Raw genomic sequence first — 57,266 nt, 5'->3', positions numbered from 1 at the left:
ATCTCAGCATAGAGAAAGCGGGCAGAGAAGGTATTAAAATAACGCTTTCTAATGAGCCTGCCGACCTGACAAACAGACCGTCGGTCAGCTTCATGATGGAATCGGTGGCAAAGGAATATCCAGGGAAGGCTCTTGGAATTATATTGACCGGAATGGGCTCGGACGGACTTTTGGGCATGAAAAAGATTAAAGAAGGGGGAGGAAAAACGATAGCTCAAGATGAAGCTACCTGTGTTGTTTACGGTATGCCCAAGGTGGTTACGGATGCAGGTTTAGCGGATGTCGTTCTTCCCGTGTACAGAATAGGCAATGAAATAATAAAGGAAATTATGGGTTAGTTTTTATATATAATATGTACGGTCTTATTTATCTCATTCTTGGAGGAAATTTATGGATATCGCTATTAAAAAAACCGGGGATCAAAAAAACAGTGTGGTAAGTTCCGAAATCGACGAAATAGTTCAACTTGTCACCTTTAAATTAGGCAACGAAGAGTTCGCTTTAGATATTTTGAAGGTTCAGGAAATAAATAGAATCGTCGAAATAACCAAGGTTCCTAAGGCGCCGGATTTTGTAGAAGGTGTTATTAATCTGAGAGGCAGGGTTATTCCTATAGTGGATATAAGAAAGAAATTTCACCTTAGTATCAAAGAGGCAACAAAGGATGCCAGGGTTATAGTGGTAAATATAATGAATAAAACCATAGGTCTTATTGTCGACAGTGTCTCTGAGGTCTTAAGAATTAATTCATCAACTATTCAGCCTCCGCCGCCTTTAATTGCCGGTTTAGATTCTGATTATATTAAAGGCGTAGGCAAATTGGACGAAAGACTTATAATACTTTTAGATATCGACAAGATATTTACGACAGGAGAACACAGGCTTATAGAAAGTATAATGAAGTGATTTATGAAAGCCCCGTATATTTTTGCGACCGCAAACCAAAAAGGAGGCGTAGGCAAAACAACTACAGTAATTACCCTCGGCAGTTCCCTTTCTGTTTTTGGGTTTAGGGTTCTCTTAGTAGACTTAGATCCTCAGGCAAGTCTTACTAACCATCTCGCCGTAGAGCCCGAAAAATTGGAATGTTACGTAGGCGATCTAATGATATCCGATTCTTTTAATCCTGCCGATGCCATTATAAATAAATATAGGCTTAAAAACGGGGGGTGTATAGACCTACTCCCTTCAAATATTAACTTAGCCAGAATAGAAGCGGAACTATCGATTTCTAAGGGTGGGGGGTTAAAACTAAGAGAAAAATTAAAGTTTTTTAAAAATAGTTACGATTATATAATAATAGATTCGTCTCCTGCATTGAGCGTACTTCTTATTAGTGCCGTTGCAGCGAGCGATGAAATTATTATTCCGGTTATGGCGGATTTTTTATCGGCAAGGGGTGTTGATTTATTGCTCTCTACTATAACTAAAATAGAAAAAGCGTTAGATACTAAATGTACATATAGGCTTTTAATCACCATGTTCGATAGAAGGACTAATTCGTCGCTTAAGTCGGCGGATTACTTTAAAAATAAGTATAGAAATAATCATTTTAGCGGTTTAATTAATATAGACACGAAGTTTAGGGATGCGAGTTTGATAAAAAAACCGCTTACTTATATAGATATTCATTCTAGAGGGGCTTTGGACTATATCGGCGTAGCCCGTGAAATAATTAACGGTTTGGATGGCGGAGATAATGAGGGGGATAAAAAATGAACGAAACCTTTAAATTATATGATTTAAATAATTTAAAAACGGTAGGTTCCGATATAGTAACTCCATGGATAGACGGTCTTTTATCTGAAAATATCGAAGAATTTCCGGAAGCGGAAAAGCCGACACGTGTGCTCGTTTATCCCGTAGAAAATTTATTAACTCCGGCAACCTCGGTGGTCTGTGCCGTTTCCAAACCCGGTTTTTCTATAGAGCCTCGGCAGGATACAGTTCGGATAATTAGCTCTATTTCTGCGGTTACGACTAAAATAGACGGTGAGAAAGAGATCGGCTACTTTACTTTTGCCTCCGGAGATTCTCTTTACGCTTTACCGGCGTTAAGCATCAACGAGATAATAAAATATAAAAAACCGGTTAGTATTTTTTCTAAAAAACAGGGGCATCTCGGAGTAATTTTATATCGCAATAGAATGGTGCCTATTTACGATTTCTCTATGATAGTCTCTATGCATATCAATGATAGAGTTGCGCTTAGTTATACTATAATATGTATTTATAAGAATAAATTTTTCGGTTTATCCGTAGACCGCATAAAAGACATAATGAAAATTAAGAATAAGCATCTTATTTCTTCGTCAACTTTTAAATTCAAAACATCTAATAGCATGCTTTTAGATGTTTTTCAAGATGAAGAGAAAAAAATTTATTCAATAATAGATTTAGAAAGTGTTTTTAACCATTTAACGTCATGATGGATTTAGTTGAAATTCAACAAATTATTTCAAATTTATCGTCTATTGAAAAGATAGCATCGTCTTCTCATGCTTTAGCGGTAAATTCCGGCAATATAGCTCGTGAAAAAATGGAAAATACCAATGAAATGCAGAAAAACATTGTAGTAGAATTAAGCGAAGTATTAGAGCCGGTTAATGACGAAAAAGAAAAACCGAAAAAGGAAAAAGAAGAAAAACCGAAAAAGGAAAAAAATCCCTCTCATGTGGATTTAATCTTATGAACCGCGGCATTAATCCGTTACTTCCCTTTCCCTCCGACAATATAGCGGCAATATTCAAAGATAAAATGACCGCTTCTCTTTTAGATATCGTAAATTCGGGCGATATGATAGAAGCAAACCTGATAGGGACGGAAAACTCTTTAAGCGGAACGTTCAGTCTAAACGGCAAATTATTTAAGGCGGATATCCCGGATGACCTTCGTAACGAATTTGCACTGAGAAAAACTTTCGACGACGGTTTCAGCATGCCGGTTAGGCTTCGTCTTATAAGTGTTGAAGATAACGGCAAAATAATTTTCAAGATATTAAATGATTTAAACAACAAGGACATGCAAAAAGCACTTGATTTATATAATGAAATTTATTCAAATTATGTAGAAACGAATTTTAAATCCCTTTTTACCTCAGATTTAAACATAAGTGATCAAAATTTAACCGTTTCCGTAAATGGCAATTTTTTATTTATTCACGTTAATTTCAATTACGGCGCCGGTGTAGGTTCGGTTATTTTAACGTCGGCTGATTCTAATTCTTCTCATATTTTTAAAGACGGACAGGGTAAAAAACCGTTTTTAAATGCGGGGAAAAGAGCATATATGTTCATGCTTGAAGTAGATTTATGTCCATTAGGCAACGTCAAATTATTTTCATATTTTTTTAACAAATCTTTGAGCATAAATTTTCAAAATTGCTCTAATGCCGCTAAAAAATTAATAGGCAGGAATTTAAATTTATTTAAGGAAATTATGTCGTTAGAAGGGATAAGCCTTAAAGACGTATCCTTCAAAAATAATGGCGATAATTTCAACGGCGATACCCGCTATAATGTGTTTTCTGACGGTAAGATAATAAATGAAAGAGTTTAAAACAGACAAAAATATTAAGGCGTCCGCTCTGAAATATGACGGAGAAAAGAATAGCGCTCCCGTATTAATCGCAAAAGGCAGGGGTAGGGTTGCCGAAAAAATAATAGAAATAGCAAAAAAAGAAAATATACCGGTAATGGAGAATAAGATGTTGGCAGACGTGCTTGATAGATTAGATATTTACGACGAAATTCCGCCGGAACTTTACAAGGCCGTCTCTAAAATTTTTGCATTTCTTTGGAAAGTAAACGAGAAAGCCGCCGGAGATTCACGAAATTTTTGACTTAAACGGAACCCTTCATGAAAGCAACTATCTCCCTCTGTCTTTTAAATATATATCTAAACATGATGTCTTGAGCCTTCGGTTTTAAATTAATAGCTTGAGCGCCGATTTTATATTTCAGGTTATTTAATTTTATTGTCGATCTTATTTCCGCCCGTATCATAATGTCCGGTAGCTCGTCGGGAAACTTAATTTTCACCTCTTCTAAAATAGTGTGCTTTTCTAATGGGAATTTAAGCAGAAAAGAAAATCCTTCACCGGAAAGATCAAACATCTTCGTGTCATAATATCTATCGTCTGATAAAAAAGACAATCTAACCGGTCTGTTTACGGATGGTTCTATTCTGAAAAATTTTCTTTTTTCTAACGATAATATTTCAATTGGCTTATAAATATAGAAAACGAAGTATTCTTTATATTTTTTATAGTCGTACAATTTTGAGATAAAATAATGTTCATTATTGTTAAATTTAAAAACGGCCTTAAGGTAAGATGATTCCGCGAGTTTTATATTGCCGACCTTAGGAATTATAGAATCAATAATTATATAATCGTTGTTTACTTCAATGATATTAGTGAAATATTCTTCGCTAAAAGGAATCGGGATTATGACGATAGGTTTTTTTTGATTGGCGAAATTTTTCAGTATAGCATGAATTTCATGCTTTCTCGAATATATTTTAATATCGGGATTTTCTTTTAATTTTTTTATTTCGAACATAATTTCCTTAAGGTCTTTTCATATCGCATGTCCGAAAACAAATCCGACGCCAAAACGATAAACGTATACGCGGGAATGTCCAAAGAATTGTATAATCCAAATTAAAATAAGACTATCCGGTCGTGTTTTTTTAGTTTGTTGATCATTTTTGCATTCTCGAATTGCGAGGCATAATTAAATTCTTCCGCCCGAGACGTTACCCCGTTTACGTTACAGGAATATTCGCAAACCGAGACGTTACCGATATTGTTTTTTTTAATGATTGAGATAAACTTATCGTTTTTCGTGAGGAATACTCCTCTATCCATTATAAAAATCTTAATATCGCAATTTTTTTTTGCCGCCGCATTAATCAAACCGACAATGTAGTTTATATGTTTATCTTTTGTAATAATGAACGCCAGCGTTTTATCCACGGCACCCTCGTATATTTATGTACCTTCTTATAATAAGATAATGCTTTATATTATAAGAGAAAAGACGGTCGAGTGTCAAATATCAAGATAGCTTTTTACTTAGACATATTTTCCTTACAATTAAAACAATATGGGAAAATTTTTCCCATAGCGCACATCATAGGGGGAGAGGCACATAATTTCTTTCCTTTAGATGCGGTAATTTTATAGGTAAACGCAATTTAAAAAATTAACCATGTGCTTTTGGTACGTTAATTGCATTAATTATCATATTACTTACTATATATAATAAAGGGTGATCAAATGGACGGTGGTTCTTATATAGCTTTAAGCGGAATCTTATCGGAAGAAAAAAAAATGTCTATGGCTACAAATAACCTGTCCAATGTAAATACTATCGGCTATAAGAGCAGTAATGTGCTTTTCGGAGAGTTTTTATCCCAAAAAGCCGTTTCTATTTTAAATTCTGGAAGTAAAAAACCGTTTGTAGATAAAGCATATCCCATAACCCTCGGCAGTTATGTAAATACTTCCCAGGGTGCGGTAAAAAAAACCGGCAATAGGCTTGATTTGGCGATCAGCGGAAGCGGATATTTTGCAATTCAGACCCCGGATGGAATTAAATATACGAGAAATGGCGTCTTCTCGCTGAATGAAGCCGGTGAACTCGTCAACCAGAACGGTTTCCCCGTTCTCGATACCGATGAAAAACCGATATTTTTAAATAAGGAAGGGGCAGACGTTACGGTTACGCGTGCAGGTATAATAAATCTAAAGAATTCTACGATGAGTGGAGGGATATACCAAGGGAAGATATTGATGGTTAACTTTAAAGATTCGGAATATTTGTCTAAATATGGAGATACGATGTTTTCGGCAACTAAGGATTCCGGTGTCCCGGTCAAAAATCAAGATCCGGATATACTCCAGGGTTACGTTGAAGAGTCAAATGTTAACGAGATTAAGAGCATGGTGGGAATGATAAACATTTCTAGGGTTTACAACGACATGATAGAGATTATAAAATCGTATGGCAGTGTTAACAATGCGGCCATAAACATTGTAGGTGCTGCGGTTTAGAGAAGCTTAACGGGGGCGGTATTACGTTTAATACCGGACAACTAATTTAACGATAACGGCGTTTCTCATGGGGGGACATTATAAATGAGGGCATTATGGACTGCTTCCACCGGCATGGAGGCCCAGCAAATAGAAATAGATAATATTGCCAATAATCTTGCGAATACTAATACCACGGGATATAAGGAGTCTAGAGTTAATTTCGAAAGCCTTTTTTATCAGACGGTTAAATCTCCCGGGGCTTATTCGTCCGAATATACGCAGGTTCCTACCGGCATTCAAATCGGTCTCGGAACTAAGGTATCTTCTATAGAAAAGGAATTTACGCAGGGAGACCTCCAAAAAACATCTAATCCGTTAGATATAGCAATATCGGGTCAGGGATTCTTTCAGGTACATATGTCTAACGGCGAGACCGCTTATACCAGAGACGGTACTTTTCAGACAAACTCGCAGGGTCAGTTAGTAGATGCGAACGGTTACCCGCTTGTTCCGCCTATTACCGTTCCTCCTAACGCATCCTCTATAACAATCTCTCAAAACGGTACGGTATCGGCGGCCGTTTCGGGTCAGACCGATCCTGTTCAAATAGGAACCGTAACACTCGCTAATTTCATCAATCCCGCCGGGCTTAACAGTATAGGCAGTAATCTCTATCTGCAAACATCCGCTTCCGGAATTCCACAAATAGGGACGCCTAATGCAAACGGGATAGGGGCTATTCAACAGGGTTTTTTAGAAATGTCGAACGTAAATTTAGTAGGTCAGATGGTATCCATGATAACGGCTCAAAATGCATACACGATAGATTCCAAGGCCATTACCGTTGCCAATCAGATGCTGCAGGTCATGGACGGTTTAATACCGTAAGGTTATATTAAATAATAATATGATTATATAAATTCCGATTATTTATGCCGAGAAAAATAATTTTAGCCTTTTTACTTTTATATGCCGGTTTATTGTTACTTCATGGAGTAACCACATCTTTTGCAGGGGACATTAGCGGCACTAATCATACGCAACTAAAAAAATTTGTGATTAATTCATATTTAAAAGAGATAGAGCCAAAATTTAGAAGGTATTTTAGTTTTAACGGCTTCGCTTTTACCATACCCGTTAAGAATATAGGGGCGTATTTCATGAAATCGAAGATAGATAACCCAGAATTTTCCGGTTATCATACGGTGATAGTGAAATTATTAGATAGAGAAAGCGATTCAGTCAAGGGAATAGCTTATGTTTCTTTTAAAACGAAAATTTACGCCCCCGTTGCGGTCGCTTCTCAAACAATAGGAAAATTTCAAATCATAAAACGGGACGACGTCAAAATTTCTTATGTAAGCATTCCGAGCTTATCGGGAGGTTATTACCTGAGCAAAAAATATGTGATAGGTAGAGAGGCAAGATTCGTTATTCCGCAAAATTCTACGCTGTCCAAAGAAGACACGGAAGAAAAAACGGTAATAGTTTTTGGAGACGAGGTAGATATAGTATATAAAAGCTATGGGTTGGTTTTAGAGACAAAGGGAGTGGCTCTTCAGTCGGGTGCTTTGAATTCTATAATACGAGTAAAAAATATATATTCCGGAGCAGTTTTAAGTTGTGTAGTAAAATCTGATAAAATTGTTACGGTAAGGTAAAAATTTATGAAAATAAGAAAATCGGTAAAAAAATATCTGTTTGTTTTTTCGTTTTTGTCGGCACTGATACCTGTTATATTGAGCGGTTGCGGCGGTGTCACTCCGCCAAAATCTATGATTCCTCCTACATACGTAAAACCGACGGCAAAAAACGGTGGAATTGCAAGCAAGCCCGTTTTAGGCTCCTTGTGGAGCAGCTCAAACGGGGCAGACCTCTATGCCGATAACGTAGCGTTAAGGATCAACGATACCGTTACCGTAATAATAAACAATAGGACCAGGGTAAGCGACTCATCCGGAATTGTGCTTTCACATACTTCATCTGGTAAGGGCAGTATTGCTTTTGGTAGTCTTTCGACATCAAAACCTACCGGCTATGACGGTTCTAATGCGGAAAAATTTAATGGCGGCGGCGGGGTTTCCGAATCAGGTAATATTTCGACGATGATGCAGGCTCAGGTTGTCAGGGTATTTCCCAATGGTAACATAGAATTAAAGGGTGAAAGAGAGGTCTCGGTAAACGGAGAAACGAGGTATTTATTGATTAAAGGGGTTGTCAGACCCACTAATATATCTCAGGCAAATACCGTTTTATCTAGTCAAATTTCCGATTTAAGGGTTTGGATAAACGGCAAGGGTTATATAAATACCCAGCAGAGCCCAAACTGGCTTTATAAAGCGATGGAATTTATATGGCCATTTTAACGTGTATAATTACTTACTAAAAATAGCAATGAAGAAAAAAATATTTTTTATACCCTTATTATTTTTAATTAGCCTATTCATCTTGAATATGAACCCTAATTTTTCTTTTGCGGCTAAAATAGGCAATATTACTTCCATTTACGGGGCAATGAGTAATCCTATGGTTGGTTACGGTCTTGTAGTAGGACTTGACGGTACCGGAGACCGGTGGGGAGTTAACGTTACTCGGCAAAGTATAGTTACGATGTTGTCTAAGTTGGGAGTAAATACCGATCAGGCTTCTCTCTATGAAATAAGGGATACCGCTGCCGTTATGGTGACTGCAGAACTTCCTCCTTTCGCCGTACCTGGCGAACGAATAAGCGTTACAGTCAGTTCTATCGGAAATGCCGAAAGTTTGCAGGGTGGTGTTTTGCTTATGACTCCGTTAAAGGGATCAAACGGCAAGGTTTACACATTGGCTCAGGGAAGCGTATCTACCGGAGGAAACGTTACTGCTCAAAACGTTATGCCGCTTCCGGGCTATATTCCAGTATCTCAGAATTTCCAGACTTCAGGCATCGTAGATAATGGCGGAATAGTCGAAAAGGGAATTTCTATAAAACTGAACTCGTTTAATACTGTTCGTTTAATATTAAAAAATCCAAATTTTACAAATGCTTCTATGGTGGCATCGGCTATAAACGTAAAATTCGGCAAGGGAACAGCAAAGCCTTTAAACTCTACGGAAGTATCGATTGATGTTCCGGCTTCATATAAGGGAAACGTAGCGGAGTTCATTTCTGCAGTAAACGTCATAAACGTAAAAACGCATTTAAGGGCAATTATAGTTATCAATGAGCGTTCCGGAACCGTAGTAATGGGTGGCAATATTGAAATAGACCCGGTGGCGATATCCAACAGAAACATCACTCTTAAAATCGGCAAGAAAAGGGTCCCCAACGCGTTTTTTCTAAAGAGAGGGTTAACCGTGCAGCAGCTTATAAAGGCATTGAATGCCGTTGGTGCTTCGACTTCCAGCATCATTTCGATACTTGAATCCATTAAAGCGGCGGGAGCTCTTTCGGCGCAAATCAAAATAATTTGATAATATTGAGGGGAAATTAAAGATATCGTTGAAAAATGACGATTGTTATATGTGGAGAAAGTTGAAACCGGTAAAAACAATTAAGTAATAAAAGAAGGTCTTAGCATATGACAATTAGTATTTATAATATTCCTCCGATTATCGACGAAATTTCGAAAAACGTCGGCAACAAAAAAAAGGAGATGAGCTTAAAAATAAGTCAAACCGGAAGTGATGAGGTTAATATATCCGGCGGGGCCGATTTTATAAGCAATTTAAAAAACTCTATAGATAGGGCACAGTCGGTTCCTACGGAAAAACTCAATGCCGTAAGGCAGTCGGTAATGTTTGGAAGTTATGCCGATGGTTCTAAAATAGCCGGGGGATTGCTTAAAAATTTAAATATAACAAACGAGTAATACATTTATTATGGAAAATTTATCCGAATATAGAAATAATCTTAACGAGATACTCGAAATTATTTTAAACCTAAAAAAGGAGATTGAAGAGTTTTATCTATTTTTGAGTTCAAATTTTAATCTCTTTGAAAACATAGATATATTTAACAAAAAGAAAGAACGGTTAAACGAATCAATAGGAAGGCTGAAGGGCAGGCTTCAAACCGTTTCATTTTTACAGCCGTGCGAAAAAATAAATGAAAGCAAAAAAAACGAGGAGTTTGAACACTTGAAGAATCGGATAAAAGATGCGGTTATCGAAATCGGTAAAATCAACGAGGCATTTTCCGGCTTAATTAAAAAAAACATACACTATAATCAACTAACGATTTCATTCATTACCGACGCATTCAGCAAAAGTTCGATTTATAATAGGTCCGGTTCAAATGAATCCGGTTTTTTTCCGTTAAAAAATATTTTAATAGGACCCGGGGTTAAGGTTTAAATGCTTACCATAAACAATATATTCGATATTGCCGAATCGGCAATGACGACAAATCAGACGGCTATGAATACCGTTTCTCAAAACGTCGCTAATGCCAACACCCCTTTTTACAACAGTGAAACTCCGGTTATAGTCGAAGCTCCGGCGGTTATAGGAGAGCCTTACACCTACGGAACAGGCGTAAATGTATCGCATATTCAAAGAAGTACGAACGACTTTGTCCAGTCGGAGGTTAACGGAGAAACTACTTGGAATAGCTATTACACCACTTTATATCAGGGGTTGGACCAGATCCAAAACCTATTTAACGACCAGTCTGGCTCCGGTTTTAGTTCGGCAATATCCAAATTTTTCAACGATTTTCAAAATGTCGCAAACGACTCATCGAATACGGCACAGAGAACCGCATTGCTTTCGGATGCAAATTCCCTCTCCGGAAATATTAATAACGCCTACACTGCCGTAATGAATATGGTTTCTTCGACAAATACCTCCATAAAAGGCGCTATACCGGAAATCAACAACCTTGCCGATAGGATTGCTTCGCTCAATAAGCAGGTTACATATGCTAAAAATGCGGGAGGCAACGCCAACGAACTGCGGGACGAGAGGATGAATTCCGTGAATGAGCTTTCCAAATTAGTCAATATTTCATATTATAAAAATAATAGCGATAAAATCAATATATCTATAGGTAATGTGCCTATCGTAATAAGTGATTCATCCTTTAGCCTTTCGACGCACATTGATTCATCCAATTCGTCTGCATTAGATATTATGTGGAACGGACCGGACGGCTCTACACAGAGTATTACTAAAAATATTACAGGGGGTAGTCTCGGTGCTTATGTAAACCTTGAGCATGTCGCGGCTCCGTCTTATATAAAACAATTAAACTCCTTGTCAGCGTCCATAGTCGACAATGTCAATTCTCTGCAACATAGCGGTTACGGGCTTGGCGGTTTGACGGGGAACTATTTTTTTAATCCCGATTTGACTACCGCAGTAGGAACTAATACTGTAACAAATAAAACGGTAACCGATGCTGTTATCTCTACGGGGTATATTACCGATCCGTCTAAGCTCACGGGGAACAACTATACGGTTTCGACGACCGGCGGAGGTACTTTTATCGTTAAAAACGCCACTACGGGTCAAGCTTTAAGCGGTTCCGAGGTTAGTGTTTCTTCTGTAACCAATAAATATGGACAAAGCGTGTATAAGATTGATTTCGGCGGGGTTTCAGTCAATATTACCGGAACATCTACTGACGGAGCTGCTCCGAAAAACGGCGATACTTTTATCGTCAATCAGTTAACGACCGATCCCGCTTTTATTATGGCGGTTAATCCTAATCTGTCTACTTCTCAGGTTGCTGCCGCTTCTGCCGTTGCAACGGCTGTCAGTCCAAGTAATACCGGCAACGCTATTGTAAGTGCCGGCTCGGTGATTAACCCCACCGATGTAACCGATGGAACCGCTATTTCAAGTAGTAATGGCGGCGGACAGTATGATATAACTTATGTTTCGTCTGATCTCTCGTCTGCTGCCGCTTCAGGTGCTACTACGATTACGATAAACGGAAACTTTCAGAATAATTTAAATACGCGTGATAATTTTTTGGCAGGTCAGCAAATTTTAATAGGGAGCACGAGTTATACCGTTTCTAACGCTTCGGGGAGTGTCGTTTATAACAGTACTAATGATACTACGAATATCACATTGAGTTCCGGTCTTACAAAAGCATATAGTTCCGGTACCGTCGTTTCGGCATTTTCCGTTAGCAACAAAACTACCGGAGAGACGCAATATTTATCAATCCCTCCAACTGTATCAAGTTTAGGACAGAATGATTATTCCATATTTTTCGGTAATCAAAATAATATAGGTTCAACCGTATCTGCCCGAAATTTCCATGTGAAAATAGCAGGAACGCCGTCAAACGGAGATTCATTTACTGCAAATATTATATCTCCAAAGCCTGATTCGACTCCTTCGATATATGCTACAAATATGACCTTATCTCAAATGAAATCTGTAGGCCTTGACGGAAATAACGAAAATGCCTTGAATATCGGATCGCTTCAAAATAATAATGTGCCGATTAACGGAGTCGATACGCCTATTTCGACTTACTATTCCGGTATTGTGTCTAATATCGGAACTCAGGCTCAAAGCACGCATGCTAATTACACTAACTCAACCTCGGTTATTTCAAATTTGCAGAATCAATTGCAGTCCTTCGTAGGTGTAAATATGAACCGGCAGATGACCGATTTAGTTAATTATCAGAATTCTTATCAGGCAGCAGCAGCAATAACGCATTCGGTAGAGGCTATCATGACAGCCCTTTTAAATATCGTTCCTTAATAATATATGACGTAGGCGGTAAAACTATAAATTTTTGTGCGAGCGGGGTGATTTAAATGATTCAGATAACCGACAGTATGATATATAATAGAATAAATAACGAGCTTTTAAGCGAATCTAACAAGGCTTATAATCTTCAGGACGAGATTTCAAGCGGTTTAAAAATTGACTATCCGCAAGATAACCCTGAAGGTATGGTAAATATTCTATCTTACAAGAACAGCACTGCGCTTATAACGCAATATAATTCTAATGTCGGTCTTGCCGACGGGGTCGCTTCTTTAGCCTCTTCAACCCTAAATAACGTCATCGGCGTAGTAAATCAGGCAAAGACACTTGCAATTGAAATGGCGAACGGTACTAATACGTCTGTGAATGATACGGATGCCGCTAAAGAAGCGGGTCAGATCATAAACGAGCTCTTGCAGTCTGCCGATACCTCTTATAACGGACAGAATATTTTTACCGGAGATAATCTTAATCAAGTTTCCGCATATACTACCGCATCGGCTTATTACTCCGCTATAAATTCAAACGGAACGTCTACTAAAGTTCATTATAACGTTTATACCTATACGGGAACGGATGTAAAACAGGCTTACCGGATTGCGAAAAACGAAACTATTATGCCGTCTCTTACCGCCGATGCAATATTCGGCAATGATACGGCAACGAGTGCTTCTCACACTCCCTCAGGGTTGATATCGGTTCTTTCTCTTTTTAAATCAGAGCTTTCAAAAGGGGTTTATCGGCGCAACTCCTCGGCTATAATCGGCGGAATTACAAACGGACTAAATCGGATATTGTCGGCTCAATCTACTCTCGGTACTATCGTGCAGAGGTTAAACGGACAGCGGGAGAGTTATCGGATTGTATTATCTAATATTTCACAACTTTTAGGACAGACTCAGGACGTCAATGTCGCCAAGGCTATGACGAGCCTCACGCAGGCGCAGGACTCCTATAAGGCTACGCTTGAAGCGGCTTCAGATATTACGTCTTTGACTCCCATTCTCCTTAATTATCTTAAATAACTTAAAAATTATTATATGCTTATTCTTGCTAGAAAAACGGGTGAAAGTATAAAAATAGGTGATAATATAACTATTGAGATTATATCGGTTACGGGAAATACGGTGAGGATCGGGATAGACGCCCCTAAAGAAGTTGGTATTTTAAGGAAAGAGCTCTACGATATAATAGAGAATGAAAACGTAAACGCTTCTAATTTAAATCTCGACTTTGGAGATCTATCGGAATTAATAAAGAAACCGCTAAAAAAATAAATAAATATGGAGGTCTTATAAGTGAACGGCGAAAATGAAATTGTAGTAAGAAGTATTTATTATCCGGACGGGGTAGCGGTAGAAAGATCGAAAATAATCGAATTCGTTAAACCCATATTAGGCTTCAATTCTTATAAAAAATTTTGTATTTTAAACATAAATAAGGAAGAAAATATACCGTTTTTTATTCTGCAAAGTATAGAAGACGAAAAATTATGTTTCATTATTGCCGACCCAAATTTTTTTTTCAAGGATTATAGTATTCCTATTTTAGAGGAAGAAAAAGAAATATTACATCTTTCCGCCAAAGAGAAAGCAATAATATTTGTTATAATGACGGCTTGCCCGGATCTATATTTATCTACCGTAAATTTAAAGGGTCCCATTATTATAAACACGAAAAATAATAAGGCTATTCAGACAGTCTTAAATAACGATATGTATTCTGCAAAACAAAAATTGCCAATAGTAAAAAATAGTAGCGATAACCAGTCTGATTTACAAAGGGTATCTAAACTTACAGACTCAATCGACGGCGAAAATAAAAATAAATTGGATATACTTTAATCTTGCCTTTTATCCAAGACTACATTAGACCCCGTTTTTTCTTTAGCTAAAGCCTTTAGTCCAGAGGCTATTTCGCTAATCTGTCCATAGTGGGTAATTCTTTTGTTTACATTGGGGATTACGGCGACGGAAAGGCTCATCACCGGAAAACGGTTTAGTTTTTTTCGCCTATCGTATGTTTCGATATAGCCCCTTTTTTTATCGATATCGTTGTAAAACGAAAGTATTATTTTATCAAAATCATTTACTATGATATCGGTGATATCCTTCATATCTTCGGGATGAGATATCAAGATAAAGTCATCCCCTCCGATATGTCCTATGAATACGTATTTTTCAATATTCCTATGCCTTGTTTTTGAGATATTATAAACCGTATTAACTATAAGCCTCGATGCCATCATAATAACCTCGTCACCCCTTAAAAACCCGTATTTATCGTTATACGACTTAAAATTATCTATATCTACATAAGCGAAGGAAAAAATCGTTTTATTATCCAATTTATTTTTAACGGATTCCATTATAGACGAATTACCCGGTAACTTAGTCAGGGGATTTGCGTCTAAAGCGGATTTTGATGCGCATACGATGCTGTCCGTTTTATGTCTAAGCTCAAACGGGCTAAGAGGTTCTTTGATGTAATTTTTCAAAAAGTATTTTTCATTTTTTATATCTTCGAAATCAAAGTTAACGGGAAGTATAAAAAGAATAGGAATATTGCTGAGTATATTGTCTAACTGCATATCATTAATCATTTCAAACTGCCTTTTACGCGCTTCCCCGCTTTTAAAAGCTATTTTTACGGCTATTATTATTAATTGGGGCAGTGAGATATATAGTGAGTAATATGCTTGGTTAAACGAGTCAAATAGCTTAGTATTATATCCCTCTAATTCTTTATTAACTAAGGATCTATAGTCAGAGCTTCCGTCCAAAACGACAAATATATCCAGATCATTTTTTTTATCTTTACACATATCGCACGATTAGATCTTATATCCGGTTCGTTATATTTAATTAGTCGAATATAGATAATTCGTTTTTAAAGGGATAAACTTCTTCTACTATATTTTTTATGAAATTTAAATCTATATTTAAAATATTTACGGTATCCGTATTTATTTTTTCGATATATGCGTTTCCGGAATAACCCATACCCATAGCTCGCGTTAAAAAATCGGAAAGATTTAATATTGCCGTTTCCGTTTTAAATTCACTTGCAAGGTTTACGTTATGGTGATATTTTATAGGTAGATAAATTGACGAAGGCAGGTTCCATTCCTTTGTAAGCATGTATCCCAACTGATCATGGGAGATATTTAATATATCATGTTCTATATCGGTTAACGGTCTCTTGTCTTTTTCGGCGATTATCATGATTTTTTTGAAATCATCCCTAAAAGCGATTGCCGTAATAACTTTTCCAATGTCGTGCAAAAGCCCGGCCGAAAACATCATATCTGCATCCGCGATGCCGTTCTTTTTTGACATTTTGTTCCCCTTTTCTCCACTGTTGTTAAGGTGTATATCGGCAATATATTTTGCTGTGAAGGCACAAAAAAGACTGTGTTCCCATAGCCCTTCCATGGCTTCTTTCATTACGGTAAAAACCGAAGTAGAAATAACGATGCTTTTTAAGACGTTTGCTCCAAGAAGAACAATAGCATGGTTTATGCTGTATATTCGCTGGGGGAACCCGTAAAAAGGGGAGTTTACCATTCTTAAAATCCTTGACGAAAGACTTATGTCAAGGCTCATTAATTCACCAATGTCCTTTATTGAGTAATCGTCGTTACCCATTTCTTCCGAAATCTTCGATAATATCTTCGGTAGTGTGGGTATATTTTTTATTCTTTTTATTGAGGAAACCAACTCGTCTAAGATGTCGCCTCTTTTTTTCGGCTTATTTTGAATATTCATACATTTCAGTTTCTGCCGTAGTTTTTTAATATTGCCGATTTTATGATTTCTTTAATACCGCGCATAAATCCATCCCCATCGATATTCTCAAATCTTTTTGCCAGCAGGGATAGCTCTTTCTCCATATCTTCCTCATTGCCGGTATAATTTTCTTCGATAAATATATAATTCCCCTCAAATCCGCTATCAATAAGCGTTAGCCGTTTTATCCTTTCTATAATATTTTCGTCAAGCGTCACCCCTTTTTTAAGAGCGGTAAGACCGTTGCCGGAGATAATATCCATAGCCAGCACATCGCCTTTTTTAACGCTTTCTATTAAAATTTTTTTCATATATAATCGAAACATCCCTATTATCATATATAGCTTGTATCATACCATATTATATTATAAAATTATAGAGATAAGATAAAAATACCGTGTTATAATTTAATGAAAAGATGACTAAAAACTCCTTGGGTTTAAAAATTAAAATTGCAGATGAAATTATTGTCATAAACAAATATATACTGCTTATTCTTCACGAGAGGAGAGAAAAAATTACCGATATTTATCACGTATTTGATAGAAAGGTTTTTTTGACCGCACTTTTTTCCAAAATAACGATAGGGTCGACGGAAGAATGCGGCGACCCGGCGCTCATTCCTTTGCTCAAACAAAGATTATCTGATATAATGAAGATAGACGGGGTCATTACTAATATTTTAATAGAAAGAAAATCGGAGATGGGTAAAAAAATTTCAATGTTAGAAAAAATTTCTAATGCGATTAAAGCATATGGAGTTAGCAATCCCGCATAGTCATAGAGAGATATGGATAATTTAGGCAATCGTTTTTATAAAAATCAGGATATAATTTTTAAAACGCCTCAAAAAAAATTTCGAGGATTTATTGATAGAATAGAAGACGGTTTTCTATTCATTCTTCTTTATGCATCCTCGCCTGTCGAAAAACAGCATTTTTCAAACTACGCAGACAAAGACGAAGATATGCTTAACGATACGCAGGCGTCAGAATTAGGCAAAGACGGCTATGCTATAGACGAAGACTTGTCTTTAATAAAAAACTCCACCGATTTCAGTATGATATGCCCCGGTTTATACCAGACCTTTACGTATAAACCCTTATTGAAAAATATTTCTAAAAATGCAAAAAATATTTCATTAAAAATTAAAATTACCGGGATGTCGGCTGAGAGAGAAGGTAGAGAGTTTCTGCGCATAAAGGCGACGATTCAGTTTATTTATGAAGAGATTTCCTTAAAAGAGTTTCTTAACACGAAAGATACTTATATTTCCAAACCTTCTTTTACGACATCCGTTTACGGAATTTACAATATGATCTCGCCCAAAATTTACCAGTCGCAGGCGGAAGGAGATGCGGAAGCCTCGGTAAATCCGCACATAGACAGGCTCCTCATTGCAATAAACAGTAAATTAGATGTTATTCTTTCACTGCTCAATCCGGAGGCGTCTATTTTTGCGGACGTTAAAGAAAAACTTGTATCTATAAGCGGTTCAGGGATTATGTGGACCGACAAAAAAAACGATGAAAACAGAAATTTAAAACAGGGTAATATTATAAAAATTACAATGCTATTTCCTGCCGTTCCTCAGTTTATTATAAAAGCGCAAGCTCAAGTAGTAAAAGTTTATATCGAAGACAAAGGCGATTTCGGCGACATAGCTATAGCGTGCAAATTTATCGCCTTAAATGAGTCTGACAGGGATGAAATAATTAAATTTACTCTCGAAAAACAAAGGCAACAGATTAAGAAATCCTCTTAAGATCTGGGAAGTTCATTATTTAAAAAAGTCGAAAGAACTACGATATTTACTCTTCGGTTCAGTGCCCGTCCGGCTGCCGTTTTATTGCTTGCGACGGGTTTATATTTTCCATATCCGGAGGCGGAAAGTCTTTCCGGAGGAAAGTTAACGCTTTTTATGAAAAAGCCCAAGACACTAACCGCCCTGGCAGTAGAAAGCATCCAATTATTAGGATATCTTATCGTGTGGATAGGCGTAGAATCGGTGTAACCTTCAATGGTAACGTTGTTTTTTACGTTAAGTAATTCTAATGCTATATACTTTAAAAGTGGATAGTATTTTTTTAATATCCTTGCACTTCCGGATCGGAAAAAACTCGAGCCTTTTAGGGATATAATAAGTCCCCGCGTAGATTTGTATATTATAAACGACGATTTATAGGCGCTGTTTCCGAATGCGAATGATTTTATTTGCTTTTCAATGTTGCTAAAAACTATCGCCTCATATTTTTCTTCTTTGATTAATGTTTTGTTAGATTTGGAGACCTTAAATTGCGATGGGGCGACATGCGCAACTACTAAGCTCGGTGTTGAGGCAATATTTGGTCTTGATGTAGAAACAGTGATAAATTTATTCGCCCCGAACGCCTGTTGAATAGATACTGCCAGCTCCTTAAGCCTCACATTGTTAACTTTAGATATGGCGAACATTACTATAAAAAACGACAGTAGAGTAGTTAGGAAATCGCCGTAGCTTATCATCCATCTTTCCTTATTAGATCCCTCTGGGGGTTTCTTTTTTCTTCTCATTTTTATTTCTCCGGATGTTTTGCTTCATATATTTTTCTCTGCGTATCATTTAAAAATGATTTTAACTTTTCCTCTATGAGTCTGGGGTTTTCACCATTTTGTATAGATTTTATTCCCATAAGCATAATTTCATACTTTAAAACCTTTGCTTTCAAGTTTATCTTAAGCTTGCTAGATATGGGAAATAAAACGACGTTTGCAAACGCGAGACCGTAAAACGTTGCAGTAAACGCTACGGCTATGCCCATGCCTAATTTATTAGGGTTGTTTAAGTGCTGCATAACGTGAATTAATCCTAAAACAGCGCCTATTATGCCGAGGGTCGGGGAGTACCCCCCCGCTTGTTCGAAAACTCCGGCGCTTTCTTCCCCGAATTCTTCTATGTTGGATAATTCGGTTTCCATAATTTCCATAACCACCTGAGGGTCTATTCCATCCACTACCAACGACAATGCCTTTTTTATAAAAAAGTCGGGGTTGGTATCTATGTCCGATTCCAAGGCGAGCACTCCGTTTTTCCTTGCTTTTGTAGCGTAATTAAGGATTTCGGATATCGTATTTTCATATTCCACTTTTGGAGGCAGAAATATTTCTTTAATGCTAAAGGTGGCTTTTATTAAACTTTTAGTAGGATTTCCCGCAATAGTAGCTCCGGCGGTTCCTACGAGGACTATAACCAATCCTATCGGGTCTACCAGTTGCATCATGGTAGAACCCTGCATCAAATTGCCGACTAATATGCCGCCTATGCCCAGAATAAACCCTACGATAGAAGCTATATCCATACTTTTATTATCATAAAATTTAGATTGAAATTTTTAGTTTTGATCTAATATATAATAATATATATCCGTTATTTTTTAAATCATTTTTTGATTATTACCCTTCTTTTATTAAGAATTTTATTATGATATAATTTTATAAACGGTATTTTTAACTGAATTTAACCGAAAGATATTGAATATATGAATATCACAGATGTCTTAAATATCCCGCCCGCAGTAGGGGTGGCGGATAAGAGCGAAAAAGCCGGAAAGACGAAAGGGAGTGAGATCTCTCCCGAAGAACTTAACAAAATAAAGTTTGTCGCTTCAAAATTCGAAGGTCTCTTTTTAAATATGATTTTCGATTCCATGGCTAAAGGGGTTGAAAAGGGTTCGTTTATAGACCGCGGAACGGGTTACGAAATATTTAGTTCGCTTTTTTACAAAGCCGTATCCAATAACGAAAATTATGGTAGGGGTATGGGTATAGGCAGAATGATAGTGGATTACTTTAAAGACCATCCATCTATGGTTACCGCCGGAGGGCTTAAAGAGTTGGATGCCGCAGTGTCTGAGCTTTCTGCCGCCGGTAATTTGTTTAAGGCATATAATTTATCTTCTAAATATAATGTCAGTAATATTAAGGATCTAAGTTACGTTACGGTAGACGGGCTTGCAAAAAAGGCATCCGAAACATACGGTGTTTCGTACGGTTTGATAAAGGCGGTTATAAAAACCGAATCCGGATTCGATCCTTACGCCGTTTCCGATAAAGGTGCCGTCGGGCTTATGCAAATTATGCCTGGAACGGCAAGGGAACTTGGCGTAGATCCATATAACCCCGAAGAAAATGTTTTGGGTGGCACTGCATATCTTAAAAAACTTTTAAATCTTTACGATGGAAACGTGGAACTTGCACTTGCCGCTTACAATGCGGGGATAGAAAACGTCAACAAATATAAAGGTGTACCGCCGTTTGAGGAAACGGAAGATTACGTTAAAAAGGTTCTATCCCTTTACAACGAATATAATTCTTTAGACTCTAAATCTTAAATAATAAGTATGGTATAAGGCGATATGGGAAGACTTATCAATTTAAGGGAATACAGCGATTTACTTGAAAATGCAACCCTGTTCTTAATTAAAGGAAGACTGACGAAGGCCGTTGGACTTATTCTTGAAACCAAACATCCGGCGCTTTCCATAGGAAAAATTTGTCGCATTAAAAGCGGGGGTCGTAATAGCGAACTCGGTGACGTAATTGCCGAGGTTATAGGCTTCAATCAGGATAAAACTATACTTATGCCGTTTGGTGATACCTCCGGTATAAGTTTGGAAAGCGAAGTTACACTGCTTGACGAAGAAGAGAAATTTCCCGTCGGAGAGGCACTTAAGGGCAGGGTCATAGACCCATTAGGCAACCCTATAGACGGTAAAGGCGAGATTCACTGTAAAGATTACGCAAAGATAATTAATGACCCCCCCTCCCCTCTTTCCAGAAAAAGAATCAGAGAGGTCATGGATGTCGGAGTCAGGGCCATAAATTCCTTTCTTACCGTAGGCAAAGGACAGAGGATCGGAATTTTTGCCGGTTCCGGAGTAGGTAAAAGCGTCCTTCTCGGGATGATTACTAAATATTCTCAATCCGATATAAATGTTATTGCCCTGATCGGTGAAAGGGGACGTGAAGTCAGAGAATTTGTCGAGAAAAATCTTGGGGAAGAGGGATTAAAAAAATCGATCGTCATAGTCGCCACATCCGATAAATCTCCGCTTGTCAGACTTCGCGGGGCGTTTGCGGCAACGGCGGTGGCCGAATACTTTAGGGACAAGGGATGCAACGTCTTATTTCTAATGGATTCAATAACTAGATTTGCAATGGCTGCACGTGAAATAGGGTTATCGGCCGGTGAGCCCCCCACGGTAAGGGGCTATACTCCATCCGTTTTCAGTATCCTGCCGAAGCTTTTAGAGAGAGCCGCCGGTTCCGATAAGGGCAGCATTACCGGAATATATACGGTTTTAGTTGAAGGCGACGATATGAACGAGCCGATATCGGATACCGTCAGGTCTATTCTTGACGGGCACATTGTTCTCTCTAGAAAGATTGCCGAGAATGGAGTTTTTCCGGCGATAGACGTACTTAATAGCTTATCAAGGGTTATGCCGGACATCGTTTCTGACGAACATTTGCTTAAAGCAAGGGATGTTTTAAACGTAGCATCCGTTTATAGGATAAACGAGGACCTTATAAATATAGGTGCATACTCTAAGGGTTCTAATGAAAAAATAGATTTTGCCATAGACCGGATAGAAAAGATAGAAGATTTTATCAGACAGACCCCCGATAAGAAATATTCGTTCTATGAAAGCATAAGGGGATTGGAAACTCTACTAAATTAGAAAAAACATATTTTAATATAATGAGAAAAAATAAAACGGTGAATAAAGAAATGCAGGCGAGAATAAGCAATAGCGAAGCGCTCTATCTATTTAGAAATAAGAACCTGCTTGAGTTGGGAAAAATGGCAGACGACTATAGAAAATATAAACATCCTAAAAATATTGTTACCTTTATAGTAGACAGAAATATAAATTATACCAATGTATGCACGTCGGAGTGCAAATTTTGCGCATTTTATAGAAAACCGGGATCCAAAGATGCTTATGTTCTGTCTATGGAGGAAATATTCGACAAAATTAGGGAAACTAAAGAGTTGTGCGGATCCCAGATTTTACTTCAGGGAGGGTTAAATCCGGCTCTCGATTTTGATTATTATCTAACCCTCTTGCGTGAAATTAAGGGTAAATTCGATATCCACATTCACGCCTTTTCTCCCCCCGAGATTGCTTATTTTGCGGACTTAAGCGGTATTACTGTCAAAGAAGTAATTCGTCTTTTGAAAAAAGCGGGGCTTTCTTCCGTGCCGGGCGGCGGTGCAGAAATATTATCTGATAAGGTAAGGAGAAAGATTAGCCCAAATAAGATTAACGTCGATGAGTGGTTAGGGGTCATGGAGGAAGTACATCTATCCGGGTTGAATTCGTCTGCAACCATGATGTTCGGAACCGTAGAGACCGACGAAGATATAATCGGGCATCTTTTTAAGCTACGGAATCTTCAAGACAGAACCGGCGGTTTTAAAGCCTTTATTCCATGGAGTTTTCAGGGCAAAAATACGGCGTTGAATCCCAGAGGGGTTTACGGACATTATTATCTCAAGGTGCTTGCTATTTCAAGGATAGTTTTAGATAATTTCGATAATATTCAGGCGTCATGGGTTACGCAGGGCGCAAAAATGGGTCAGGTCGCTTTAAGTTTCGGCGCTAACGATATGGGCTCAACCATGATAGAAGAAAATGTAGTTAAAGCCGCCGGTACGTCCAATAGTACGATAGATGAGAAAATGATGGTAGGGCTTATTAAAGATGCTGGGTTTATTCCCGCTCAAAGGATTAATGACTATAATATAATAAAATTTTATTAATAGTAATCATAAAAATATGATATAATTGTGCTTGCTAAAAAATAAATTAATGGAGAATATAGAGGAAAACCGCCGGTGACAGAAGAAAGATTATTATATTTTAAAACGGTACTTAATAAAAAATTGGAATCTTTGCTGAACGAAGCCCTAAAAACCGTTGATACGATGACGAAAGAAGATGATAATTTTCCAGATCCTACCGATAGAGCCACGCTGGAATCCGATAGAAACTTCGAATTAAGAATAAGAGACAGAGAAAGGAAACTTATACCTAAAATAGAGGAAGCGTTAAAAAGGATAGAAAACGGAACATACGGCATATGCGAAGGTTGTAGCGGAGAGATATCGGAAAAGCGATTAGAATCGAGACCGGAGGCGACTATGTGCATTATTTGCAAGACAAATGCAGAGGAAATAGAAAATAGGTCTAATATGTAGTAAGAATATATCTAACGTGTTGCTTGAAGTAATGTAACGGCATAAATTTAAAATAATTAAGAATTATGATAAATTCATTGCATAAAGTAGGTAATTCTTATAAGCGCATACTTATTGTCGAAGATAACAAGATGCATTCGGAACTTTTAAAAATCATCATCCAGTCTTCATTAGATGCCGGCGTAGTTATAGCTGAAAATGGCAAAGAAGCATTAGATAAAATAACGGACGATTGCATTTTTGACCTTATAATAATAGACATTATGATTCCAAAGATTAACGGAATAGACGTTCTTAAAGCAATACGTAAGATTTACGAGAGAATCCCGATATTAATGCTCAGTGCGTTAAGCAGCAGCGAAGCTGTGGACAAAAGTTTTGCCGCGGGTGCGGACGATTATGCAACAAAACCTATAGAAAAAAGCTCATTGATGGAAAAAATCGGCATTCTATTAGAAAAGGATCTGTAAGATAAAATTATCTATGATTAAAGGAGATTTTTATTTAGTTTGAAAAAAGATAGCAATTTTATAAATGGCGTTATGGCTAAGATACTGATTTACGGTGGCGGAAATGCCGCTAAAACTCTCATGGAAATGTTTTTGGACGACAAAAACGTCGTAACGGTCGCTCTTGTAGCCAGAAATTTAACAAAAGAAGGAGTTTTATATGCAAAAAAAATAAATATCAGATGTTTTAAGACCATAAAAGAAGTAAAAGATAACGGCATAAATTTTAATATAATTTTGAATTTAACCGGAAAAACAGAACTGGAGCTGCCGGAACTTATGGCTCTTCACGATCGTGAAGTAGAGATAATCAACTCAATCAGCTCTAAATTAATTTACGATCTTCTTTATGATAAACATAAAAGCCAGATAGACAAAGAGAACGTCATCAGTCAATTGAAGGAAGGGAAGGCATACTTTCAGAATATCCTTGACGATTCATTCGATATGATAATGGTTACCGATTGTCGCGGGATTATTACCGAGTTTAATAAAGGCGGAGAGAATATACTCGGTTATTCTAAAAGAGAGGTCATCGGAAAAAAAGCCTCCGATTTTTATATTAATCCGGAAGAAAGGAGCGATATTTTTGAAAAACTTAAAAATGATGAATTTATCGCGAATCATGAAACCGTTCTAAAAAAAAAGGATGGAACTGTCATTGACATTTCCCTCACTATATCTCGTATTTTAAACAAAGCCGGTGAAATAATCGGGACAATCGGAATATCTAAAGATATTACCGAAAAAAGGATCCATGAAAATAAGCTTAAAGAGCTTAATGAAAGTCTCGAGTATAAAGTTATAGAAAGGACAAAGCAGCTTGAGAAAAGTAATAAGGAGCTTGCAAGGGCAAATGAGTTAAAATCTAAATTTATCGCGAATATGTCCCACGAACTAAGGACGCCTCTTAACGCTATCATAGGCTATTCCGACCTGCTTGTAGATTCGGTCGATTTGAGCGAAAAATACAAAAAATACATTAATAATATTTTAATATCCGGAAAGCATCTGCTTCAGTTGATAAATAATATACTCGACATCTCAAAAATAGAGGCAGGGATGTTTTCTTTGGAATATTCGGTGTTTCCGTTAAATGAGGCCTTGGGTGAGGTTATATTAGTCTTGCAGTCCCTTGCAGACAAGAAAAACATTTCTATCTCTATCGACAACAATTGCGGGAAAGACTATAAACTATATTCCGACAGAATTAAATTCAAGCAGATAATGTATAATTTATTGAGCAATGCCGTTAAGTTTTCCTTTGAAAATACGGAAATAAAAATAGTATGCAAAAATATCCTTCCCTCGTTCGACATTAAAACCGCATCCAACTTCAGGTCAAAGAGATATGATAATTCCGAAGACAAGGTGTTTGAGTATGTTCGATTAGAAGTCGTTAACAGGGGTATAGGTATTAGCGAAGATTTTAAAAATAAAATATTTGAGGAATTCGTCCAGGCGGACGGCAATTATTCAAGACAGTACGAGGGTACCGGTCTTGGACTGGCGCTTACTAAAAAAATTATCGAACTTCACGGCGGGCATATAGATTTTGAATCCGTTCAAGACGGAATTACTAATTTTACATTCACACTCCCCAATCCCCTCAAAACCGCCCTGTCTCCGCAACAATTGGATAAAGCAGAAGATACTCTGATAACCGTAGACGCAAAGGCCTTTTTCAGAGACAATAATATCAGAAGGAACAAACCCCTTGTTCTTGTCGTCGAGGACGACAGGCCTACGTCGGAGCTTTTTACTATAAATTTAGTCAAATCGGGATATTCCGTAGCTCATGCTTACGACGGTATTGAGGCAATAGAAAAGGCGAAGAGCCTAAAGCCTTTTGCCATACTTTTAGATATAATGATACCTAAAAAAGACGGATGGGAGGTTTTAAGCAAACTAAAATCAGATAAAGAAACAAAAAATATACCCACCATCATAACGAGTATTATAGATAATAAGGACCTCGGGTTTGCACTTGGGGCAACGGATTATCTTATAAAGCCTATAGGCAGGGAAACACTTATTCAAACCCTGTCTCAGTTTACGCTCACTTCAAAAAGAAAAAGGAGGCAGGTAAATATTTTATTAATTGACGATGAAGCAGTCGTCCATAAAATGATTGAAAAAATCCTAACGCCGGAAGGTTTTAATCTACTTCATGCATATAGCGGAGAGGAAGGACTTAAGATGGCGATAGAGCTGAAGCCGGATTTAATATTGCTTGATTTGGTCATGCCGGATATTGATGGATTCGAGGTTGCGAAAAATATTAAAAAACATCCTGTATCGGCTCAAGTCCCTATATTTATTATTACCTCAAAGGATCTGTCCGTCGAAGAAAGGCTGAGGCTTTCCGGCAATATTGAAAGAGTAATCGGGAAAAAAGCCTTTTCGGCAGAAGAATTGAGTCGTTCCATAAGGGAACTGGAGATTCTATATCCGCAAAGAGCAGGGCTATTCGATGAAATTACCGGGCTTTTGGATCATAACTATTTTAATATAAGGCTTGCGCAGGAAGTTAGTAGGGCTAAACGATACAATATAGTATTCAGTGTAGTTTTTTTGGATATAGATAATTTTAAAGAATATTGCGATATCGCGGGCAACTTTCATTCGGATATCGTTCTTAAAAAGATTGCCGAAATGTTGAAAAAATTTTTGAGGGGTTCTGATGTAATAGTAAGGTTTGGTTATGACGAATTTGCATTGATCCTTAATAATACGTTAAAGGGAGCAGCTGTTAACGTATCGCACAGGTTTTGCAAGGTTATAAAAGATTATCCGTTTTATAAAGAAGAAGAATTAAAATCCGGAAAGCTGACTGCATCATTTGTGGTAGCCTCTTTTCCTAAAGACGGAAAATCCCCTGAAGAACTTATTTCTAAGATTTACAACAGATTATGCGATGTCAAAAACCGCGGCGGTAATGCGGTAGTCGAGGTAAATTGAAAATCAATAGAATGATTTTGTATATTTTTTGCGAGGCAAGGGTATGCAGTATAAAGTTATTATTGTAGAGGATAATAGTATTAATATGGACCTTTTGAAGGCACTGTTAGAGCCCTTTAATCTCAATATAACAACAGCGTTTGACGGATACGAAGCCTTGAAAATAATAGGCGAAAACTTAGACATATCTTTAATTTTATTAGACATAGGTCTTCCGGGAATAGACGGCATTGAAGTCTTTAAAAGGCTTAAAGAGTCCGACGCAACAAGGAATATTCCGGTTATTGCAGTAACCGCCCACGCTATGACGGGCAATAAAGAACACCTATTGTCTTTAGGTTTTAACGGTTTTGTAGAAAAACCGATAAATAAAAACTTACTTTACGAAAAAATGAAGGAATATATAAAACTTGGATAATTTTAAATTTTATACCGAATTAAAGGTGCGATATGAAGAGACGGATGCAATGTCTGTCGTTTATTACGGCAAATATTTTGTCTTTTTCGAGGTGGCGAGAACGGAGTATCTTAAAAATATCGGGCATAACTATGTTGATATTGAAGAAAACGGATTTTATTTTATGGTAGTGGAATCTAACTGTAAATATTATAACCCAGCACGTTACGACGATGATTTAAGAATATTCACAAAAATAGAATATGTCAGGAATTCAAGCTTTAATTTTTTATATGAAGTAGTGAAAGAAAAAAATGGCGGAAAAATTCGGATAGCAAAGGGCAATACTGTTTTGGTATGTGTAAGCAACAAGGACTTTAAGCCTCGTAGAATACCTGAATATCTTAGAATAGCAATACAAGACTTCGAAAATACCCCCATAGGTTAATTAAAAAATTGCCAATTACGGCACTGACGCGCATTGAGATCTTTTTTGATGAGCGCGTATTCGTGATATATGAAGAATTATTACGCAATATTAGAGATTGAGAAAAATGCAAGCGAAGAATTAATTAAAACAAGTTACCGCAGGCTTGCTTCGATCTTCCATCCGGATAAGAATAAAGAAAATACGGGTAAATTTTTAGATATAAACGAGGCATATAAAACCCTTTCCAACCCGTTTTTAAGAGAATCTTACGACAAACAGTACAAACAGCCTAATGAAAGAGCCGGAACGGCAGATGTGGCAACTTCTTGTAGAAAAAGATTAAGGGACGGGGCGAATATATTCATAGATGCCTACTTTGCCGATTCTATCACCGGACAGGCTAACTACGCCCAATCCAACGCAGATAACCTTGTTGACGATGAATCTATTATTAAGACATTCAAAGTAACAAGATACATCGTCTGTCCGGAATGCGAGGGGGAAGGGAAGCAACCCGGTACGCTTGCCGTATCCTGTATTCGGTGCAACGGTTACGGTGTTACTAAAAATCCTGAAACTAATTTAGATGAGATATGTCAGAATTGCAACGGTTACGGCGATGTGTTTATGTATAAATGTCAAAATTGCAACGGTTTGGGGAGAATTAGGGCTAACGAGGAAATATCGTTGAAATTCAATGCTAATGACATATTGATTGACGGTAAAATCATAACTTTTAAAAATATCGGCGATATCGGGATTTTCGGTGGAAAAAATGGGGACTTGATAGCAAGAATAAGGGTAAATGTCGTTCCTAAAAATACTTTTTTAAAAAGATTATTTTTGAAGTATAGAAACCGTTTATAGAAAATCTTATCTCCCATTCTTGTCCCTTCCGCAATGCTCCGGTATCGCCGGAATATTTTTTAAGTTATATTTTGAGATATAGAGCGCAAATTTCCTGCCTTAGCCATATTGGATATTTCGTTCAATGCTATTTCCGTTAAGGAAATTATGCGGAAAATCTTATTTTTACTCGTAGTCTTCTGCATACCTTAAAGTATTTAAAGTTTCTTCCTCTTTCTCTTTTTTTTCGTTGTCTTCTTGTTTGCTGTTCATATTCATATCGTTTGCATTCGCAGTTTTCACCTCGTCTTTTTTATTCATTAAGATCTTGTTGTTTTTGTCCTTTATTTCTATCTCCCTTAAAACATCATTCGACTTTAATATGATAACGCGCCCCATTAGTTCTTCAATTTCTCTTCTTTTAGATAATGCGGCGCATGTGTCGTCTACAAATTCTTGAAAACTTTTTAGTTTTGACTTTGCCTTTAATCTTTTTCTTCTGTTTTCAGCAGATGTTTTTGCTTTCATAGCGTTACCTCCGTCAAATGTTAAGATTATATTATCAAATTGAGTTTTTATTTAATCATAATAACATTACAATTTCATGATGTTTTTGTTTCAATTTGATTAAATTTATATTAAATTCAGGCTTCGTTTGTTATGCAATATTGCATATAGCAGATCCTTTATACTTTTTTGTAACCGGAATGCAATATTAAATTAACCTGCTTTTAATATATTTTTCATAATATTTAAACATTAAAATGATATAAATATCTTAAAATCAGTTTGGAATTATAAATTTAATCTAAAATTTAATTGGAGGAAGAGGATGTCGAAAAAAAATAAAATCGTCTACTGTTTGAACCTGTTGAACGAGTACTCTATCTCAGTTGCGGTTGAAATACAATCGGGTTTTTTTTATCGGAAAAAATTTGATCTCAAGAGGAAAAACACCATGGAAAGAATTTTTATATCGTTTTTTATTTTCGGTTCCGTTTTGTCTTTGAGTTCTCATGCGTTTGCATTTATAAATTTAAATCAGGGCTCGCTGGGAATAGGGGCGTCAGGCATATTAAACGAGGCTACTACGTGGATTTGCTATAGACTTGCTCCGGCTACGCTTACACTGGGTCTCATAAAGGGATTTTATGATATAAAGCAGCACAAACCGGATGCCGCAAGGAAAGCATTTGTAACGGCGGCAGCCGGTACCGGAGTTATGCTTGCGCCCACTATAACCGGAGCCATACTCGGCATCGTTCAGAGTGCCGGCGGTTCTGCCGGCGGAATGAATATCGGAGCCGGAAACGGAGCAACGACGGTGGGACAGCCATAATGAAAGACGATAATTATACCGAATTTAAAATTCACGATAAAATATATGGCAGGATCACCAGATTTGGATTAGAGATTTACGACTGGGGACTATTTATATTCTTTACGATGGCCTCTATTCTTATACTAAAAAAAGTTGTTATTCTTGCGATATTAATTGACATATCTTTTTTAATTTTTTTAAGAAAATATAAAAAAGGCAAGCCGGACTTCTATACGACTTCACTTTTGTCGTTTCTTTTTGCAAATAAAATACTTTTTGTTGCGGAAGCGGATAAAAATCATATAAATCCTAATCCATAAATTTGCGGGGCAGATATAATGCTAATGAAAACAGTTGTTAAAACTATAAACAAGAACGAATCTTTTAATAGCTATGTCAATCTTTTGTCTATTTACGATAAAATTATCGTCGGAATAGACGGTTCCGTTACCGTCGGTTTTAAAGTAAGAGGATTTGACTATTACCTCTCCGAAGACGAAGTGGTCAATGACGCGGCATACGTAAACGATATCTTGCTCAATCTCTTAGACGAGAACGTAAGCCTTCAATGGATATATAAAATAGAAGACAAAAATAACGAATTTATATCCAATTACGAAAGGTCGTCAATACCCCCGGAAGGTTTTAGGTATATAAAGGAAGATAAGCTTAAGTCTCTAAGAGAAACAAGTATAAAGAATATTAAAATTTATCTTTTTTGTTCCTTGAACGGTTTAAGATTAAAGGAAAAAGCCGGTGACGGTTTTTTATCCAAACTTTCCATTTATGCTTCCGGCTTTTTTAAAATCAATGTTTCTAATGTTATAAATTCTGTTTCAAAGAAAAATACCGAAATAGATTGGAAATTAATCGAAAAAAGATTTGAAAATATAGAAAATAACCTTAGTTTTATATCCTCGAGGCTAAATATAGGTTTAAAGAAAATGGGCAATCAGGAGCTTACGGATTATTTTTATAAGGAATTAAATCCGGAAAGGTCAATTGCAGTGGGTGCGCCGAAATGGGAAGATATATCGGATGAAACGACATTTAGGAGCCGATTAATATATTCCCACGCAAAAATTGAGAGAGATTATTTCTATATAGACGATTATTACTATAAATTTATAAATATGCACGGATTGCCGACACATATCACTGCTTTAGGGATAACGTCCCTTTTAAATATAAGTAATTCCGCCTATGCTTCCGGTTTCGGCAGTTCTGAAAATTATAGTAGTGTTTTTCCTTACGATATTTCCGTAGCTTATAATATACCGGATCAGGACAGAACGATAGAAAAAATACAGACGGATAGAAACATTAAGGCAAGCCTCACCGAAGCCGTAGGCGGAGGATATATCGATTATAAGGGGGCAAATATAACGGAGCAGTTAGACGATTTTTTGAAATCCGTTTCCAAAATGCAAAAAAAGATTGTCGAATTTTCCTTATGTGTAAGAATCAAATCCAAAAAACCGGAAGAACTTGGCTTGCGTGCGGCAAAAATATTGGAAGCGTTTAAAAATTACGACGGAATGGAAGGCATTGTAGATAATATGGAGCACCATAATCTGTTTTTCTCGTTTCTTCCTGGGCAAGCTCGTTTTAACAGGCGTTTTAAAACGGCTATTTCATTGCCTGCGGCGGCATTTTTTCCTTTACACGAAGGCTTCAGGGGAACGGAAAGGTGCGCGGTGCCGTTGATTAATAATAGGGGCGAAGCGGTAAAATTAGACCTTTACAACAACCCGCTGCCGTCTAAACATGGGATAGTTTTCGGTAAAACCAGAAGTGGAAAGGGTTTTATGCTTAACGGATTTCTTTCCGATTTTTATATATCCGGTGAAAATTATCACATAATAGGTGTAGATATAGGTGGCACGTATAAGAAGTTCTGTAAAATATTTAATGGAGACTACATAGAGCTCGATATGGATGGCAGTTACTGCATTAATCCCTTTCCCCCTAAAAAGTATGCGGTTAAAAATGTAAACGGGGAAGAAATATTCGATCCGGATATAATGGTGTTTCTAACCGGAATCATAGGCTTAATGGTCGAGCCTGAAAAAAATCTGTCTCCAAACGATAAAACTATTATAACGCGCGCTATTCGGTCTGCTTACGACGGGATAATGGACGACGGCGATATGCCCGTAATTTCCGACATAAATAACATCTTATTCGATTATAACGAAGCTAGAGATGCTTCAGATAAAAAAAGGGCGCTGGAAATGGGAAAGGGCCTCTTTCAATGGACAGACGTTTCTTCGCCTTACAGTATTTTGCTGAATAGAAAAAAAGGTATAGATATAAATAATAAAATTGTCATTTTTGATTTGCAGAAACTAAAAGGGCACGATGACTTACAAAAGGTCGTGTTCGCGATAATAAAAAATCTTTCCTTCAAAAAAATGTATGACAAGTCGGCGAGGGTTTTTTTCTTTTATGATGAATGTTGGGAGTTTATGAGCGATCCTAAGATTTCGGAACTAATAATGCATCTCTATAAAATATCCGCCAAATGGGGTTCAATGGTGTGGACTATAACTCAAGAGCCGGGTGACTTACTAAAAGCCGGAACCGTCGGTAGAAGCATTATAGAAAACTCGTCCGTAAAGATATTTTGTCAATTGGACGGCAATGTCTCGGGTAGCGATTTAATCGCCTGCGGACTAAGCAAAAGAGAGATAAATATAGTAAAAAACCTTAAAGTTGTGAAGGGACATTATGCCGAATATTTTTTAAAATTCGGGACGGATTCTTCGGTAATAAGGAATACGCCGAGCCCCTTTGAATATTGGCTCTATTGTAAATCATCCGAAGACGAAGAAATAGAAAAGCTTGTAGAGGAAGCATATCCGGATAAATCATTAAAAGACAGATTGTACATACTTGCAGAAAAATATCCCAATGGTCCTTACGGGATTACGGTTTGAAATAACGCAAAATTTAAAAAACATTATGAAACGAAATAAAAACAGAAAGAAAAAAATATTTTTGCCATTTTTAGTAATTATATCTATCGCGGGTATATGTTATACCGGAGTATCTCACGGAATGAGTATTCCAATTCCAGATATAGGGGCTATTTCGGAACAGATTCAGTCGGTGGAAACCGCTGCCGGCAGTGCTTTTTCAGCCCTTCAGGGGCTTGCCGGAACCGTAGGATATGCACCGGGAGCCTCGGGAGGACCGTTTTTCAATCCGGGTCCGGGGCTTTCCGATGCCATGGCGACCGTAGATAAACTTACTGCGGATATCTCTAAAATGCGGGAATCTTATCAAAATATAATTATTAATTACGATAAGCTCGGCCATCTTGTAAATTCCGTGAAAAATGCCGTAAACGGTATGGATAATCTTAATGAACGAATAAATGAAGCCTTTAAACAAATTCCTCAGGATTTGACGGAGAGCGATATTTCGGTATCATTGCCGCAAAATATTATTTCTGCAATAAACTCCGAAAATATGGAGTTTAAAAATCTCGACGGTATCGCCGATTTTGTTAGTCCTCGCATTTTTACATCTGGATATTCGGCTTCGGAAGGAAACAGATTGAACAAAATATCTCTCGAAAAGGATTCCAAACTATTTACCGAAGAAGCTATTTTTAACGCAGACGGGAATAGCGGTGCCGTAAGCCCTAAAATAAACTGTCCCTCTTACGATAATGGATATTTTATAGATAGCAACGGAAATCTCGTAGGGGGATGCACCGACTTAGTAAATGGATTTGAGTCGGATACGGCGTCTTTAGGTCTTTATAATGCCGGTATTTCTGCAGCAAGGGCACATAAAGCCGAATTAGAGGGTGATGAATTTATGCGGGAAATTACCGGAAATAGGCTTAAAAACAGCACAAATTATTATGCATATCAAAGCTCGGTTTTAACGTTAATCGCAGAAGAAAATGCGGCAAGTTTAAAAAATCTAGGATATATAGAGAGTCAGCTGAAGCAGATGGAGATCTCAGAATCGGCGACGAAAATAAAAGAAGAACAAGTAGGCGCCGCAATCTTGCCGCAAACTGATACCGAACCGGGTTTAAATTTATACGACAGGACTACTATTTAAAATTCCCGGGCAAAAAACTTGGTCGCTTATATGAGTCGGGTATTGAACCTAAATTAAATTAAATCTATGCTCAACTTAAAGTCGTTTATGAGATGTTTTTCATTACTTTTATGCTTAATAATCTTAACGCTTAGCTTAGTCCCCGTTGTGCCGGTCTTTGCCGCTTCCAACATAACAATACCCCCTGCGGCAAATTCCGCCGGAGGTATTGTTAATAGTCGTAATGTTTTAAACGAATCTTCGTTTTCGATATCTAAGTTAAACAACGGTCAGAATTTAAACATGCTCTCAATAGATTCTATTCCGTCTGCCCTTGATGGTGATCTCGAAATTAGTGGCTTCGTATCGTATATGTTTTATTTTTTGTTTTCTCTCGGCATTGTGCTCTCTTTTTTAGAGGGATATATCTCGGAACTTAATGGTAAAACCTATTCTTACTACGGATTATTCTTTAGAACGGCATTGATAGTCGCGGGGTTTCTTTCATGGAGACAAATCGGTATAACCAATTTTGCGCAGGCAATTTTAATCCTTGCCGATAAAATACAAATTTATCTGATAAAGCAAAACATTGTCGGAATCGGCGGATCGATATCGCAAATAGTTTCTTCAATATCCGGCAGTCTCCATTCCGTATCGATACCTACCGTTTCGTCTAATGGTGTCTCATCGGTAAAAGAAGGGTGGAACTTAAATCCCGTTTCATGGTTTGCCGGGGCGGTGCACGCTCTAACCGGAACGGTTTTAACGGGGATATTCTGGTTTTTGTTTAACATTTTATACTTAGTAATTCAACTGTTTATGGCAATAATTCAGTTAATTTTTTTAGGGCTGTTATTTTCTATATGTCCCATAGTATTAGGTTTAGAATCCATACCGTATACGAGAGGCGTATTCGGAAAATGGATGAAAATGTTTATAGAGGTTTCCTTCTGGGGAGTGATGGCGGCATTCGAACAACTTATTTTTTTTACCATTCTCAGCAAGATGGTGTCCATAAATCTTCCGTCATCCGGTACTGGTATGGGAAATATAATAGGAGCGCTCACGTTTGCAGAGGCCGTTACCGTGTTTATCGTTATGATGATTATAAACGTTACGGTTCCGTTTTTTATAAGCAAATTATTCGATGGTATAAGCGGAAACGCACACGAAAAATTTAATATAATTAGAGAAAAAGTAGTGGCAACGGTGGCTAAGGCAGCGGCGGGCGGTATTTAACACAAAAACAGTCTAATCTCATTAAATCAATAATTATAGAGAGTTATGGGAAATCTTTTAAATTATAAAGATGACGGAAAAAAAAGAAACGGCAGGCTTTTTTACGAGATATGGGGCGATCTGGAGTCGCAGAATACCATGCTAAAAATAGTAGTAGTTTTAATGTTTTTAATAGCCGGTATATCTATTTTTACTTCTTTTTATACTTATGAAACAAACAGAATTCCAATAGTTATAAGGGTAAACGAAGTCGGCAATGCGCAGGTTTTAAAGGATCTACCCTTTGATAACAGGGTGGGAACGGGCGAGATAGTATATTTTTCCAAAAGTTTCGTAAGGGAGTTTACCGGTTTTAATTCTTTAATGATAAAAACGGAACTTTCTATGGCATTGAATAAAATGTCTCTTAATTACGGTAAAGGAACACTCTCCATGATTGCAAGGAGCAAATTTGTTCAAAAAATGGAAAAGGCGGATATTACGTCCGAAATTAAATTTAAGAAGATACGGCTGATAAAACAAACGGTTAATCACGACGAATTAAGACTTTACGTCATAAGGACCGTCGTCTCTAATTCCAATCCTGCCATAAAGAGCAGTACGGCGTACGAAGATAAGCTTATCCTTAAAAGAGTAAAAAGAAGTATTCAATATCCGTTCGGTCTTGAAGTAGTTTATTTCGGCAGTCTTAAACTTGGAGGGGCATAGTCGCTTGCCGACATGAAATTCATATGGATAAGAATCGCTGGAATAATAGCCATATTATAAGAGAAGAAGATGTGGAAAGGAATCGTTCCGAAGACCTTAAGGACGGCGATAATTCTACATCTAGACGCGGGAACGGACACGAAGAAGACATCTATAATTCGGAATCTTCAGAAAAGAATAAACTTTTTAACTTAGATCTCTTCAAGCTTTTTAAGCTCCCAGCAATAGTGATAATTTTTTTAATAGCATTGTTTTTACTGTTTGAATTCTTATTCTTTCATAAATCCGGAATTGCCGGAGTTAAAATAAACCCAAAAAGGAATGTGAAGGTATATTTAAAAAAAAGATTTTCACCCTCTGTTTTTGATTATACCGATAAAATCAAAAAGGATAAATTCAATACCAAATTCAATAAAGAGATGAAAGGGTTGCGCTATAGAGCAAAATTAAGATCGAGAGGCAAAAAAACTTCTAAAATTACAAAAAAAATGGTTGTCTTTATCAAGGCAAGTTACAGTAATGCCATTCTAAACGCTGAAAGGGGAGTAAAAATGAAAAGCGGCAATAATGCCAAGTCGATTAAATCGGACTTGGCTACAGCCGAAAACTTTGATAAACGTTCGAGGCTGGTCGTACCCCTCGGGACGGTATTAGATGCCTATATCAAATATAAAATATTTTCATATAATACCGCCGTTCCGGTCATAGCGATACTTGCCGAGAATTTCCATGGCAGAGGTGAAACGGTTTTAAGAAAGGGGGATAAATTTTTCGGAATGGTGACTGTAAAACACTCGTTAAACAGGTTAAATATTAAATTTCATAAAATCATCGAAACCGACGGAAAATCGATTAATATTAGCGCTATTGCAATGATGCCCGACGGCTCCGGCGGAATTGTCGGAGATGTTCATAACCGCTATGTTGCAAATATTCTTGAGTCCATAGCGCAAGGGGTAGTGGGTGCCGCATCTATTTTCGTAGGCGGCGGTTCCGGTTTTAGTTCTTCTAATCCATACACATTTCAAAATCGGCTCAGGGAAAACGTCGCTCAAAGCGAGCTTAATCAGGCTCGAAACGGCATAAACAAATATGCGAATTCTAATAGGGGCGCAATAAGTATAACGCTCCCCAAGGATGCGCCGATTAAAATTATGTTTCTTAAACCATTATATGCAGCTTAATTCAATAAAAATAAAAAGCGTCTTAGACAAACTGTCGGATATTAAGAAGAGTCTTAACTCCGGTTTTTTGGAAAGAAAAGAGGTGATAGATATGATTATACTTGCGATTATTTCTAAAAAACACTCCATACTGATAGGCGGACCGGGGCTTGCTAAAACAGCTATATTAAAGTCGCTTGTGAGACGCATATACGGCCTCAAGCTTTTCGATTTTCAAATGACGCCCTCTACGGATATAAGCGAGCTTATATCTAAAAATATTAAAAATAAAATCGGAATAGATAATTGCGATATAGCATTGATAGACGAATTTTTTAAGGCACCGTATGCTACTCTTAACTCTCTTCTTGCTATTATGAATGAAAGGATTATATATGATCCGGAACCCCATAAAATTCCCTTGGTAAGCCTCTTTGCCACCTCTAACGAGAAACCCGATAAATCTTCAGATGCAGGCCTTCTACCGCTTTACGACAGATTTTTGTTTAGAAAAGAAATACTGCCGGTGAGAAGCAAGGAAAATTTTAAGAAATTGCTCGAATTAAAAGACGAATTAAAATTTCATGAAACCTCATTAAATAGGGAAGATATAAATATTTTAATCTCGGCGTCCGATACGATAATTATACCCGACCGTATTTTCGATGCATTATACGAGATAAGAGAAGCGCTCAGGTGCAAACAGGTGTTTGTCTCAGATAGAAGATGGAAAGAAGTGGTTAAGATACTCAGGGTATCCGCACTATTAGGGAGAAGAGATGCCGTATGTGAGGGGGATATACGAATACTCGAATCCTCTTTGTGGACATACTATTCGGATATAAGGGCAGTTAAAAACATTGTCGGGAGGGAATTAAATTGAACAAAACGCTTCTTGCAAAACTAACGATATCTTTTTTAATATTTACTTCGGAACTCTTTTATTTATTTTTTGTTTCGGGATTTTTTTATAACAAAAATATAACCTATTATTTTGACTATTTTACTCCTGTTTATCTATCCTTTATTTTTATGCCGGTTTTTACTTGGTTTATCGCATCCTACACTTTGTTTAATATGTTGTACAACAAATACCTTTATTTTAAGCCGGAGAATGATTTTAGGATTAGATACGGGATTACGGCGAAAAAACAGAAGAGGCAGTGTTTGATTTGGCCTGAAGCGGAAGTCGAAAACCTTCAACTCGTTATAGGGGAAATTCATGAAAAAGACGGAACTAGAAAGGAAAAACCAGAATGGCTTACCATGGATAAGAACGGTCTTTATACCGGTATTATAGTTTTCGGAGCTACCGGTACAGGGAAGACGAGTGCGTGCGCATATCCTTTTTTGGACCAGCTGATAAAGTATAAAAAAGAAATATATAAAGAAAAAATTGGCGGACTTATTCTCGACGTAAAGGGAGATTTTTGGAAAGAAGCGGCAAATATACTTAAACGCAGCGGAAGAGAACGGGATATAGTTATAATAGAGCCGGGGTCGGGTTGCTATTTTAATCCGGTACACTACCCGATGTTAGATTCAAAAATTATAGCGGAAAGGCTATACTCAGTTCTGGAAAATATCAATTCTAATGACGGGCGGCAGGACAGCTTTTGGAAAGACAAATCGATAAGGCTTCTTTCTAACTCCATAGGTTTGGTAAGGCTTTGCATGGGATATGTTACTTTAAGCGATATATACGAAGTTATTTCCGACGGAAACAGGCTGAAAGACATTCTGCGTTATGCCAAAGATATAATAGGGAAAAATAGGGCAAAAAAGGGGATAGGATCTAATGCGAAGGTTAGCTCAGATTCATTGATCTTAAACGAATTAAAACTCATAATATCTTACTTTGTCGGTGCCGATTTTGCGGGTCTCGACGAACGAACGAAAGGCATTATAAAGAGTGAATCGTTGAGGGTATGTTCGGATTTTATTAAGCATCCGTTTAGAGAAACCTTCTGTGCTCCGTTAGAAAAACTTAATTTTCAGGGCTTTGCCGATGTCTTGAACAAGGGAAAAATCGTAATTTTAAAAATGCCGGAATCGGAATACGGCTCAACGGGGAAGATAATAGGAATTATGTTGAAACTCGACTACTTCAGGACGGTCTTAAATAGGGTTTACAAAGTCTTGACGAATAAATCTGTTAATGCGGAAAGGCCGGTAGTGTTTATATGCGATGAATATCAAAACTATGTCACTTCTGGAGATATTGAATCGGATGCCGAATTTTTCGCAAGATGCAGGCAGTCTAAAGCAATAAATATCGTTCTCACTCAAAGTTACAGTTCTTTAAAGCTCAAATTGGGTTCGGAGGAAAAGTTGAATACCCTTATTGGCAATATCAGGTCTTCGCTATGGCTTTCGTTGAGCGACGATTACTCTAAAGAAAAAGCTTCGAAAATATGCGATAAGGAATACAAATTAAAAATAACAGAAAACATAACGGAACAGGATGAAGGAGCGTCTTTTAATTCATATGTGGGGGGGCTTATATCCGATGATAATACTATCTCCAAAGGTGCTACGAAGACCTATGAAAAAATGCCCTCCTTCGATACGGACGACTTCGCTAATTTAAAAATGAATCAGGCAGTTTACAGGATATATTCCGGCAACGGCATAAAGGGTCCAGGCATTGTCTATCTTCATCCGATATATAGACCAAAAACGAAAAGTTATTTTGATGCTATATAAATATGCCCTATGTTACATAAAATTATAATCAGAACGGATTGAAAAATAATGAAAAATAGATACGGAAGCGGAGGCGGTTATGAATTAGATATCCCTGAAATAATGTTTCTTATTTTTAGCGGATTATTCATTCTTTTTTATTTTGCCGATAGCGGTTTTAAATATTTTATAAATTCGTTTTATTTTTTTATATGGTATGTCCTTAGAATTTATCCCGTCGTGTCGGTCATGTACGCGGTCAACCTCTTTCTTTTTTTAACAGGGTTGCATGGGGTATATATTCTGATTTTTGAAACGAGGCTTACGGGTTCGAAACTTAAAATGCACGATAAATTAGAAAAATATAGAGAAAAAGAAAAAAACGGGAGGTATTAAAAATTGATGTTAATAATTAAATATTGCTATGTAAATGTCATATTTATATCTATTTTTTACCTTATAGTTTTTTGTATACCCGGTCTATCAGGCGCTACTGGAAACGCCATGAAATACTCCGATATCGTTAAATATGGTATTAAAAAAAAATTATGGATTCATAAATTAAAAATAGAATCGGGTATAGTCTATAAACTCAATACGGCGCAGGGCTATGTCAGCGTTATAACCCTTCCGGTGATTCCGCTGGACGTGGCGCTTGGAGATACCGGAGCGTTCTCGGAACAGATTGTGGGAAAGCAAATATTTATAAAGCCGATAACATATGACGCTGGAACTACGAGCAATCTTGAGATATTTACGAAATACGGCCTTATAAACGTACTTCTAAGGATAAGAAGCTCGAAGCTCGTCACATATAATCTTAATCTGGCGGATACGTTAAAGAATGTTTTTGCAGTCAATTACTTAAAAAATAAAATTGATAAGTTAAAAAGCGCGTTGTTAAAAAAATATACCCTGAAAATGAGATTAGTCAACGAAAAAGAGAAAAAATTAAAAAATGAAAAAAAGGAGGTTATGGATTTAATACTGCTTATAAACAGGATTAAAATAAATAAATTTGTCTCTAAGAATGGGATAACACTGACTGTAATATCTTTGAGCCGCATACGGAATATATACTATTTGCAATATCAGCTGACTAACAATAGCAATAAAGCCTTTTTCGTCAGAAATGTTTATCTTTACGACGAAAAAGGGGGGAGTTTTTTGAATGGATACGACCCGAGTAAGATTAAAGAAATAAGTATAATAAACCATACTCCGCACGATGTTGAATATATGCCCTACGAATTAATAAAAAACGTAATAATTTTTAAAGAGCAGGGACTTAAGCAGGGGGACGATCTTGAACTCTCTTTTCACGTTATCATAAGTAAAAAGTTAATTAGGCTGAGGGTAAAAGATTTTTTAATTAAAAATTAATAAAGAAAATGGAAAGTTATGACTAAAATATATCGTTTTTTAAGTTTTGCTTTAATTCTACCGATACTGTTTATGTTTTCGGGATGCACGCCTGCGCCGATTATTATGACCGCAAAAAGCGGAGTAACAGGCAGATTTCAAAGAAAATTAGAAACAAGGGTGCTAAAAATATCCCTTGGATTAAGTGGCGTTCATAATGAAAACGTTATAAGCGGTCCTGTAAAGTCGGATATGCCGTCGACAGCCGATTATTTTAAACCCTCGTTTATGGTTAAGACCTCAAGCCGTGAGTATAAGTCGGTTATTATAGATAAAACCATTGAAAGTCCGAATGGAAGATTTGTTTTGGGAATAGAGTCCATAAAATTTAAAAATATATTCGGGATTATCGATTTTTCCATAAAGAACCTCCATTCATCTACCGTGAAATATAGATTATTCCTGTTTAAAAAGACTGATAGCGGGTTCAAATTAGTGGCGTTTAAGTCCAATATCGGCGACGGAAAATATTCATATCTTGGCGGTCTCACCGAAATAAAAGGAGACGTCGTATTTCTGAAACGGCGTAAATTATCAGATTTAACACTCGAAGTGTTGATACTCACTAATAATCTCGGAAATAATTCGGTTAAGCTCTATTATGAATTTCATGAAAAAGATTAAATTTATAGCCGCTATCTTTATTATTGTCATATCTGCCAAAACGATTTTATCGATTATCCTTGTAAACGATTCATTTGGAATTAATTTCGACAAAAAGGCAATATATAAAACTATAATATTTGTTTCTAAAAAATACAAAATACCTGTGCCGTTCCTTATCGCAGTCATGAGAGTAGAAAGTAATTTCAATATCCATGCAATAAGTCCTAAGGGAGCCGTGGGGCTAATGCAGATTATGCCGAAAACAGCCGAAGCGTTAAATATAAATATTAATAATCCACTGACAAACATAATTGCCGGAGCAAAATATTTGCATTACTGCCTCAAGAAATTCGGTTATAAACCAGTTCCTGCCTTGGCATGCTATAATGCCGGACCTGATTCCGTTAGGACAGTGCATATAAAAAACCGCAAAGAGGTCGTAATTACGCTGTACAGGCAAACCGTGTCATATATCATGCGTGTGTATAAATATTATGACTACTACAGAAAAGTATTAAATAATGTGAGATCAGTGCAGAATCTGTTCTTGTGTGATAAAAAAGTTTGTTTACAACGTTAGCACTTTATGATAAATATATAGAAATTGCTCGGAGGATGATATTGTGAGAAAATATTATGATTAAAGTAGCAAGGAGGAATTTTGCCTTCAGTATGCTATATATTAATATTATAAAAATGGCATAATTAGCCGATTTTATTTAAAAATATAACTTATATAAATTTTTAAGGAGGGATAAAAATGGACGTATCGACAGCTATTGAGTCAAGGCGCGCTTACAGGTCTTTGGAAAAAATGGAAATAACCGAAGACCTTATTAGAATACTCGCTCTATCTGCATCTTTGTCGCCATCTTGTTTTAATAATCAGCCGTGGAAATTTGTATTTGTTCATAAGAATGCTGTTCTCGAGGAATTAAAAACCGCTCTTCCAAAGGGTAATGATTGGGCGCGCAATGCATCTATGATAATAGCCGTTTTATCCAAGCAAAGTGATGATTGTATTTTAGATAATAGGAAATACTATCTTTTAGATACGGGAATGGCAGTCGCTTTCCTCATCCTTAAGGTAGCCGAGCTCGGATATATTGCCCATCCTATAGCCGGCTATAATCCTGAAATAGTTAAGAAGGTTATAAAGTCTCCCGACGATATGGAAATAATAACTCTCATAATATTCGGCAAGCATAGAAAAGAAATAGATCCTGCTTTGAGCGAAAAACAAAGGCATGATGAAATTGAGCGTCCGGTCCGTAAATCATTTGACGAATATGCCTATTTCAACAAATTTAGCAATGGGACCGGGTATTAGAGTCAGTCTGAGTCTTCTGAAAAGTTGGTATTATAAATCCAAATTATTTTTTATCCACTTTTGCGTTAGTTCGACAAAAGCCGAGGTAGCAGGGGCTATATCTGAAAACGGTGTTATTGACGCAAGACCTATTCTACGCTTAAATACCGGTTTAAGCGGTAAAATTTTTACATTCGGTATATCTTGCGACAATGCCAATTTAGGTATGATAGCTATCCCCAAGCCCTCTTTAATCATGGCCAAGAGCGTTCCAATATTGCTTACTTTATATTTCCATTGCGGAGGTTTTCCCGTCGACGATTTAAATACCTCTTTTACTAAAGTCTGACAGCTGCTGTTCCATGTTACCATCATAGGATATTTAGCTAATTCCTCGATGCTGATTGATTTTTGAGCCGCCAAATCATGGGTTTCAGGTAAAACTACCATCATATCGTCGGAGATTATAGGAATAGTTTCAAGCGAATTGCATGGAAATGTGATAAATCCTATGTCTATGGTGCGGGATAAAATCCAGTCTCTTATTTCATCTTCAGTTCCCTCAAATACTTTTAAATCAATTTTGGGATACCGTAGTTTAAATAAGTACATTATTCCCGGAAGAAAATTAGTCGAAACGCTTCCAAAACTTCCAATCTTTAACTTTCCAGTTTTAAGCCCCAATGAAGCGGCAACTTCCTGCCTTATCTGCTCTATGCTTGTCGTAACCACGCGGGCATATTTCAGTACTTTAACACCTGTTTCAGTAAGACAGATTCCGTCTTTTCCCCGAAAAATAAGTTTTATGCCCAATTCGGATTCTAAATTCGATATTGAATGACTCACTCCCGGCTGCGTGATATAAAGTTCTTCCGCCGCATTAGAAAAACTTTTAAGTTCAACAACCTTAATTAAAACTGCTAATTGATTTAACGTCATTAGTTTTTACTCATATCATATATAAATATTATTCATTTTACTTATGATGACACTAAATTTATAATAGCAAAATATCTAATTAAATCAAAGAAAATAAGGTCGCGGTAATTAAAAGATAGAACGGCATAGTATTGCTTTACACTTTAATCAAAAGGAGAAATGATGAAGCATATCAATAAATTATATGTAGGCATTTTTTTGTGTTTATTGTCGGCTATAGTGTGGGGAGGAATGTTTCCGATAATGGGAATTGTCTTAAAAGTCATAGATCCTTTTTATCTCACTCTATTTAGATACGCCCCGGCATCCGTTATTTTTCTTTCCATGCTTTACTTCATTGAAGGTAAAAACTCCTTTAAATTGGAAGGCAGATGGTTTTCAGTATGGGTTTACGGATCCGTGGGCTTTGCGGGGTTCGGTTTTTTCGTGTGGTGGGGTCAGCAGATTATAGGAGGATTTCATGGAGCCATAGTGGCAGCGGCAATTATGGCAACTATGCCGTTCATGGGTGCAATTTTAAATAAATTTTTAAACAAAACAAAACTTGCTGTTTTTACGGGTTTTGCTATTTTAGCCGGATTATTCGGCGTTTTGCTCATTGTTACTCAAGGAGACATAGGCCGGCTTATGTCATTAAGGTTGAGTCTTGGAGGAGATATTCTGATTGTGGCAGGGGCTTTCTGCTGGGTTTTTTATACTATGGGCATCACGAAATTTCCAAAGTGGTCGCCTCTTAGATACACGGCCTTAACTTCTATTTTCGGCTTTTTTACGATTCTAATATTAATAATAATAATGACCTCTGTCGGGCTTTTAAGGGTTCCGGGTGTTGCCGCCGTATCGTCTGTCTGGTGGGAAATTTTATATATGATATTCATATCCGCCGTTTTAGGCGTTTTTGCGTGGAATGCGGGCAATAGAATAATTCATCCTATTAATGGAGTTCTTTTTTTAAATTTTGTTCCGGTAACTACGCTTATGATAGCAATATTAGATGATCAGTCGCTTTCCTATATAGAATATATAGGAGTATTTATAGTGATAAGCGCATTAATATTTAATAATTTATATATAAGAAAAAAAACAACATAGGAATTTGACAAATTTTGACTATTTTATTATTATTAACTAATAATCAGGTATTTAATTAAATACCTGAATAAGCTAAGCAAAGGGGGGTATTTTATATGGATAGGATAAAATTATTTATACTTATAACGATAGTGGCTATATTTAGCATTTTGTTCTTTAATCCTGTTTTTGGAAAAACGGCTTTTGCCGGCTCAGGTAGCGGAATTCATAGGGGCGTTTACGCCTCCGACCCGATTATCTATGGGCTGTATCTAAAAGCCGAAAACCTTCCTATAGGCAAAAATGATATTACGACTTATATAAAAATTGTCAATCCGGCGTTGTACGCTCACGACAGATACAATCCTTTTTTATGGAAGAAACTTTATTTAAAAGACAAGATGAGGCTGAAAAAATTAATGAATTTTATAAAATCAGTACGATATTTCAAGGAACATATAAGGGCGAATATCAGTGCTTATAATTTTAAAAAACATGGATTTTATTTAACTTATTATAGATCTGATAATCTCATAAAAAATGGAATGAGAACGCGCAGAAATATCAATTTTATCAAAATAAAAAATGGAAATATTTATTACTTGTTTCATAATTTAACAATCGTTCATAAGAATGCCGGAGAATTAAATTTTTTGAAAATGTCGGAAGAAAAGGCGGAAAATTTCATAAACGGAAGAACGGGTACCTTTGGGCATATAAAAAGGACGGTTTTTTTAGAATATTATTTCACGCCTTTAGAGGCAAAAAATAATATCTTAACGGTAAAAATAGCATATATAAAGGTTTACAATAATAAACACAAGAATTTATTGATTGGAGTCATTAAATAAGGTATAATAATCATAATCAGGGGTGCCGCTATTAGTTTGGCTGAGAGTCGAGTCGTGAATTATTTCCGGCTTACAACCCTTTGAACCTGATACGGGTAATGCCGGCGTAGGGAGGTAAGAAATTGTTAAGAACCGACAGGGCATATTTTTATCGTGCATAAAGCTGTTATCAAAATTAGGTTCGTGGGTCTTCTTTCCTTTTTCGTTCGCCGCAAAACCTCTGTAAGAGTATCTTGATTATTTTTTAAAAAACATAACACTGCCGTTATAATTATAACGGTATAATAATACGATGTTGAACCCCATACTTGAAAAGGCTTTATCCTTTAAAAGATTGAATGACGATGAACTTCTCTGTCTGCTTGAAGAAAAGGAGAATACAGAAGATATTACCCGTGCTGCAGATATGTTAAATTTAGAAATCAATTCCAATAAAGTATCGTATGTTGTAAATAGGAATATTAATTTTACAAATATATGCGGCTTAAATTGCAGGTTTTGCGGATACAAAAGGACTAAGAAATCTAAAGATGCGTTTCTATTGAATTACGACGAGATTATAGAAAAGATTTCCGAAGGTAAAAACGCTATAGGTATAGATGAAGTATGCGTGACCGGCGGCATAAATCCGGAGTTGAAGCCGGATTATTATTTTAATTTGGTTAAGGCAGTGAGAGATACCTTTCCGGATATCCATATTCACGCGTTTTCTCCTCAAGAGATATTGCAGCTTTCAACCTCTCTCGGAAAGCCTTATGCAGAGATCATATTGAAATTAGTCAAATTGGGATTAAACTCAATGCCCGGAACTGCGGCGGAGATTTTAGCGGAAGAAACAAGAAACAAGATTTGTCCTGAAAAATTAAGTAAGGCACAATGGGTTGAGATTATTAAAGCGGCACATAGTTTGGGCGTCAAAACCTCCGCGACCATTCTTTTCGGGCATATTGAAACAAATATCGATATTGTGGAACATTTAAGCCTAATAAGGCAGATCCAGGACGAAACGAGCGGATTTACGGAATTTATTGCTTTGCCGTTTATTTCTTTAAAGACCTCTCTGAGAGAAAAGGTTAACTCGACGCCGATTCCGGATAGAATATTTAAGTTTTATGCAATTTTAAGGCTTTATTTAGATAATTTTAAAAATATTCAAACAAGCTGGCCGAAAATAGGTGTTTCCGCGGCGTTAAAATCGCTTGAATGCGGGACTAACGATTTTGGAGGGACGCTTATGGAAGAAAATATCACAAAAAGTGCGGGAGGGACGTTTGGCGAGTATTTGTCTGAAAGTGAAATAATTGACCTCATCAAAACCACCGGGAGAATTCCTGTGAGAAGAGATACTTTATATAATATATATTAATATATTTAAAGACTTATGAAGATAAATATAAACGATAAAATTTTAGAAGTGAAAAATGATATTACCGTTACGGGTTTAATAGCTTTTTTTAAATTAAATGTTAAAAGTACCGCCGTAGCCGTCAATAAAGAAATAGTTCCGAGAAGCAGTTATGCGGAGTTTACGCTGAAAGAAAGAGATAAGGTAGATTTGGTGACTATTGCGCCGGGTGGTTAAATAATTAAAATAATCTGAATCTGTAAGATTATTAAAACGAAGGGAGATTAAGGAAATGAATAAAAATATGGACGGCGATATGCTGAAGATAGGCAAGTATACGTTTAAATCGCGTCTAATAATCGGAACAGGGAAGTATCCCGATTTTGCTACTATGAAAGAATCGGCAGAGGTTTCAGGGGCAGAAATCATAACGGTTGCGGTTAGACGCATAGATTTTAATGCAAAAGAAAATTTACTTTCATATATAAATCAGGACAAATTTACGCTTTTGCCTAATACGGCAGGGTGTTATACCGCGGAAGATGCGGTTAATACCTTAAGGCTTGCGAGGGAGATTGACGTTTTTAAGACCGACCTCGTAAAACTCGAAGTAATAGGCGACTCTAAAACTCTTTATCCCGACAACGAGGAATTAATAAAAGCGGCAAGGATATTGGTCAAAGAAGGTTTCACTGTTATGCCTTACATGATGGACGACCCTGTTCTCGCTAAGAAACTTGAAGATATAGGGTGCCCCGTCGTTATGCCGCTTGCTTCGCCTATCGGTTCCGGTTTGGGCATTAGAAATCCTTATAATATAAAAATAATCAAGGAAACCGTATCCGTGCCGGTTATCGTAGATGCAGGAGTAGGGACAGCGTCGGATGCTTGCAAAACAATGGAGCTTGGTGCAGACGGTATACTTATAAATACGGCGATAGCAGGCGCCGGCAACCCCGTTGGTATGGCGGTTGCTATGAAAAATGCAGTAGAGGCGGGCAGACTTGCATATCTATCCGGACGGATTCCTATGAAACTTTACGCTCAGGCTTCTACGCAAATGGAGGGAATAGTATTTTGACATTAAGGTTAAATAAGTTTTTGGCGATGAATACCGGTACTTCAAGGAGAAACGCCGACGAAATAATAAAAAGCGGCAAGGTAATTATAAACGGTGAAAAAATTAATAATCTTGCCGTGTTTGTAAATCCCGGGGACGAAGTAGTCGTAAACGGCAAGAAAATCAATTCTAAAGAAGATCAAAAAATATATATCATGCTGAACAAGCCGCAGGGTTATATTACTGCCGTGAAATCGGACGATGGATTCAGGACGGTTATGGAATTAATAAAAAGAGAGGCTTTAAAGTATAAGCATATTTTCCCAGTAGGAAGATTAGATTTTATGAGCGAGGGTTTACTTCTGTTTACTAACGACGGAGATTTTGCTTACAAATTGACTCACCCGAAATTTAACGTTACAAAGACTTACATAGTGGAAGCAAAGGGTGAATTAACCGACGACCTTTTTAACAGAATTAAAAAGGGGATTAAATTTGGAGAAGCCGGTCTTTTAAAACCCAAAAATATTAAAGTTATAAGAAAGACCCTTACAAGATTTATGCTTTCCGTCGATTTAACTAATGGTAAAAATCGCGAAATCAGAAGGCTTATGGAGTTTTTCAATCTTAAAATTACTATACTAAAAAGGGTTAGCATAGGTAAACTTTATCTTGAAGATTTACCTTCCGGACACTATCGCATATTAAATGCAGGGATAGCAGAGCTATCCCTCGGCGGTTGATATTGCGATGTTATGCGCAGCAGCTAAGTTTGCCGACATCCTTAGTAAAACTCTGAGCGGCTAATTTAAGCCCTTCCGCCATGGTGGGGTAAACGCCTATCTCCTCTCCGATTTGCTGAATCGTATAGCCGTTCTGCAGATATACGCTTGCCTGCTGAATCGTTTCCGAGGAGTTATGCGCCAACATATGCACCCCTATGACCTTGCCTGTTTTTTTATCCGCTATCATTTTTATCAAACCCTCGGTTTTAAAAATAGCCTGAGCCTTAGGGATATATTTTACCGGAAAAACGACGTCGGTTACGTCGTAGCCTTTTTTTATCGCCGCTTCTTTCGTCAAGCCTACGGAAGATACTTCCGGATCGGTAAACGTCGTATGGGCAACGTAGGAATAGTCTGCCTTTATATGCTTGCCGTGAAGCATGTTGTCAGAGGCTACTTTTCCGTCATATGCAGCCGTAGTAACCAACCTCATTAAACCGGTAACGTCGCCGCATGCGTAAATATTAGGATTGGCTGTCTTAAGCTCGTCATCGACCTTAATAAAACCCTGTGCGTATGTTTCTATGCCGACCGCTTCTAAATTTAAGTTCTTGGTATTTCCTACAATGCCGGTTGCCATTAAAAATTCATTGAACACGACTGTTTTTATACCCCCTCCCGTTTCAATATCGGCATATTTTTTTCCATTTTCTTCATCCATGTAAAGGCGTTTTATAGAAGAGTTCAGGAAAAATTCGATTCCTTCACTTTTTAAAGTTTCTAAAAGCGCCTCTGAAATTTCAGGCTCTTCATTAAGTAAAATTCTATCGGAACGTCCCACTATTATTACATTAGAACCAAACCTTTTAAACATCTGGGCAAATTCCAGAGATACCGCCCTTGTGCCTAATATTAAAAGCGTCTCGGGCAAATAATCTAAATTCAATATTTCTTCGTTCGTAAGATAGCCTATTTCTTCCAATCCGTTGATGTTTATTATCTTGTTTGTCGAACCGACGGCAACGATAAATTGATTAGAAGTAACCTTGTAAGGGTTTATATTTTTATCGTTTGGAATAATCTCGACGGAATTTTTTGACGCAAACCTTCCTTCCGCTTCGATAAACGCAATATTATTATAGCCCTTTAACACGTTGTAATATTTCATTTCTCTCAGACCGTTTAAGAGTTCGGTTTTCCTTTTTATAAGATCTCTTATGTCGATCATCGACTGTTTTGTTTCTATACCCTTAAATTTGTTACTTAAAGGCTCGTAATATATCCTTGCGGCTTCTAAGAGATGTTTTGAAGGGACACAACCCCTGTTCAGACAGGTTCCGCCGATAATCCAATTTTCGATGACGCAAACTCGTTTACCTTCGTCTGCGAATTTAATGGCCGCCGAAAAAGCGGACGAGCCTCCGCCCACGACTACTAAATCATAGTCATAATTATGTTCACTACCAGATCCTTGTTCGTCTTCTGCCTCCGTCATCCTCTCAACTTCCGTTTCTGAAATATCCGTAGTTTCATGGGCTAAAGGCGTATAGCCGGCATTTTTTATATTTTTTTTTATATCTTCTATATTTATATCGTCAACCGCTAAAATAATGCTTTCGTTCTCAGACAGTGAGGTATTTACTTCTATTACCCCTTTTACCCCGTTAACCGCCTTATTGACGGAAACAGAGCAGTGTTCGCAGGTCATTCCGGTGACATTCATCTTTATTTTTTTCATGTTAACCCCTCCAAATAATATTATATTATCATTAGACTTTAATAATGGTTTCTTGATGTTATCGATAATATAAATTATAAACCTTATACCATGCTATAAGGTCAAGTAAAATTTTATGGATTTTAAAAAAGGTCAGCTCATATTTGCAATCTTCGAGTCGTATGTCTCAAGACTGCCTGTTACCGGCGTAATTAATATTTCTCCGAATAATTGGAATTGCTCAAGGTTGGCTAAAATCAGCCTAGACATCTCGAGAAGCGCTATAAAATACGTAAACAATTCATCTTTATCGACGCAGTTTTTGACTAACCCGCTAAATGTCAGATTTTTAAACCCCTTAAACATTTCCATTATCTCTATTATCTTTTCCTTAATAGAGAAATTATCTTTCGTTACTTCGTATACGCTTATTCTATTTTGGGCTTCCGTTATTTTGTTGTAGAAATATTGCGAAAGAATAAAAATATTTGCATTGAAGGAGGCATTGCTTTTACCGGGTCTTTTTTCTGTTGGAGTCTTACTGTTTTTAAGCAGGCCTATTTCAAATACGTCTCTGCCTAAAATGGGTCTATTATTTAGAAAGAGGGCAACTTCTCTAACTTTTCGATATTCCAGAAGCATATCGGTCAGTTCGGTTCTCGGATCTGCTGTCGCATCGTCCTCGTTTCCTTCCGTTTTTTCGGTATCGTATTTCGGCAGCAACATAACGGATTTAATATAAATTAGTTGAGCCGCCATTACGATAAAGTTGCCGCCTGAATCGATGTCCAAATTGTTGGAAGTCGAAGCCACGGCGTTCTCATCAAGCCCTATTGCCTCCAAATATTGATTTGTAATTTCCGCTATAGGAATATCGTATATATTTATTTTATTCTTTTTTATAAGGCTCAAGAGGAGGTCTATGGGACCGTCGTAAACTTGGAGAGTGACATTGGGAGAAAAAGTTACAGGCCGCATGCTATATAATCCCCGTTTTTATTTCATAGGCTTAAATTTCTTAAAACTACGTTATTTATAATATAATTAAATGAAACTGTTAAAAAGTTGCCCGGATCTATAAGCAGCAGTATAAGCAACAGAATTATTCCGAAGGGCTCTAACTTGACCAAATATCCCGAAAAAGGTTCGGGTAAAAGGCTTACGGCAATTCTTCCTCCGTCTAAAGGGGGTATGGGTATTAAATTAAATACTCCGAGTATAAGATTTATCATTACGCCTATGAACAACATAAAGGTCATGGGATAAATAAAAAATTTAAGAAATAAACTACCCGAGACCGTCTGAAACATGAGATGACTTATAAAATAAGCAAGATAAAGATTCATAACCGGAAAATTTATGAGTATTACTTTTAATAATATAAAACATATGAAGGCGAGGATAAAATTAGTAATCGGACCCGCCGCAGCGACGAACCCCGTATCCCTCTTGGGGTTTCTAAGTTTGTTGAAATTGACCGGGACGGGCTTTGCGTAACCGAAGGCAAAGCCTGCAAGAAAAATTAAAATTATAGGCAGCAGAATAGTCCCGAAAGGATCTATGTGTTTTAACGGATTAAGCGTAAGTCTTCCGGCTTTCTTTGCCGTATCGTCTCCGAATACATGGGCGATATAACCATGAGATACTTCATGAAGTATTATTGCGAATAAAACCGGAATTATCGCAATTGCTATGAGCTGAACGGTATTATTAATATTATTCATAATGAGTAACATTTTACAATTATTTTATCAAATAAATCAAATGAAAAATCTTAAACCCCCGATTCTCTTTTGTTATCCCATTGTTTCTGTTAAAATATTAATTGTATAATATTTCGTATAGTACGATATGACATTACAACATTAATTCACTGAGCAATAAACAATGAGTCTATGAAAAGAAATTATGAGTTATATAAAAATCTGAACGATTCAGTTTTCCCGTTTGTTCAAAAACCGATTAGATATATCGGTTTAGAAATGGGAACTGTCGTTAAAGATATCGAAAATATACCGCTAAAATTTGCACTTGCCTTTCCGGATTTTTATGAACTCGGAATGAGCCACATAGGAATGGGGATAATATACGACATATTAAATTCCAAGGATTATATAGCGTGTGAAAGGGTTTATTTACCGTATCCGGATATGAACCTAAAGCTTAAAGAAAACAATATCCCCCTTTTTTCTTTAGAATCGTTTAAGGAAATAAAAAAATTCGATGTAATAGGTTTTTCTCTTCAATATGAACTTTCTTACACCAATATATTGCTCATGCTTGAACTGTCGGATATTCCCGTCTTTTCTAAAGACAGGGGTTTAAACGACCCGTTTGTAGGGGCGGGCGGTCCGTGTGCTTTTAATCCTCTTCCCTTAAAAGATTTTATGGATTTCTTCATAATAGGAGACGGTGAGATTACTTCGGTAGTCATATGCGATACCGTTTTAAAGGCTAAAAATGACTTCAATGCCGGTATTGTTTCGGAAAAAAACTTTAGGGCTCACGTAAAGAAAGAACTTGCTAAAATTAGAGGCGTTTACGTACCTGGATATTCTAAAAATGTAAAAAAATCAATAGTATATGATATAAATTTAAGCGGTTACATTAATAAACACATCGTTCCGCTTGTAGAGACGATTCACAACAGGCTTTGTATTGAGATAGCGAGAGGCTGTTCTTCCGGATGCCGGTTTTGTCAGGCAGGGTATATTTATAGACCCGTCAGAGAAAGAAAAAAAGGGGAAGTTATAAATGCCGTGAAGAATGGCCTGCAAGATACAGGATTGGCGGAAATATCACTGTCTTCCCTTTCTACCGGCGATTACTCCGATATCGGAGAGATACTTTCAGAACTATCCGATATTATGTCGGAAGAAAGGGTTTCCATGTCTTTTCCTTCAATGAGAATAGGTTCTTTGAGCAAAGATATTCTCGAAAAAACCGCCGAGGTTAAGAAAGCCAACTTTACCCTTGCCCCGGAGACCGGAACGCAAAGGCTCAGAAATATAATCAATAAAAATATTTCCGAAGATGACCTGCTCAAAGAGGCGACAGACCTGTTCCAAATGGGGTTTAAAAGCCTTAAACTATATTTTATGATAGGTCTGCCTTTTGAAAGAATTGCCGATTTAGACGGTATTTATAGTTTGGTTTTAAAGATAAAAAAGAGTGCAGGAGGATTAAAAATCACGGTTAACGTCAATAACTTTGTCCCGAAGCCTCATACTCCTTTTCAATGGTATCCGATGGAAAAGGAGTCGGAGCTTACTTTTAAAATTAATTATCTAAGAAAATTATTGAGGCCATTAAATATAAATTTCAGATATCAAGACCCCAAGGTTAGTTTCATAGAGGGACTTATCTCCAGGGGAGACGATTTTACCTCTAAAATCATTTATGATGCATATAAATTAGGAGCGGTTTACGACAGCGAATCTAAGTTATTAAACTATAATGCATGGATAAAGGCTTTAGAATCGGGGGGCGACAAATCCGGACGGTCTAATTTTAACGACTTGACAAATAGGTATCTATACAGCGAGAAAGACCTTGATAGCCCGTTACCATGGGATTTTATAGATATACTCGTAAATAAAGAATACTTTAAAAATGAATTTAAAAAGTCTTATGAAGAAAATTCAAAATCTATTTATTATATGAATACTAATAACTTTGAGGACAATAACAGGTCAAAACTTTTAACGAAAAATTGCAGAAAGGTCTGTTATTTGTGCGGTGTCTGCGATTTTAAAACGATAAGCCCGATTTATTCTTCTAAAATAAACAACTGCGGCAGTCAGGCATCAAACGAAACGGTCAACCGTATAGGAGGGAATATAGGATGCAGCGATAACGGCAATATCAGCGGTGCCTTAGAACCTTTTTACGAATTGAATTTAAGATACTCCAAGAAGGGCGACATGAAATATTTAGGACATTTAGAAACCGGAAAAATATTATTAAAGGCATTTAGAATAGTTAAACTCCCAATTGTATACGGAAAATCCAAATTTAGTTCTAAGCCTAAAATAAGTTTTTCCAATCCTATTCCGTTTATGAGCGAAAGTGAAAACCTATATGTAAAGGTGAAAGTGAGAAGAGATACTGCTATAGGCGGTTTAGGCGAATTAATGGAAAATATGAACCACTTCTTGCCGGACGGCATAACGGTTTTAGAGATATCAAAAATTGACCGTATTCGACATTGACGATGGTTTGAATCTTAGCTGTATTGCCTTATCAAATTGATGTTTGGCATTTATTCCCTATTATGTTTTTTGACTTGACAAAAATTTTAAATAAATATTATCATGTACTTATATTTTATTTAAAATTTTATTTTTAATTCTATGGAGGATGAGAAATTGAAGGTATTTAAAACGAAAAAAAGGTTAGCCACGTTACTCACAGTATTATCTTTAGTCGTTATCAGCTTTGCTCTTTACGGATGTGCCAAAAAATCTACGCCGTCCACATCCGTCAAAAAAAAGACCGTTGCTCCGGCTAAAGCCGTCGTTAAAGCTAAAAAAACGTCGAGTAAAGTCGTTGTTGCAAAATCTACCCCCAAATCTACTCTGAAAACAAAAAATTTAGAACCTGCGGCAATGAAAATTATTAAAGATCAAAGCTGTATGAGCTGTCACGTTATAAACGGCAAAGGCGGCTCTATAGGTCCTAATCTTTCCAAAGAAGGGACTAAGGGTCATTCTATTCATTGGTTGGAAGTTCAGATTAATACACCGAAGGTTCATTCTCCGAATACGATGATGCCTAATCACAATCTTAATCCGGTGCAGTTAGAAACCGTTGCGGAGTATCTCGACTCTCTGAAATAAAGAAAAAGTGAAACGACAATCTACTCGACAGTATGAATCTCAATAGGTATTTAATTGGACATTCTTTTTGAATCTATTCAGAAAGGATGTCCAATTAACATCAACTTATATCAAGTCGTAATTTATGCATGCTAATAAAAGCAATATTGTATTAATAGCAGTATCTTTTGTCGTAATTTTCGTAGCCGGTATATTCCTTTATACATATATTGTTTCCGTTCCTAAAATCCGTAAAAACATTGCCGTTACGAGATATCGAAGGTTTAAAAGGTTCTGGCGCGGTATGTACGATAACCTCAATGAAAAAAGGGTCATATATACTTTGAAACCGCTTTACGACGACAAAATAGATAAAATAGAGACCTATAATTTGACCTTAAATTCTTATGACGGGTTGAGACTTAAGGGCTATTTTTCAATTCCTTACGGCGTTGCAGGAAAAAAGTATCCGGGGGTGCTTTTATTGCACGGTTACAGTTCATATGGAACGCCCGGATGGGCGCATTTTTTTGCAATGAGGGGTTATGGCGCTCTTTCCATCGATTTAAGGGGGCACGGAAGAAGCAGGGCAGTTTATAATCCCGGTTTTCCAGGGCTTATGACCGACGGCATTTTACATGTAAGAACTTTCTCCATGGTTAAGATTATAATGGATTCGCTTATGTCGTTAAAATTTTTAGAGCATTTTAAAAAAATAAACCATAAACTTATATTTGTTACGGGGGGTAGTATGGGCGGCGGGTTGTCCCTGATAGATGCCGCTATGGATCGTCACGTCGTTGCCTCCGCCGCTGATGTTCCGTTTTTAAGCGATATTCCCGTGCAAATGCCGCTCGCCAAAATGGGTCCCTATATGGAGGTCAAAGCATTTCTAAAAAAGCATAAGGATGATAAAGCCGCCGTTATGAGGTCGCTTTATTATGTCGATACTAAGCATTTTGTAAACCGTATTAAATCTCCCGTTCTAATGGGAGTTGGGCTTAAAGATGAAGACTGTCCTCCTGAAGGCAGTCTTGCCGTATATAAACTTATTAAATCTAAAAAGCAGCTATTCATCGCAAAAAACAGCGGCCATGTCGTCCTACCCGGATGGAACGAAGAGGTATTCAAATTTTTTGCCCCGTATATATCGAAATCTATAAAGTAAAACTAAAATAAAGAGGAAGATTTTATGAAAAACACAAGGAGTCTAAATATATTAAGACAAGCCGAAATCTTAATGCCGGGCGGCGTCAATAGTCCCGTTAGGGCTTTTAAATCAGTCGGATTATCGCCTT

Annotated in this window: 66 protein-coding genes and 1 riboswitch (2 of these 67 cut by a window edge); of the genes, 53 read left to right on the top strand and 13 right to left on the bottom strand. The window is 37.0% G+C overall.

Going from position 1 to position 57,266, the window contains the following annotated elements; genetic code table 11:
- The 7 genes in view from ACMCNP_RS00770 to ACMCNP_RS00740 are tightly spaced (at most 52 nt apart) and all read left to right on the top strand, a layout consistent with a single transcriptional unit that may run on beyond the window.
- Positions 1–338: the end of a protein-glutamate methylesterase/protein-glutamine glutaminase gene (locus ACMCNP_RS00770; protein WP_419312485.1), read on the top strand. 727 nt of this gene lie to the left of the window's left edge; 338 of the gene's 1,065 nt are visible here — the last part of the coding sequence; the start codon falls outside the window, past its left edge; the stop codon is at positions 336–338.
- Positions 339–390: 52 nt separating this feature from the next.
- Positions 391–906, top strand: coding sequence for a chemotaxis protein CheW (locus ACMCNP_RS00765; RefSeq protein WP_419312483.1), 516 nt, complete (start codon positions 391–393; stop codon positions 904–906).
- Between the two features lie 3 nt (positions 907–909).
- Positions 910–1,719 (top strand): ParA family protein, encoded by an 810-nt coding sequence (locus tag ACMCNP_RS00760; RefSeq protein WP_419312480.1) that lies wholly within the window; start codon positions 910–912, stop codon positions 1,717–1,719.
- Entirely contained in the window at positions 1,716–2,429 is a 714-nt protein-coding gene (locus tag ACMCNP_RS00755) for a chemotaxis protein CheW (RefSeq protein WP_419312477.1), read from the top strand. The genes ACMCNP_RS00760 and ACMCNP_RS00755 overlap by 4 nt, the downstream gene beginning before the upstream one ends.
- A complete protein-coding gene (locus ACMCNP_RS00750) occupies positions 2,426–2,692 on the top strand; it encodes a hypothetical protein (protein WP_419312474.1) in 267 nt (88 codons plus the stop codon). Before ACMCNP_RS00755 ends, ACMCNP_RS00750 begins: the two co-directional genes overlap by 4 nt.
- Complete coding sequence (locus ACMCNP_RS00745) at positions 2,689–3,558, top strand: hypothetical protein (protein WP_419312471.1); 870 nt, start codon at positions 2,689–2,691, stop codon at positions 3,556–3,558. The genes ACMCNP_RS00750 and ACMCNP_RS00745 overlap by 4 nt, the downstream gene beginning before the upstream one ends.
- A complete protein-coding gene (locus ACMCNP_RS00740; protein WP_419312469.1) occupies positions 3,545–3,841 on the top strand; it encodes an EscU/YscU/HrcU family type III secretion system export apparatus switch protein in 297 nt (98 codons plus the stop codon). Before ACMCNP_RS00745 ends, ACMCNP_RS00740 begins: the two co-directional genes overlap by 14 nt.
- Position 3,842: 1 nt before the next feature.
- Here the strand turns inward: ACMCNP_RS00740 and ACMCNP_RS00735 are convergent, their stop codons facing one another.
- Together ACMCNP_RS00735 and ACMCNP_RS00730 are read right to left on the bottom strand one after the other, a co-directional pair.
- Positions 3,843–4,562 carry a flagellar brake protein gene (locus ACMCNP_RS00735; protein ID WP_419312466.1) on the bottom strand — a complete coding sequence of 240 codons (720 nt, stop codon included), beginning with the start codon at positions 4,560–4,562 and terminating at the stop codon, positions 3,843–3,845.
- Between the two features lie 101 nt (positions 4,563–4,663).
- Positions 4,664–4,978 (bottom strand): hypothetical protein, encoded by a 315-nt coding sequence (locus ACMCNP_RS00730; RefSeq protein ID WP_419312463.1) that lies wholly within the window; start codon positions 4,976–4,978, stop codon positions 4,664–4,666.
- A gap of 303 nt (positions 4,979–5,281) precedes the next feature.
- On the opposite strand from ACMCNP_RS00730, the gene flgF reads away from it, so the two are divergent.
- The 11 genes from flgF (at position 5,282) to fliW (ending at position 14,598) form a co-directional block, all read left to right on the top strand.
- Positions 5,282–6,058 carry a flagellar basal-body rod protein FlgF gene (gene flgF / locus ACMCNP_RS00725; protein WP_419312460.1) on the top strand — a complete coding sequence of 259 codons (777 nt, stop codon included), beginning with the start codon at positions 5,282–5,284 and terminating at the stop codon, positions 6,056–6,058.
- Positions 6,059–6,142: 84 nt separating this feature from the next.
- On the top strand, positions 6,143–6,928 hold the full coding sequence (gene flgG, locus ACMCNP_RS00720) for a flagellar basal-body rod protein FlgG (RefSeq protein ID WP_419312457.1): 786 nt from the start codon (positions 6,143–6,145) through the stop codon (positions 6,926–6,928).
- 44 nt (positions 6,929–6,972) lie between these two features.
- A complete protein-coding gene (flgA, locus tag ACMCNP_RS00715) occupies positions 6,973–7,701 on the top strand; it encodes a flagellar basal body P-ring formation chaperone FlgA (protein WP_419312454.1) in 729 nt (242 codons plus the stop codon).
- 6 nt (positions 7,702–7,707) lie between these two features.
- Positions 7,708–8,406 carry a flagellar basal body L-ring protein FlgH gene (locus ACMCNP_RS00710; protein ID WP_419312452.1) on the top strand — a complete coding sequence of 233 codons (699 nt, stop codon included), beginning with the start codon at positions 7,708–7,710 and terminating at the stop codon, positions 8,404–8,406.
- A gap of 88 nt (positions 8,407–8,494) precedes the next feature.
- Positions 8,495–9,493 (top strand): flagellar basal body P-ring protein FlgI, encoded by a 999-nt coding sequence (locus ACMCNP_RS00705; protein ID WP_419312450.1) that lies wholly within the window; start codon positions 8,495–8,497, stop codon positions 9,491–9,493.
- 107 nt (positions 9,494–9,600) lie between these two features.
- Entirely contained in the window at positions 9,601–9,891 is a 291-nt protein-coding gene (locus ACMCNP_RS00700) for a flagellar biosynthesis anti-sigma factor FlgM (protein WP_419312447.1), read from the top strand.
- Positions 9,892–9,901: 10 nt separating this feature from the next.
- Positions 9,902–10,375, top strand: coding sequence for a flagellar export chaperone FlgN (flgN, locus tag ACMCNP_RS00695; protein ID WP_419312444.1), 474 nt, complete (start codon positions 9,902–9,904; stop codon positions 10,373–10,375).
- Positions 10,376–12,745, top strand: coding sequence for a flagellar hook-associated protein FlgK (flgK, locus tag ACMCNP_RS00690; RefSeq protein WP_419312441.1), 2,370 nt, complete (start codon positions 10,376–10,378; stop codon positions 12,743–12,745).
- A 56-nt stretch (positions 12,746–12,801) separates the two neighbouring features.
- Positions 12,802–13,779: a flagellin N-terminal helical domain-containing protein gene (locus ACMCNP_RS00685; protein ID WP_419312438.1), complete on the top strand. Its 978-nt coding sequence runs from the start codon at positions 12,802–12,804 to the stop codon at positions 13,777–13,779.
- Positions 13,780–13,794: 15 nt separating this feature from the next.
- Entirely contained in the window at positions 13,795–14,031 is a 237-nt protein-coding gene (gene csrA / locus ACMCNP_RS00680) for a carbon storage regulator CsrA (protein ID WP_419312435.1), read from the top strand.
- 21 nt (positions 14,032–14,052) lie between these two features.
- Positions 14,053–14,598, top strand: coding sequence for a flagellar assembly protein FliW (gene fliW, locus ACMCNP_RS00675; protein WP_419312432.1), 546 nt, complete (start codon positions 14,053–14,055; stop codon positions 14,596–14,598).
- On the opposite strand, the gene ACMCNP_RS00670 is transcribed toward fliW, so the two are convergent.
- The 3 genes from ACMCNP_RS00670 to ACMCNP_RS00660 are packed head-to-tail and all read right to left on the bottom strand — an operon-like array spanning position 14,595 to position 16,853.
- The gene (locus ACMCNP_RS00670; protein ID WP_419312429.1) at positions 14,595–15,578 is read right to left on the bottom strand and encodes a diguanylate cyclase domain-containing protein; all 984 of its coding nucleotides are present in this window, start codon (positions 15,576–15,578) and stop codon (positions 14,595–14,597) included. The two genes, fliW and ACMCNP_RS00670, sit on opposite strands and share 4 nt — an antisense overlap.
- A 40-nt stretch (positions 15,579–15,618) precedes the next feature.
- The gene (locus ACMCNP_RS00665; protein WP_419312426.1) at positions 15,619–16,521 is read right to left on the bottom strand and encodes an HDOD domain-containing protein; all 903 of its coding nucleotides are present in this window, start codon (positions 16,519–16,521) and stop codon (positions 15,619–15,621) included.
- A gap of 5 nt (positions 16,522–16,526) precedes the next feature.
- Complete coding sequence (locus ACMCNP_RS00660; RefSeq protein ID WP_419312423.1) at positions 16,527–16,853, bottom strand: hypothetical protein; 327 nt, start codon at positions 16,851–16,853, stop codon at positions 16,527–16,529.
- 107 nt (positions 16,854–16,960) lie between these two features.
- Between ACMCNP_RS00660 and ACMCNP_RS00655 the strand changes: the two genes are divergently transcribed.
- Together ACMCNP_RS00655 and ACMCNP_RS00650 are read left to right on the top strand one after the other, a co-directional pair.
- Entirely contained in the window at positions 16,961–17,320 is a 360-nt protein-coding gene (locus tag ACMCNP_RS00655) for a hypothetical protein (protein WP_419312421.1), read from the top strand.
- 12 nt (positions 17,321–17,332) lie between these two features.
- Positions 17,333–18,307, top strand: a complete 975-nt coding sequence (locus ACMCNP_RS00650) for a PilZ domain-containing protein (RefSeq protein ID WP_419312418.1) — start codon at positions 17,333–17,335, stop codon at positions 18,305–18,307.
- On the opposite strand, the gene ACMCNP_RS00645 is transcribed toward ACMCNP_RS00650, so the two are convergent.
- Both ACMCNP_RS00645 and ACMCNP_RS00640 read right to left on the bottom strand, forming a co-directional pair.
- The gene (locus ACMCNP_RS00645) at positions 18,304–19,095 is read right to left on the bottom strand and encodes a flagellar motor protein MotB (RefSeq protein ID WP_419312415.1); all 792 of its coding nucleotides are present in this window, start codon (positions 19,093–19,095) and stop codon (positions 18,304–18,306) included. The genes ACMCNP_RS00650 and ACMCNP_RS00645 overlap by 4 nt on opposite strands.
- Before the next feature lie 2 nt (positions 19,096–19,097).
- Positions 19,098–19,880: a flagellar motor protein gene (locus ACMCNP_RS00640; protein WP_419312412.1), complete on the bottom strand. Its 783-nt coding sequence runs from the start codon at positions 19,878–19,880 to the stop codon at positions 19,098–19,100.
- Positions 19,881–20,060: 180 nt separating this feature from the next.
- Between ACMCNP_RS00640 and ACMCNP_RS00635 the strand changes: the two genes are divergently transcribed.
- The 9 genes from ACMCNP_RS00635 (at position 20,061) to ACMCNP_RS00595 (ending at position 28,949) form a co-directional block, all read left to right on the top strand.
- Positions 20,061–20,912 carry a transglycosylase SLT domain-containing protein gene (locus tag ACMCNP_RS00635; RefSeq protein ID WP_419312409.1) on the top strand — a complete coding sequence of 284 codons (852 nt, stop codon included), beginning with the start codon at positions 20,061–20,063 and terminating at the stop codon, positions 20,910–20,912.
- A 24-nt stretch (positions 20,913–20,936) separates the two neighbouring features.
- Complete coding sequence (locus ACMCNP_RS00630) at positions 20,937–22,262, top strand: FliI/YscN family ATPase (protein WP_419312406.1); 1,326 nt, start codon at positions 20,937–20,939, stop codon at positions 22,260–22,262.
- Between the two features lie 20 nt (positions 22,263–22,282).
- Positions 22,283–23,347 carry a cyclic dehypoxanthinyl futalosine synthase gene (gene mqnC / locus ACMCNP_RS00625; RefSeq protein ID WP_419312403.1) on the top strand — a complete coding sequence of 355 codons (1,065 nt, stop codon included), beginning with the start codon at positions 22,283–22,285 and terminating at the stop codon, positions 23,345–23,347.
- A 75-nt stretch (positions 23,348–23,422) separates the two neighbouring features.
- Positions 23,423–23,785 carry an RNA polymerase-binding protein DksA gene (gene dksA, locus ACMCNP_RS00620; protein ID WP_419312400.1) on the top strand — a complete coding sequence of 121 codons (363 nt, stop codon included), beginning with the start codon at positions 23,423–23,425 and terminating at the stop codon, positions 23,783–23,785.
- 65 nt (positions 23,786–23,850) lie between these two features.
- Entirely contained in the window at positions 23,851–24,255 is a 405-nt protein-coding gene (locus ACMCNP_RS00615) for a response regulator (RefSeq protein ID WP_419312397.1), read from the top strand.
- Between the two features lie 39 nt (positions 24,256–24,294).
- Positions 24,295–27,255: a response regulator gene (locus ACMCNP_RS00610; protein WP_419312393.1), complete on the top strand. Its 2,961-nt coding sequence runs from the start codon at positions 24,295–24,297 to the stop codon at positions 27,253–27,255.
- A gap of 43 nt (positions 27,256–27,298) precedes the next feature.
- The gene (locus ACMCNP_RS00605; protein ID WP_419312390.1) at positions 27,299–27,673 is read left to right on the top strand and encodes a response regulator; all 375 of its coding nucleotides are present in this window, start codon (positions 27,299–27,301) and stop codon (positions 27,671–27,673) included.
- The gene (locus tag ACMCNP_RS00600; RefSeq protein ID WP_419312387.1) at positions 27,666–28,100 is read left to right on the top strand and encodes an acyl-CoA thioesterase; all 435 of its coding nucleotides are present in this window, start codon (positions 27,666–27,668) and stop codon (positions 28,098–28,100) included. The genes ACMCNP_RS00605 and ACMCNP_RS00600 overlap by 8 nt, the downstream gene beginning before the upstream one ends.
- Before the next feature lie 69 nt (positions 28,101–28,169).
- Positions 28,170–28,949 (top strand): DnaJ domain-containing protein, encoded by a 780-nt coding sequence (locus tag ACMCNP_RS00595; protein ID WP_419312384.1) that lies wholly within the window; start codon positions 28,170–28,172, stop codon positions 28,947–28,949.
- A gap of 165 nt (positions 28,950–29,114) precedes the next feature.
- Here the strand turns inward: ACMCNP_RS00595 and ACMCNP_RS00590 are convergent, their stop codons facing one another.
- Positions 29,115–29,456, bottom strand: a complete 342-nt coding sequence (locus ACMCNP_RS00590; protein WP_419312381.1) for a hypothetical protein — start codon at positions 29,454–29,456, stop codon at positions 29,115–29,117.
- Positions 29,457–29,760: 304 nt separating this feature from the next.
- Between ACMCNP_RS00590 and ACMCNP_RS00585 the strand changes: the two genes are divergently transcribed.
- The 4 genes from ACMCNP_RS00585 (at position 29,761) to ACMCNP_RS00570 (ending at position 34,329) form a co-directional block, all read left to right on the top strand.
- Positions 29,761–30,267: a hypothetical protein gene (locus ACMCNP_RS00585; RefSeq protein ID WP_419312378.1), complete on the top strand. Its 507-nt coding sequence runs from the start codon at positions 29,761–29,763 to the stop codon at positions 30,265–30,267.
- Positions 30,267–30,569 (top strand): hypothetical protein, encoded by a 303-nt coding sequence (locus ACMCNP_RS00580; RefSeq protein ID WP_419312375.1) that lies wholly within the window; start codon positions 30,267–30,269, stop codon positions 30,567–30,569. Before ACMCNP_RS00585 ends, ACMCNP_RS00580 begins: the two co-directional genes overlap by 1 nt.
- A 24-nt stretch (positions 30,570–30,593) precedes the next feature.
- Positions 30,594–33,188: a VirB4 family type IV secretion system protein gene (locus ACMCNP_RS00575; protein ID WP_419312373.1), complete on the top strand. Its 2,595-nt coding sequence runs from the start codon at positions 30,594–30,596 to the stop codon at positions 33,186–33,188.
- A gap of 121 nt (positions 33,189–33,309) precedes the next feature.
- Entirely contained in the window at positions 33,310–34,329 is a 1,020-nt protein-coding gene (locus ACMCNP_RS00570) for a hypothetical protein (protein WP_419312370.1), read from the top strand.
- A 53-nt stretch (positions 34,330–34,382) separates the two neighbouring features.
- On the opposite strand, the gene ACMCNP_RS00565 is transcribed toward ACMCNP_RS00570, so the two are convergent.
- Positions 34,383–34,595, bottom strand: a complete 213-nt coding sequence (locus tag ACMCNP_RS00565) for a hypothetical protein (RefSeq protein ID WP_419312367.1) — start codon at positions 34,593–34,595, stop codon at positions 34,383–34,385.
- A 16-nt stretch (positions 34,596–34,611) separates the two neighbouring features.
- Here ACMCNP_RS00565 and ACMCNP_RS00560 point away from each other — a divergent pair, with 16 nt between their 5' ends.
- The 10 genes from ACMCNP_RS00560 to ACMCNP_RS00515 all read left to right on the top strand — a co-directional run bounded on the left by ACMCNP_RS00560 (position 34,612) and on the right by ACMCNP_RS00515 (position 43,464).
- Entirely contained in the window at positions 34,612–35,550 is a 939-nt protein-coding gene (locus tag ACMCNP_RS00560; protein WP_419312364.1) for a hypothetical protein, read from the top strand.
- 45 nt (positions 35,551–35,595) lie between these two features.
- A complete protein-coding gene (locus ACMCNP_RS00555; RefSeq protein ID WP_419312361.1) occupies positions 35,596–36,258 on the top strand; it encodes a hypothetical protein in 663 nt (220 codons plus the stop codon).
- Positions 36,259–36,281: 23 nt separating this feature from the next.
- Positions 36,282–37,442 (top strand): TrbI/VirB10 family protein, encoded by a 1,161-nt coding sequence (locus ACMCNP_RS00550; protein WP_419312357.1) that lies wholly within the window; start codon positions 36,282–36,284, stop codon positions 37,440–37,442.
- Positions 37,432–38,304, top strand: coding sequence for an AAA family ATPase (locus ACMCNP_RS00545; protein ID WP_419312354.1), 873 nt, complete (start codon positions 37,432–37,434; stop codon positions 38,302–38,304). Before ACMCNP_RS00550 ends, ACMCNP_RS00545 begins: the two co-directional genes overlap by 11 nt.
- Positions 38,301–40,127 (top strand): type IV secretory system conjugative DNA transfer family protein, encoded by a 1,827-nt coding sequence (locus ACMCNP_RS00540; protein ID WP_419312351.1) that lies wholly within the window; start codon positions 38,301–38,303, stop codon positions 40,125–40,127. Before ACMCNP_RS00545 ends, ACMCNP_RS00540 begins: the two co-directional genes overlap by 4 nt.
- 48 nt (positions 40,128–40,175) lie before the next feature.
- A complete protein-coding gene (locus ACMCNP_RS00535) occupies positions 40,176–40,502 on the top strand; it encodes a hypothetical protein (RefSeq protein ID WP_419312348.1) in 327 nt (108 codons plus the stop codon).
- Between the two features lie 6 nt (positions 40,503–40,508).
- Positions 40,509–41,489, top strand: coding sequence for a hypothetical protein (locus tag ACMCNP_RS00530; protein ID WP_419312345.1), 981 nt, complete (start codon positions 40,509–40,511; stop codon positions 41,487–41,489).
- An 18-nt stretch (positions 41,490–41,507) separates the two neighbouring features.
- Positions 41,508–42,152, top strand: coding sequence for a hypothetical protein (locus tag ACMCNP_RS00525; protein WP_419312342.1), 645 nt, complete (start codon positions 41,508–41,510; stop codon positions 42,150–42,152).
- A complete protein-coding gene (locus tag ACMCNP_RS00520) occupies positions 42,139–42,714 on the top strand; it encodes a lytic transglycosylase domain-containing protein (RefSeq protein WP_419312339.1) in 576 nt (191 codons plus the stop codon). Before ACMCNP_RS00525 ends, ACMCNP_RS00520 begins: the two co-directional genes overlap by 14 nt.
- 180 nt (positions 42,715–42,894) lie before the next feature.
- Positions 42,895–43,464 carry a nitroreductase family protein gene (locus ACMCNP_RS00515; protein ID WP_419312336.1) on the top strand — a complete coding sequence of 190 codons (570 nt, stop codon included), beginning with the start codon at positions 42,895–42,897 and terminating at the stop codon, positions 43,462–43,464.
- Between the two features lie 30 nt (positions 43,465–43,494).
- On the opposite strand, the gene ACMCNP_RS00510 is transcribed toward ACMCNP_RS00515, so the two are convergent.
- The gene (locus ACMCNP_RS00510) at positions 43,495–44,382 is read right to left on the bottom strand and encodes a LysR family transcriptional regulator (RefSeq protein ID WP_419312333.1); all 888 of its coding nucleotides are present in this window, start codon (positions 44,380–44,382) and stop codon (positions 43,495–43,497) included.
- Positions 44,383–44,541: 159 nt separating this feature from the next.
- Between ACMCNP_RS00510 and ACMCNP_RS00505 the strand changes: the two genes are divergently transcribed.
- From ACMCNP_RS00505 to ACMCNP_RS00480, 6 genes are all read left to right on the top strand, one after another.
- The gene (locus tag ACMCNP_RS00505; protein WP_419312330.1) at positions 44,542–45,474 is read left to right on the top strand and encodes a DMT family transporter; all 933 of its coding nucleotides are present in this window, start codon (positions 44,542–44,544) and stop codon (positions 45,472–45,474) included.
- 95 nt (positions 45,475–45,569) lie between these two features.
- Positions 45,570–46,304, top strand: coding sequence for a DUF4852 domain-containing protein (locus ACMCNP_RS00500; protein ID WP_419312328.1), 735 nt, complete (start codon positions 45,570–45,572; stop codon positions 46,302–46,304).
- A gap of 8 nt (positions 46,305–46,312) precedes the next feature.
- Positions 46,313–46,434: riboswitch (TPP riboswitch) on the top strand.
- A 162-nt stretch (positions 46,435–46,596) separates the two neighbouring features.
- Positions 46,597–47,670 carry a 5-amino-6-(D-ribitylamino)uracil--L-tyrosine 4-hydroxyphenyl transferase CofH gene (cofH, locus tag ACMCNP_RS00495; protein ID WP_419312325.1) on the top strand — a complete coding sequence of 358 codons (1,074 nt, stop codon included), beginning with the start codon at positions 46,597–46,599 and terminating at the stop codon, positions 47,668–47,670.
- A gap of 15 nt (positions 47,671–47,685) precedes the next feature.
- Positions 47,686–47,886: a sulfur carrier protein ThiS gene (gene thiS / locus ACMCNP_RS00490; protein ID WP_419312322.1), complete on the top strand. Its 201-nt coding sequence runs from the start codon at positions 47,686–47,688 to the stop codon at positions 47,884–47,886.
- A gap of 67 nt (positions 47,887–47,953) precedes the next feature.
- On the top strand, positions 47,954–48,730 hold the full coding sequence (locus ACMCNP_RS00485) for a thiazole synthase (RefSeq protein ID WP_419314328.1): 777 nt from the start codon (positions 47,954–47,956) through the stop codon (positions 48,728–48,730).
- On the top strand, positions 48,727–49,452 hold the full coding sequence (locus ACMCNP_RS00480) for a pseudouridine synthase (protein WP_419312321.1): 726 nt from the start codon (positions 48,727–48,729) through the stop codon (positions 49,450–49,452). Before ACMCNP_RS00485 ends, ACMCNP_RS00480 begins: the two co-directional genes overlap by 4 nt.
- 10 nt (positions 49,453–49,462) lie before the next feature.
- Here ACMCNP_RS00480 and merA read toward each other — a convergent pair whose 3' ends face one another.
- The 3 genes from merA to ACMCNP_RS00465 form a co-directional block, all read right to left on the bottom strand.
- On the bottom strand, positions 49,463–51,172 hold the full coding sequence (merA, locus tag ACMCNP_RS00475) for a mercury(II) reductase (protein WP_419312318.1): 1,710 nt from the start codon (positions 51,170–51,172) through the stop codon (positions 49,463–49,465).
- Between the two features lie 132 nt (positions 51,173–51,304).
- Positions 51,305–52,129 carry a segregation and condensation protein A gene (locus ACMCNP_RS00470; RefSeq protein ID WP_419312315.1) on the bottom strand — a complete coding sequence of 275 codons (825 nt, stop codon included), beginning with the start codon at positions 52,127–52,129 and terminating at the stop codon, positions 51,305–51,307.
- 23 nt (positions 52,130–52,152) lie between these two features.
- Positions 52,153–52,875, bottom strand: a complete 723-nt coding sequence (locus ACMCNP_RS00465) for a site-2 protease family protein (RefSeq protein ID WP_419312313.1) — start codon at positions 52,873–52,875, stop codon at positions 52,153–52,155.
- A 171-nt stretch (positions 52,876–53,046) separates the two neighbouring features.
- Here ACMCNP_RS00465 and ACMCNP_RS00460 point away from each other — a divergent pair, with 171 nt between their 5' ends.
- The 4 genes from ACMCNP_RS00460 to hemL all read left to right on the top strand — a co-directional run.
- Positions 53,047–55,362, top strand: a complete 2,316-nt coding sequence (locus ACMCNP_RS00460) for a DUF2344 domain-containing protein (protein ID WP_419312310.1) — start codon at positions 53,047–53,049, stop codon at positions 55,360–55,362.
- 156 nt (positions 55,363–55,518) lie between these two features.
- Positions 55,519–55,989, top strand: a complete 471-nt coding sequence (locus tag ACMCNP_RS00455; RefSeq protein WP_419312308.1) for a c-type cytochrome — start codon at positions 55,519–55,521, stop codon at positions 55,987–55,989.
- A 124-nt stretch (positions 55,990–56,113) separates the two neighbouring features.
- Complete coding sequence (locus ACMCNP_RS00450; RefSeq protein ID WP_419312306.1) at positions 56,114–57,136, top strand: acetylxylan esterase; 1,023 nt, start codon at positions 56,114–56,116, stop codon at positions 57,134–57,136.
- A gap of 24 nt (positions 57,137–57,160) precedes the next feature.
- A protein-coding gene (gene hemL, locus ACMCNP_RS00445) for a glutamate-1-semialdehyde 2,1-aminomutase (protein WP_419312304.1) crosses the window boundary here: on the top strand, positions 57,161–57,266 show its 5' portion. It continues 1,184 nt past the right edge of the window; 106 of the gene's 1,290 nt are visible here — the first part of the coding sequence; the start codon lies at positions 57,161–57,163; its stop codon lies beyond the right edge, outside the window.

It is taken from the genome of Candidatus Acidulodesulfobacterium sp. H_13 (assembly GCF_048541835.1).
GTDB lineage: Bacteria > SZUA-79 > SZUA-79 > Acidulodesulfobacterales > Acidulodesulfobacteraceae > QIJE01.
The sequence above is the reverse complement of the archived record's forward strand: the minus strand, read 5'-3'. Positions and strand labels throughout refer to the sequence as shown.

Coding starts and splice junctions, on each gene's coding strand:
- ACMCNP_RS00765 (WP_419312483.1), top strand. CDS start 391: ATGGATATCGCTATTAAAAAAACCGGGGATCAAAAAAACAGTGTGGTA.
- ACMCNP_RS00760 (WP_419312480.1), top strand. CDS start 910: ATGAAAGCCCCGTATATTTTTGCGACCGCAAACCAAAAAGGAGGCGTA.
- ACMCNP_RS00755 (WP_419312477.1), top strand. CDS start 1,716: ATGAACGAAACCTTTAAATTATATGATTTAAATAATTTAAAAACGGTA.
- ACMCNP_RS00750 (WP_419312474.1), top strand. CDS start 2,426: ATGATGGATTTAGTTGAAATTCAACAAATTATTTCAAATTTATCGTCT.
- ACMCNP_RS00745 (WP_419312471.1), top strand. CDS start 2,689: ATGAACCGCGGCATTAATCCGTTACTTCCCTTTCCCTCCGACAATATA.
- ACMCNP_RS00740 (WP_419312469.1), top strand. CDS start 3,545: ATGAAAGAGTTTAAAACAGACAAAAATATTAAGGCGTCCGCTCTGAAA.
- ACMCNP_RS00735 (WP_419312466.1), bottom strand. CDS start 4,562: ATGTTCGAAATAAAAAAATTAAAAGAAAATCCCGATATTAAAATATAT.
- flgF (WP_419312460.1), top strand. CDS start 5,282: ATGGACGGTGGTTCTTATATAGCTTTAAGCGGAATCTTATCGGAAGAA.
- flgG (WP_419312457.1), top strand. CDS start 6,143: ATGAGGGCATTATGGACTGCTTCCACCGGCATGGAGGCCCAGCAAATA.
- flgA (WP_419312454.1), top strand. CDS start 6,973: ATGCCGAGAAAAATAATTTTAGCCTTTTTACTTTTATATGCCGGTTTA.
- ACMCNP_RS00710 (WP_419312452.1), top strand. CDS start 7,708: ATGAAAATAAGAAAATCGGTAAAAAAATATCTGTTTGTTTTTTCGTTT.
- ACMCNP_RS00705 (WP_419312450.1), top strand. CDS start 8,495: ATGAACCCTAATTTTTCTTTTGCGGCTAAAATAGGCAATATTACTTCC.
- ACMCNP_RS00700 (WP_419312447.1), top strand. CDS start 9,601: ATGACAATTAGTATTTATAATATTCCTCCGATTATCGACGAAATTTCG.
- flgN (WP_419312444.1), top strand. CDS start 9,902: ATGGAAAATTTATCCGAATATAGAAATAATCTTAACGAGATACTCGAA.
- flgK (WP_419312441.1), top strand. CDS start 10,376: ATGCTTACCATAAACAATATATTCGATATTGCCGAATCGGCAATGACG.
- ACMCNP_RS00685 (WP_419312438.1), top strand. CDS start 12,802: ATGATTCAGATAACCGACAGTATGATATATAATAGAATAAATAACGAG.
- csrA (WP_419312435.1), top strand. CDS start 13,795: ATGCTTATTCTTGCTAGAAAAACGGGTGAAAGTATAAAAATAGGTGAT.
- ACMCNP_RS00670 (WP_419312429.1), bottom strand. CDS start 15,578: ATGTGTAAAGATAAAAAAAATGATCTGGATATATTTGTCGTTTTGGAC.
- ACMCNP_RS00665 (WP_419312426.1), bottom strand. CDS start 16,521: ATGAATATTCAAAATAAGCCGAAAAAAAGAGGCGACATCTTAGACGAG.
- ACMCNP_RS00660 (WP_419312423.1), bottom strand. CDS start 16,853: ATGAAAAAAATTTTAATAGAAAGCGTTAAAAAAGGCGATGTGCTGGCT.
- ACMCNP_RS00655 (WP_419312421.1), top strand. CDS start 16,961: ATGACTAAAAACTCCTTGGGTTTAAAAATTAAAATTGCAGATGAAATT.
- ACMCNP_RS00650 (WP_419312418.1), top strand. CDS start 17,333: ATGGATAATTTAGGCAATCGTTTTTATAAAAATCAGGATATAATTTTT.
- ACMCNP_RS00645 (WP_419312415.1), bottom strand. CDS start 19,095: ATGAGAAGAAAAAAGAAACCCCCAGAGGGATCTAATAAGGAAAGATGG.
- ACMCNP_RS00640 (WP_419312412.1), bottom strand. CDS start 19,880: ATGGATATAGCTTCTATCGTAGGGTTTATTCTGGGCATAGGCGGCATA.
- ACMCNP_RS00635 (WP_419312409.1), top strand. CDS start 20,061: ATGAATATCACAGATGTCTTAAATATCCCGCCCGCAGTAGGGGTGGCG.
- ACMCNP_RS00630 (WP_419312406.1), top strand. CDS start 20,937: ATGGGAAGACTTATCAATTTAAGGGAATACAGCGATTTACTTGAAAAT.
- mqnC (WP_419312403.1), top strand. CDS start 22,283: ATGAGAAAAAATAAAACGGTGAATAAAGAAATGCAGGCGAGAATAAGC.
- ACMCNP_RS00615 (WP_419312397.1), top strand. CDS start 23,851: ATGATAAATTCATTGCATAAAGTAGGTAATTCTTATAAGCGCATACTT.
- ACMCNP_RS00605 (WP_419312390.1), top strand. CDS start 27,299: ATGCAGTATAAAGTTATTATTGTAGAGGATAATAGTATTAATATGGAC.
- ACMCNP_RS00595 (WP_419312384.1), top strand. CDS start 28,170: ATGAAGAATTATTACGCAATATTAGAGATTGAGAAAAATGCAAGCGAA.
- ACMCNP_RS00590 (WP_419312381.1), bottom strand. CDS start 29,456: ATGAAAGCAAAAACATCTGCTGAAAACAGAAGAAAAAGATTAAAGGCA.
- ACMCNP_RS00585 (WP_419312378.1), top strand. CDS start 29,761: ATGTCGAAAAAAAATAAAATCGTCTACTGTTTGAACCTGTTGAACGAG.
- ACMCNP_RS00580 (WP_419312375.1), top strand. CDS start 30,267: ATGAAAGACGATAATTATACCGAATTTAAAATTCACGATAAAATATAT.
- ACMCNP_RS00575 (WP_419312373.1), top strand. CDS start 30,594: ATGAAAACAGTTGTTAAAACTATAAACAAGAACGAATCTTTTAATAGC.
- ACMCNP_RS00570 (WP_419312370.1), top strand. CDS start 33,310: ATGAGTATTCCAATTCCAGATATAGGGGCTATTTCGGAACAGATTCAG.
- ACMCNP_RS00560 (WP_419312364.1), top strand. CDS start 34,612: ATGCTCTCAATAGATTCTATTCCGTCTGCCCTTGATGGTGATCTCGAA.
- ACMCNP_RS00555 (WP_419312361.1), top strand. CDS start 35,596: ATGGGAAATCTTTTAAATTATAAAGATGACGGAAAAAAAAGAAACGGC.
- ACMCNP_RS00550 (WP_419312357.1), top strand. CDS start 36,282: ATGGATAAGAATCGCTGGAATAATAGCCATATTATAAGAGAAGAAGAT.
- ACMCNP_RS00545 (WP_419312354.1), top strand. CDS start 37,432: ATGCAGCTTAATTCAATAAAAATAAAAAGCGTCTTAGACAAACTGTCG.
- ACMCNP_RS00535 (WP_419312348.1), top strand. CDS start 40,176: ATGAAAAATAGATACGGAAGCGGAGGCGGTTATGAATTAGATATCCCT.
- ACMCNP_RS00530 (WP_419312345.1), top strand. CDS start 40,509: ATGTTAATAATTAAATATTGCTATGTAAATGTCATATTTATATCTATT.
- ACMCNP_RS00525 (WP_419312342.1), top strand. CDS start 41,508: ATGACTAAAATATATCGTTTTTTAAGTTTTGCTTTAATTCTACCGATA.
- ACMCNP_RS00520 (WP_419312339.1), top strand. CDS start 42,139: ATGAAAAAGATTAAATTTATAGCCGCTATCTTTATTATTGTCATATCT.
- ACMCNP_RS00515 (WP_419312336.1), top strand. CDS start 42,895: ATGGACGTATCGACAGCTATTGAGTCAAGGCGCGCTTACAGGTCTTTG.
- ACMCNP_RS00510 (WP_419312333.1), bottom strand. CDS start 44,382: ATGACGTTAAATCAATTAGCAGTTTTAATTAAGGTTGTTGAACTTAAA.
- ACMCNP_RS00505 (WP_419312330.1), top strand. CDS start 44,542: ATGATGAAGCATATCAATAAATTATATGTAGGCATTTTTTTGTGTTTA.
- ACMCNP_RS00500 (WP_419312328.1), top strand. CDS start 45,570: ATGGATAGGATAAAATTATTTATACTTATAACGATAGTGGCTATATTT.
- cofH (WP_419312325.1), top strand. CDS start 46,597: ATGTTGAACCCCATACTTGAAAAGGCTTTATCCTTTAAAAGATTGAAT.
- thiS (WP_419312322.1), top strand. CDS start 47,686: ATGAAGATAAATATAAACGATAAAATTTTAGAAGTGAAAAATGATATT.
- ACMCNP_RS00485 (WP_419314328.1), top strand. CDS start 47,954: ATGGACGGCGATATGCTGAAGATAGGCAAGTATACGTTTAAATCGCGT.
- merA (WP_419312318.1), bottom strand. CDS start 51,172: ATGAAAAAAATAAAGATGAATGTCACCGGAATGACCTGCGAACACTGC.
- ACMCNP_RS00470 (WP_419312315.1), bottom strand. CDS start 52,129: ATGCGGCCTGTAACTTTTTCTCCCAATGTCACTCTCCAAGTTTACGAC.
- ACMCNP_RS00465 (WP_419312313.1), bottom strand. CDS start 52,875: ATGAATAATATTAATAATACCGTTCAGCTCATAGCAATTGCGATAATT.
- ACMCNP_RS00460 (WP_419312310.1), top strand. CDS start 53,047: ATGAAAAGAAATTATGAGTTATATAAAAATCTGAACGATTCAGTTTTC.
- ACMCNP_RS00450 (WP_419312306.1), top strand. CDS start 56,114: ATGCATGCTAATAAAAGCAATATTGTATTAATAGCAGTATCTTTTGTC.